Origin of the sequence: [Scytonema hofmanni] UTEX 2349, from assembly GCF_000582685.1 — a bacterium.
Taxonomy (GTDB): Bacteria; Cyanobacteriota; Cyanobacteriia; order Cyanobacteriales; family Nostocaceae; genus Hassallia; species Hassallia hofmanni.
Genome location: NZ_KK073768.1, coordinates 1,212,305 through 1,256,423, shown reverse-complemented (window position 1 = coordinate 1,256,423; position 44,119 = coordinate 1,212,305). Strand labels below are relative to the sequence as shown.

At 41.2% G+C, this 44,119-nt stretch carries 50 protein-coding genes, 3 tRNA genes and 1 pseudogene; 32 read left to right on the top strand and 22 right to left on the bottom strand.

The features are described 5' to 3' along the window. Window positions 1-106: 106 nt before the first annotated feature. The 4 genes from TOL9009_RS0110670 to TOL9009_RS0110660 form a co-directional block, all read right to left on the bottom strand. The gene (locus TOL9009_RS0110670) at window positions 107-1,225 is read right to left on the bottom strand and encodes a phosphotransferase enzyme family protein (RefSeq protein WP_029632793.1); all 1,119 of its coding nucleotides are present in this window, start codon (window positions 1,223-1,225) and stop codon (window positions 107-109) included. A gap of 54 nt (window positions 1,226-1,279) precedes the next feature. Further along, entirely contained in the window at window positions 1,280-1,402 is a 123-nt protein-coding gene (locus tag TOL9009_RS49195) for a hypothetical protein (protein ID WP_260675876.1), read from the bottom strand. 50 nt (window positions 1,403-1,452) lie between these two features. Continuing rightward, window positions 1,453-1,995, bottom strand: a complete 543-nt coding sequence (gene def / locus TOL9009_RS0110665; protein WP_029632792.1) for a peptide deformylase — start codon at window positions 1,993-1,995, stop codon at window positions 1,453-1,455. A 135-nt stretch (window positions 1,996-2,130) separates the two neighbouring features. Further along, window positions 2,131-3,393 carry an HhoA/HhoB/HtrA family serine endopeptidase gene (locus tag TOL9009_RS0110660; protein ID WP_029632791.1) on the bottom strand — a complete coding sequence of 421 codons (1,263 nt, stop codon included), beginning with the start codon at window positions 3,391-3,393 and terminating at the stop codon, window positions 2,131-2,133. Between the two features lie 399 nt (window positions 3,394-3,792). Between TOL9009_RS0110660 and dnaA the strand changes: the two genes are divergently transcribed. Then, entirely contained in the window at window positions 3,793-5,169 is a 1,377-nt protein-coding gene (gene dnaA, locus TOL9009_RS0110655; RefSeq protein WP_029632790.1) for a chromosomal replication initiator protein DnaA, read from the top strand. An 871-nt stretch (window positions 5,170-6,040) separates the two neighbouring features. Here the strand turns inward: dnaA and TOL9009_RS0110645 are convergent. The 6 genes from TOL9009_RS0110645 to TOL9009_RS0110625 all read right to left on the bottom strand — a co-directional run bounded on the left by TOL9009_RS0110645 (window position 6,041) and on the right by TOL9009_RS0110625 (window position 13,013). Further along, window positions 6,041-7,447, bottom strand: coding sequence for an amidase (locus tag TOL9009_RS0110645; RefSeq protein WP_029632788.1), 1,407 nt, complete (start codon window positions 7,445-7,447; stop codon window positions 6,041-6,043). 377 nt (window positions 7,448-7,824) lie between these two features. After that, complete coding sequence (map, locus tag TOL9009_RS0110640) at window positions 7,825-8,646, bottom strand: type I methionyl aminopeptidase (RefSeq protein ID WP_029632787.1); 822 nt, start codon at window positions 8,644-8,646, stop codon at window positions 7,825-7,827. 443 nt (window positions 8,647-9,089) lie between these two features. Further along, on the bottom strand, window positions 9,090-10,973 hold the full coding sequence (gene glmS, locus TOL9009_RS0110635; RefSeq protein ID WP_029632786.1) for a glutamine--fructose-6-phosphate transaminase (isomerizing): 1,884 nt from the start codon (window positions 10,971-10,973) through the stop codon (window positions 9,090-9,092). A gap of 281 nt (window positions 10,974-11,254) precedes the next feature. Next, on the bottom strand, window positions 11,255-11,500 hold the full coding sequence (gene psaC / locus TOL9009_RS0110630; protein WP_029632785.1) for a photosystem I iron-sulfur center protein PsaC: 246 nt from the start codon (window positions 11,498-11,500) through the stop codon (window positions 11,255-11,257). A 106-nt stretch (window positions 11,501-11,606) separates the two neighbouring features. Continuing rightward, a complete protein-coding gene (locus TOL9009_RS47140) occupies window positions 11,607-11,756 on the bottom strand; it encodes a hypothetical protein (RefSeq protein WP_186227530.1) in 150 nt (49 codons plus the stop codon). A 36-nt stretch (window positions 11,757-11,792) separates the two neighbouring features. Further along, window positions 11,793-13,013 carry an HhoA/HhoB/HtrA family serine endopeptidase gene (locus tag TOL9009_RS0110625; RefSeq protein WP_029632784.1) on the bottom strand — a complete coding sequence of 407 codons (1,221 nt, stop codon included), beginning with the start codon at window positions 13,011-13,013 and terminating at the stop codon, window positions 11,793-11,795. A 261-nt stretch (window positions 13,014-13,274) separates the two neighbouring features. On the opposite strand from TOL9009_RS0110625, the gene TOL9009_RS0110620 reads away from it, so the two are divergent. After that, window positions 13,275-13,670: a metal-sensing transcriptional repressor gene (locus TOL9009_RS0110620; protein ID WP_029632783.1), complete on the top strand. Its 396-nt coding sequence runs from the start codon at window positions 13,275-13,277 to the stop codon at window positions 13,668-13,670. 133 nt (window positions 13,671-13,803) lie between these two features. Here TOL9009_RS0110620 and TOL9009_RS0110615 read toward each other — a convergent pair whose 3' ends face one another. Then, on the bottom strand, window positions 13,804-15,282 hold the full coding sequence (locus tag TOL9009_RS0110615) for an alpha-amylase (protein ID WP_029632782.1): 1,479 nt from the start codon (window positions 15,280-15,282) through the stop codon (window positions 13,804-13,806). A gap of 180 nt (window positions 15,283-15,462) precedes the next feature. Here TOL9009_RS0110615 and menH point away from each other — a divergent pair, with 180 nt between their 5' ends. Next, window positions 15,463-16,272, top strand: coding sequence for a 2-succinyl-6-hydroxy-2,4-cyclohexadiene-1-carboxylate synthase (menH, locus tag TOL9009_RS0110610; protein WP_029632781.1), 810 nt, complete (start codon window positions 15,463-15,465; stop codon window positions 16,270-16,272). Window positions 16,273-16,342: 70 nt separating this feature from the next. Here the strand turns inward: menH and TOL9009_RS0110605 are convergent, their stop codons facing one another. Both TOL9009_RS0110605 and TOL9009_RS0110600 read right to left on the bottom strand, forming a co-directional pair. Beyond that, complete coding sequence (locus tag TOL9009_RS0110605; protein ID WP_038296280.1) at window positions 16,343-17,002, bottom strand: glycoside hydrolase family 24 protein; 660 nt, start codon at window positions 17,000-17,002, stop codon at window positions 16,343-16,345. A 227-nt stretch (window positions 17,003-17,229) separates the two neighbouring features. Then, window positions 17,230-17,889 carry an SDR family oxidoreductase gene (locus TOL9009_RS0110600; RefSeq protein ID WP_029632779.1) on the bottom strand — a complete coding sequence of 220 codons (660 nt, stop codon included), beginning with the start codon at window positions 17,887-17,889 and terminating at the stop codon, window positions 17,230-17,232. A 185-nt stretch (window positions 17,890-18,074) separates the two neighbouring features. On the opposite strand from TOL9009_RS0110600, the gene TOL9009_RS38820 reads away from it, so the two are divergent. Together TOL9009_RS38820 and TOL9009_RS0110590 are read left to right on the top strand one after the other, a co-directional pair. Continuing rightward, window positions 18,075-19,544, top strand: a complete 1,470-nt coding sequence (locus TOL9009_RS38820) for an RNA-guided endonuclease InsQ/TnpB family protein (RefSeq protein ID WP_084763171.1) — start codon at window positions 18,075-18,077, stop codon at window positions 19,542-19,544. A 93-nt stretch (window positions 19,545-19,637) separates the two neighbouring features. Next, entirely contained in the window at window positions 19,638-20,318 is a 681-nt protein-coding gene (locus TOL9009_RS0110590; protein ID WP_029632778.1) for a DUF1997 domain-containing protein, read from the top strand. 84 nt (window positions 20,319-20,402) lie between these two features. On the opposite strand, the gene TOL9009_RS0110585 is transcribed toward TOL9009_RS0110590, so the two are convergent. Continuing rightward, on the bottom strand, window positions 20,403-20,873 hold the full coding sequence (locus tag TOL9009_RS0110585; RefSeq protein WP_029632777.1) for a DUF4079 domain-containing protein: 471 nt from the start codon (window positions 20,871-20,873) through the stop codon (window positions 20,403-20,405). A 207-nt stretch (window positions 20,874-21,080) separates the two neighbouring features. Between TOL9009_RS0110585 and TOL9009_RS0110580 the strand changes: the two genes are divergently transcribed. Further along, entirely contained in the window at window positions 21,081-22,361 is a 1,281-nt protein-coding gene (locus tag TOL9009_RS0110580) for an ankyrin repeat domain-containing protein (protein WP_029632776.1), read from the top strand. A gap of 151 nt (window positions 22,362-22,512) precedes the next feature. On the opposite strand, the pseudogene TOL9009_RS43295 reads toward TOL9009_RS0110580, so the two are convergent. Then, window positions 22,513-22,743: pseudogene (locus TOL9009_RS43295) on the bottom strand (tetratricopeptide repeat protein); the annotation flags it as partial. A gap of 400 nt (window positions 22,744-23,143) precedes the next feature. Here TOL9009_RS43295 and TOL9009_RS0110575 point away from each other — a divergent pair. Further along, window positions 23,144-23,704, top strand: coding sequence for an EF-hand domain-containing protein (locus tag TOL9009_RS0110575; protein ID WP_029632775.1), 561 nt, complete (start codon window positions 23,144-23,146; stop codon window positions 23,702-23,704). A gap of 309 nt (window positions 23,705-24,013) precedes the next feature. Here TOL9009_RS0110575 and mazG read toward each other — a convergent pair whose 3' ends face one another. Then, window positions 24,014-24,823: a nucleoside triphosphate pyrophosphohydrolase gene (gene mazG / locus TOL9009_RS0110570; RefSeq protein WP_029632774.1), complete on the bottom strand. Its 810-nt coding sequence runs from the start codon at window positions 24,821-24,823 to the stop codon at window positions 24,014-24,016. Further along, a complete protein-coding gene (locus tag TOL9009_RS0110565; protein ID WP_029632773.1) occupies window positions 24,820-25,434 on the bottom strand; it encodes a metal-binding protein in 615 nt (204 codons plus the stop codon). The genes mazG and TOL9009_RS0110565 overlap by 4 nt, the downstream gene beginning before the upstream one ends. Before the next feature lie 95 nt (window positions 25,435-25,529). Here TOL9009_RS0110565 and TOL9009_RS0110560 point away from each other — a divergent pair. The 3 genes from TOL9009_RS0110560 (at window position 25,530) to TOL9009_RS0110550 (ending at window position 26,914) form a co-directional block, all read left to right on the top strand. After that, window positions 25,530-25,602, top strand: a tRNA-Val gene (locus TOL9009_RS0110560). A 187-nt stretch (window positions 25,603-25,789) separates the two neighbouring features. Further along, window positions 25,790-26,272, top strand: a complete 483-nt coding sequence (locus tag TOL9009_RS38815; protein WP_051502863.1) for a DUF29 domain-containing protein — start codon at window positions 25,790-25,792, stop codon at window positions 26,270-26,272. Between the two features lie 18 nt (window positions 26,273-26,290). Continuing rightward, complete coding sequence (locus TOL9009_RS0110550; protein ID WP_029632772.1) at window positions 26,291-26,914, top strand: DUF938 domain-containing protein; 624 nt, start codon at window positions 26,291-26,293, stop codon at window positions 26,912-26,914. On the opposite strand, the gene TOL9009_RS0110545 is transcribed toward TOL9009_RS0110550, so the two are convergent. Beyond that, window positions 26,915-26,987, bottom strand: a tRNA-Ala gene (locus TOL9009_RS0110545). Window positions 26,988-27,073: 86 nt separating this feature from the next. On the opposite strand from TOL9009_RS0110545, the gene trhO reads away from it, so the two are divergent. After that, window positions 27,074-28,006 carry an oxygen-dependent tRNA uridine(34) hydroxylase TrhO gene (gene trhO, locus TOL9009_RS0110540; RefSeq protein ID WP_029632771.1) on the top strand — a complete coding sequence of 311 codons (933 nt, stop codon included), beginning with the start codon at window positions 27,074-27,076 and terminating at the stop codon, window positions 28,004-28,006. Here trhO and TOL9009_RS0110535 read toward each other — a convergent pair. Then, window positions 27,942-28,619 carry a class I SAM-dependent methyltransferase gene (locus tag TOL9009_RS0110535; RefSeq protein ID WP_029632770.1) on the bottom strand — a complete coding sequence of 226 codons (678 nt, stop codon included), beginning with the start codon at window positions 28,617-28,619 and terminating at the stop codon, window positions 27,942-27,944. The genes trhO and TOL9009_RS0110535 overlap by 65 nt on opposite strands. A 150-nt stretch (window positions 28,620-28,769) precedes the next feature. Here TOL9009_RS0110535 and TOL9009_RS0110530 point away from each other — a divergent pair, with 150 nt between their 5' ends. Then, window positions 28,770-29,237, top strand: coding sequence for a DUF1499 domain-containing protein (locus TOL9009_RS0110530; protein ID WP_029632769.1), 468 nt, complete (start codon window positions 28,770-28,772; stop codon window positions 29,235-29,237). 217 nt (window positions 29,238-29,454) lie between these two features. Continuing rightward, a complete protein-coding gene (locus TOL9009_RS44430) occupies window positions 29,455-29,631 on the top strand; it encodes a hypothetical protein (RefSeq protein ID WP_199341264.1) in 177 nt (58 codons plus the stop codon). Window positions 29,632-29,948: 317 nt separating this feature from the next. Here the strand turns inward: TOL9009_RS44430 and TOL9009_RS45445 are convergent, their stop codons facing one another. Continuing rightward, window positions 29,949-30,131 (bottom strand): hypothetical protein, encoded by a 183-nt coding sequence (locus tag TOL9009_RS45445; RefSeq protein ID WP_144238200.1) that lies wholly within the window; start codon window positions 30,129-30,131, stop codon window positions 29,949-29,951. A 238-nt stretch (window positions 30,132-30,369) separates the two neighbouring features. Here TOL9009_RS45445 and TOL9009_RS0110520 point away from each other — a divergent pair, with 238 nt between their 5' ends. The 6 genes from TOL9009_RS0110520 (at window position 30,370) to TOL9009_RS0110495 (ending at window position 34,438) form a co-directional block, all read left to right on the top strand. Next, window positions 30,370-30,615: a hypothetical protein gene (locus TOL9009_RS0110520; protein WP_260675875.1), complete on the top strand. Its 246-nt coding sequence runs from the start codon at window positions 30,370-30,372 to the stop codon at window positions 30,613-30,615. Window positions 30,616-31,067: 452 nt separating this feature from the next. Further along, window positions 31,068-32,006, top strand: a complete 939-nt coding sequence (locus TOL9009_RS0110515; RefSeq protein WP_029632766.1) for a phosphoribulokinase — start codon at window positions 31,068-31,070, stop codon at window positions 32,004-32,006. A gap of 142 nt (window positions 32,007-32,148) precedes the next feature. Then, window positions 32,149-32,880: a RadC family protein gene (gene radC / locus TOL9009_RS0110510; RefSeq protein ID WP_029632765.1), complete on the top strand. Its 732-nt coding sequence runs from the start codon at window positions 32,149-32,151 to the stop codon at window positions 32,878-32,880. A gap of 421 nt (window positions 32,881-33,301) precedes the next feature. Further along, a complete protein-coding gene (locus tag TOL9009_RS0110505) occupies window positions 33,302-33,598 on the top strand; it encodes a hypothetical protein (protein WP_029632764.1) in 297 nt (98 codons plus the stop codon). Between the two features lie 106 nt (window positions 33,599-33,704). Beyond that, window positions 33,705-33,776: transfer RNA gene (locus tag TOL9009_RS0110500), tRNA-Val, on the top strand. Between the two features lie 236 nt (window positions 33,777-34,012). After that, window positions 34,013-34,438 (top strand): mannose-binding lectin, encoded by a 426-nt coding sequence (locus TOL9009_RS0110495; protein ID WP_029632763.1) that lies wholly within the window; start codon window positions 34,013-34,015, stop codon window positions 34,436-34,438. A 98-nt stretch (window positions 34,439-34,536) separates the two neighbouring features. Here TOL9009_RS0110495 and TOL9009_RS0110490 read toward each other — a convergent pair whose 3' ends face one another. Continuing rightward, window positions 34,537-34,857, bottom strand: coding sequence for a slr1957 family protein (locus tag TOL9009_RS0110490; RefSeq protein ID WP_029632762.1), 321 nt, complete (start codon window positions 34,855-34,857; stop codon window positions 34,537-34,539). Between the two features lie 793 nt (window positions 34,858-35,650). Here TOL9009_RS0110490 and TOL9009_RS0110485 point away from each other — a divergent pair. The 6 genes from TOL9009_RS0110485 (at window position 35,651) to TOL9009_RS0110460 (ending at window position 40,686) form a co-directional block, all read left to right on the top strand. Next, window positions 35,651-36,142, top strand: coding sequence for a pentapeptide repeat-containing protein (locus TOL9009_RS0110485; RefSeq protein WP_029632761.1), 492 nt, complete (start codon window positions 35,651-35,653; stop codon window positions 36,140-36,142). 2 nt (window positions 36,143-36,144) lie between these two features. Then, window positions 36,145-37,284 (top strand): 5-(carboxyamino)imidazole ribonucleotide synthase, encoded by a 1,140-nt coding sequence (locus tag TOL9009_RS0110480; protein ID WP_029632760.1) that lies wholly within the window; start codon window positions 36,145-36,147, stop codon window positions 37,282-37,284. Window positions 37,285-37,549: 265 nt separating this feature from the next. Next, the gene (locus TOL9009_RS0110475) at window positions 37,550-39,028 is read left to right on the top strand and encodes a CoA-acylating methylmalonate-semialdehyde dehydrogenase (protein WP_029632759.1); all 1,479 of its coding nucleotides are present in this window, start codon (window positions 37,550-37,552) and stop codon (window positions 39,026-39,028) included. A 242-nt stretch (window positions 39,029-39,270) separates the two neighbouring features. Further along, complete coding sequence (locus TOL9009_RS0110470) at window positions 39,271-39,495, top strand: hypothetical protein (protein WP_242055139.1); 225 nt, start codon at window positions 39,271-39,273, stop codon at window positions 39,493-39,495. A gap of 472 nt (window positions 39,496-39,967) precedes the next feature. Beyond that, complete coding sequence (locus TOL9009_RS42555; protein WP_063628684.1) at window positions 39,968-40,306, top strand: hypothetical protein; 339 nt, start codon at window positions 39,968-39,970, stop codon at window positions 40,304-40,306. A 5-nt stretch (window positions 40,307-40,311) separates the two neighbouring features. After that, window positions 40,312-40,686, top strand: a complete 375-nt coding sequence (locus tag TOL9009_RS0110460) for a hypothetical protein (protein ID WP_029632757.1) — start codon at window positions 40,312-40,314, stop codon at window positions 40,684-40,686. A 20-nt stretch (window positions 40,687-40,706) separates the two neighbouring features. On the opposite strand, the gene TOL9009_RS0110455 is transcribed toward TOL9009_RS0110460, so the two are convergent. Continuing rightward, a complete protein-coding gene (locus tag TOL9009_RS0110455) occupies window positions 40,707-41,108 on the bottom strand; it encodes a hypothetical protein (RefSeq protein ID WP_029632756.1) in 402 nt (133 codons plus the stop codon). Between the two features lie 107 nt (window positions 41,109-41,215). On the opposite strand from TOL9009_RS0110455, the gene TOL9009_RS47135 reads away from it, so the two are divergent. From TOL9009_RS47135 to TOL9009_RS0110420, 7 genes are all read left to right on the top strand, one after another. Further along, window positions 41,216-41,398 (top strand): hypothetical protein, encoded by a 183-nt coding sequence (locus TOL9009_RS47135; protein ID WP_029632755.1) that lies wholly within the window; start codon window positions 41,216-41,218, stop codon window positions 41,396-41,398. Window positions 41,399-41,574: 176 nt separating this feature from the next. Then, window positions 41,575-41,907: a DUF6883 domain-containing protein gene (locus TOL9009_RS0110445; RefSeq protein ID WP_029632754.1), complete on the top strand. Its 333-nt coding sequence runs from the start codon at window positions 41,575-41,577 to the stop codon at window positions 41,905-41,907. Between the two features lie 17 nt (window positions 41,908-41,924). After that, window positions 41,925-42,155: a DUF4926 domain-containing protein gene (locus tag TOL9009_RS0110440; RefSeq protein WP_029632753.1), complete on the top strand. Its 231-nt coding sequence runs from the start codon at window positions 41,925-41,927 to the stop codon at window positions 42,153-42,155. A 225-nt stretch (window positions 42,156-42,380) separates the two neighbouring features. Further along, window positions 42,381-42,611 carry a type II toxin-antitoxin system VapB family antitoxin gene (locus TOL9009_RS0110435; protein WP_015197919.1) on the top strand — a complete coding sequence of 77 codons (231 nt, stop codon included), beginning with the start codon at window positions 42,381-42,383 and terminating at the stop codon, window positions 42,609-42,611. Next, window positions 42,608-43,033 (top strand): type II toxin-antitoxin system VapC family toxin, encoded by a 426-nt coding sequence (locus TOL9009_RS0110430; RefSeq protein WP_029632752.1) that lies wholly within the window; start codon window positions 42,608-42,610, stop codon window positions 43,031-43,033. The genes TOL9009_RS0110435 and TOL9009_RS0110430 overlap by 4 nt, the downstream gene beginning before the upstream one ends. Then, complete coding sequence (locus tag TOL9009_RS0110425; RefSeq protein ID WP_029632751.1) at window positions 43,034-43,225, top strand: hypothetical protein; 192 nt, start codon at window positions 43,034-43,036, stop codon at window positions 43,223-43,225. It begins immediately after the preceding gene. 159 nt (window positions 43,226-43,384) lie between these two features. After that, on the top strand, window positions 43,385-43,774 hold the full coding sequence (locus TOL9009_RS0110420) for a hypothetical protein (RefSeq protein WP_029632750.1): 390 nt from the start codon (window positions 43,385-43,387) through the stop codon (window positions 43,772-43,774). Window positions 43,775-44,119: the final 345 nt, after the last annotated feature.

Here is a 44,119-nt window from a genome sequence, read left to right as displayed (position 1 = left end):
CCCACCCCGATCAGCCCCTCCCCGCTAGCGGGGAGGGGAGACAAAGCGTAGCTTTGGCGGGGTGGGGTTCTTGGGGTGAGCGTAAGTAATAAGCGCGGACATGATATCATCGCATTTCCTGAATGATAGCTCGGATTGCAGTTTCTTGAGATTCGATACTTTCGGTGAGCTTAAATTGCACGATCGCTCTATTCAGATTATGTTCTGGGTATTTAGTTTTAAAGTAGACATTACCCGCTAAATAATCAGTAAAAAATCGCAATCCCAACTCAAACGCAATCAAGCCGATTGCATCATACATATATTCATAGTCGCTAACAGTGAGAAATTCTCTCCCCACTGAGAGATAACTTTGCAAAACAGACTGACAAATATCGGTATCGAAGCGCACCTTGTCCCACTGTTCAGTTTCTTCTCCCAAAGGATTGCAGCTTGAGCGCAGACAGTCACCGATATCATAATGAACTAAACCAGGTTTCACCGTATCCAAGTCAATAATACTGATAGCGTGTCCGGTTTTAGTGTCTATCATGACATTATTTATCTTCGGATCGCCGTGAATTGAGCGCAAACGCAGATGTCCTTGTGCTTGGGCATTTTCTAAAACGTTTGCCCAAGAAGAGCGATCGCTGACAAATTGCAAACAATACTTCACTTCAACAGATTGTACAGACGCGATTAATCGCGTCTCTAGATTTTGCGCGAAATTTCGCGTCTCTACATATTGCTCAAGGTAGCGCGGTGTAATGTGAAATCCTGGAAGGGTGTCAGCTAGTTTTTCCGTAGGCAAATCGCTAATCAAGTTATGAAACATACCCAGCGCATAACCAACTTCGCGAGCGTGATTGCTATCTTTAATTGTGTCAAAAGACTCCGCAGCGTCAATGAAGCTGATTGCCCGCCAAAATGACCCATCAGCATCAATAAAGTGATTTTGGGCGTTTTGTGTCAAAAGTACACGCGGAACCTCCCAGCGCCGATTTGGAGAGCTTAAAGCCTTCAGCTTATCGCGCACATGAAGGGTAAAAATACTCATGTTCTGCATCACGAGTTTCGGTTGACGAAAAACCTGCGTGTTGATGCGTTGCAGGATAAAATGCTTTTCTTCTAAGTAATCCAGAGTTACAAGGAAGGTGTTATTAATATTGCCATGCCCAAATTCCTGAATGTCAACGACTTTACCTTGGGGCTTAAATTGGTCTGCAATGTCAATCAGATTGTTCAAAATTTTGCCTTTTAAATTGAGATGGTCTAACTATTTATCTGAGAATGCATGTCATTATCCCGTATCTTTGTCGTATAACCACAAAAATTTTGATTGCTGATTAGATGTATGAATTCTGCAACGCCAACATTTTAGTGCGATCGCCGATGCTGTTGGCGATCGCACTAAATTAGACATCGACCGAACTTAAATATGCGTTATCCAGAATCTCTAGAGACGTAGCAGTGCTACGTCTCTACATCAGTTGAAACAATCCGCTGTTGATATTCCTGCTCAGTCATGATATCGAAAGTACTTTCTACCCTATCTAAAAAAACAATTCCCTCAAAATGATCGGACTCGTGTTGAAAAATACGCGCTACAAAATCAGTAAGTTCTTGCTTTTGTAACTTGCCATCGCGGTCAGTATATTCTACTTCTATCGCTTGATATCTGGGAACTAATCCTCTAATTCCGGGAATACTTAAACAACCTTCCCAACCTTTAACAATTTCATTTGTATGTGCCGTTATTTTCGGATTTATCATCGCTGTTGGTTCCATCTCCGGGGCGTTGGGATATCGGGGATTGGGACGCGATGCAACGATAAATAAACGCTTTTGTTCTGCAATTTGAGGCGCGGCAATTCCCACCCCATTACTATCAGCAACTGTTGCCAATAAATCTTCAATTAGTTTTTGTATCTGCTCATCTTGGATATTTTCAATTTCCGCAGCTTTGGAGCGCAATATCGGATTGCCTAATTGAATAATTTTTCGTAGTTCACCCATAATATAACTCCTATTCTAGGTAATAAGCGGCTTCAGCCCTTAATATGAGCGGTAAACCGCTCACTACGGTTGAGGAAAGTATTTGAGGTTTATTTAATAGCTAATAGCTAACAACTATTAGCTATTTTAATAAAATCAGCTTTCTCGTGGGGCAGGTAGAGGTGCAGGGCTAACTGCGACTTGTGTAGTTTGTCCATTCCGCTCCAATTGTATTTGTAACGGACTACCTATTTGACTATCTTCTAATATTTTTAGTACGTCTTCATTTTTGGCAACAGATTTGTTATTGATACTGATAATTACATCACCTGCTCTTAATCCGGCTGTCGCAGCTGGCGAACTACGAACAACGCCCCGAATTAATACTCCTTTATCTGCTGTTATTTTCAGCTGACCGTTAGAAGCATTACTGATGACTCTCTTAATTTCTGGGGTCAGCGTTGCCATTGCCACACCTAAATAAGGATGATCCACCTTTCCCTTGGCAATTAATTGCTGCGCGATTCGTTGTGCTGTATTGATGGGGATGGCAAATCCTAATCCTTGAGCACCACGCAAAATCGCTGTATTCATCCCAATCACTTGACCTTCAGCATTTAGAAGCGGTCCACCAGAGTTACCTGGGTTAATAGCAGCATCGGTTTGAATATAATCAACGCGCTTTTCACTAGCGCCGATATCACTACCAGAACGACCTGTAGCGCTGAGAATGCCAGAGGTTACGGTATTATTTAAACCTAAAGGATTGCCAATAGCAATTACTGCTTCGCCCGGTTGCAACGTCTCAGAGTTACCAAGAGCAATAGTGGGCAGGTTATTTGCGCCAATTTTAATTACTGCAACATCAGTTACCCGGTCTTCACCGAGCACTTTGCCGTCAAAAGTCCGACCATCTTTCAACGTTACCGTCACCGTGTCAGCACCATCCACCACATGGGCATTAGTCAAAATTTGACCTGCGGAATTAATGATGAATCCAGAACCGCTACCTTCTATTGTTTGTCTGGGTTGTGATGGTTGATCTGCGAAAAAGCGCCGAAAAAATGGATCGTTAAATTCATCTGTTCTAGGAGAACTGACGACTCTAGTAGAATCAATTCTAACTACCGCTGGTCCGACTTTCTGCACTACCCCCACAACAAAGTTAGGATCTCCAGACTTGGCGAAAATTGGCGGTGGGACAATTACTGGAGAGCGATCGCTTGTATTTTGGGCTTCTGTCTGAGTCTGAGAATCATTTCTTTGATTCCCAATACCAACACTACCGCTAGGTAAACACCCCCCAAGGGACATGATTACGCCACTCAGCAGCATTAACATGATACCTGTTGCTGTCCACCGTTGAGGCAAACCCTTAGAGGATGTTTTTTTTTGCCCAAAGTCATGTGTTATCTTCATGTGTTGTGTGCAACTCCTTTGTGAGTCAGTGAGTGGTAGGATCTTGCCTACCGGGAACAAGAATAATTACAACTTAAAAGCTTGTTCTAGGTTTAGAGCATCTAAAGGCTAAATAGGTGCTTGCTCATATCTTCTATTTTGACTGAGCGATTTGAGATTTGAGATTTGAGATTAAAGAATTATATCTTTGGTACTGCATGACGTTTTAACTATGGAATAAATCCAAAATCGACAATTCCATTTTCCAAGAAGCGAACGGTTAACCGTGGGGACAGTCCACGCATCCGTCTTGAAAAGCTTTGAACGCAGGAAACCGAGCCTCAAACTTTTGTCTCCGACACGCTACGCGAACGCAAAATTCAAAATTGTTTGACGATTAGCAGCAAAGGTGGTATTTAAATGGAAATTCCCATAAAAACTCTGTGGATTCAGGTATTGGAGCGCTTACAGCTAGAATTATCCCGTCCCACCTTTGAAACTTGGATTAAAACTGCTAGTGCAGAGCGATTAGAAAATAATTGCTTGGTGATACTTACTCCTAACCCATTTGCGCGTAATTGGTTACAAAAGTATTACATAAATACAATCGCTCGTGTAGTACAAGACATTCTTGGTCATCCTGTAGAAATTTATCTTACCGTTGCTCAGGGTGATGAAGTTTCTTTTTTACATGAAGGAGAGCTTCCTCAGGCAGTTCCTATTCAAAATCATATTTTAGAAAATGCTTCTAAAAGCAAAACGATAACTAGTAAATTAAATTCTAAATATGTATTTTCGCGGTTTGTAGTTGGTGCAAATAATCGGATGGCTCACGCTGCTTCATTAGCAGTTGCTGAATCTCCAGGAAGAGAGTTTAATCCTTTATTTTTATGCGGTGGTGTCGGATTAGGGAAAACTCATTTAATGCAAGCTATTGGACACTATCGCCAGGAAAATTATTCTGATTCTAAAATATTTTATGTTTCTACCGAGCAGTTTACTAATGATTTAATTACTGCTATTCGTAATGATAATAGACAAGGTTTTCGAGAACATTACCGAGCGGCTGATGTACTGTTAGTAGATGATATTCAATTTATTGAGGGTAAGGAGTCTACGCAAGAAGAATTTTTTCACACTTTTAATACTTTATATGAAGCTGGTAAGCAAGTTATTATAGCTTCCGACCGTCCCCCCAAGCAAATTGCCCGCTTACAAGAACGTCTTTGTTCTCGTTTTTCGATGGGGTTAGTTGCGGATATTCAAGCGCCAGATTTGGAAACAAGAATGGCAATTTTGCAAAAAAAAGCAGAAGAGGAAAATATTACTTTGCCGAGAGATGTAATTGAATATATAGCTTCTAATTACACTTCTAATATTCGCGAGTTAGAAGGAGCACTAATTCGGGCAGTGGCGTATATTTCAATTTGGGGTTTAGCCATGACTGTAGAAAATTTAATACCAGTTTTAGAACCCAAAACTGAAAAACTGTCAGCCACTCCAGAAGCAATTTTATCGGTAGTAGCTGATGCTTTAAACATCTCAATTGAAGACTTAAAAAGTAGCTCGCGACGACGAGAAATAAGCTGGGCACGTCAAATGGGTATGTATTTAATGCGACAACACACAAAGTTGAGTTTGCCGAGAATTGGAGAAGTTTTTGGTGGGAAAGACCACACAACGGTGATTTATAGTTGCGATAAAATAGCCCAGCTACTAGAAAGCGATCGCACTTTGGTACAAACCTTACGTCAATTAAGCGATCGCATTAATATGACTAGTCGTTCCCAAAAATAAACCTCTGTCAAAATTCATTGAGTATAATTACTCTGTGGAAAAACCCATAGTTTTTCCACAACTTTTTCCACAGGTAATAGCTTGTGGAATTATCACTGGAGCAGAACTAACAAAGTTTTTCCACATTTTCCACAGCCATTATTAAGAAATCTAAACTAACTTCTGAAACTCTCTAGATGATTCATTTCTGGCTACTTCTAGATAGAAATTACTCTTTTTCCTACTCAGTGATGGCATTTCTTGCCAGCATGTTCGGCAAAACCAGTAAACTTCATTCTTGCGAATATGAGCCAAAAGTCGGTGGGAGCAGCAAGGGCAAGTATTCATGGTTTTTTAAAGTTATAAGAAGGTGATACTAAAAAAAATGTATAGTTTGCGACAAATATTTTGCACAAAACTATCTAAATGATGCCCTTTTTACGGAAAAATACCCTCAGCGGTAATACAGAAAACAAAAATAAAGCTCACCTTATAAAATTAAATTCTTCAGTATTACTACGTAATTGTTTCGATTTGTTATAATTTTTGCTGACAAATAATATTGTGTCTCTTTAATTAACACGTTTAGACGTTCCGCCGGAACGTCTCTACAGTAGAATATGTGTGATTTGCCGGAAATGGTATGATAACCGCTCTGTTTGCAATTATTTACAAAATTGTTGAAAATAGGGTAGTTTGGCAGGCTTGGAGCGCATCAATGCGGAACCTTTGTAGAGACGTTCCGACGGAACGTCTCTACAACATGTATGATTTGCCGGACATGATATTATTTATGAGTACAAAACACTTAAGTAAGTGGGGATAAACAAAAGTAATTATATTTTTCCCATGCCCGATGCCCCATGCCCCATGCCCTAAAATGATTTTTGCATTATGTTGCAAATGCTGGAGGATGCGAAATCTTAGGCAAAACGGCTTCCAGTTGTGCTGCAAGGCTGATGAGAGTAGCTTCAGCAGCGGGTTTTCCGATTAACTGAACGCTCATAGGTAAACCGTTATCGTCAAAACCAACAGGAAGTGCGATCGCTGGTTGTCCCGTAGCATTAGCTGGTGGACAAGGTGCAATCCAATGTATAATTTTTTGGAATGTTTCTTCTGGACTCAAATTTGCCCATTCCCCAACGCGGATCGGTGAATGCAGATAAACTGGCAATACCAACACATCCACTGTGTCAAAAAACGCCACGATTTGCCGCGCTACCATCTGAAGACGAAAAACTGCTCGCAGATATTCACCAGCCGAACCAGTTCGCGCTAATAAAAAGCGATTCACGGGTTGCAAAACTTCAGCCGGAATACCCGACGCATCCACGCTACTTTGCCAAACAACTTGAAATGGTTCAACTAAACCGCTAAAATCCGGACATTGTTCTTCAACTGTATGACCGAGTTCTTCTAATAACTTAACTGTTTGCATCACAGCTTGCTGACAATTAGTGTCAGCTTTTCCTAACGGATGGATGTTAGTCCCAAAGGCAATTCGTAAAGCACCGACTTTTTCTTTACTTGCAGTGAGAAATGATGGTTTGGGATCGGGCAACCAGTAAGGATCGCCGGTGACATAGCCAGACATGACATCCAAAAGAGCGGCTGCATCGGCTACAGTACGGGCTATCGGACCATTGGTGGCAATTCCACTGAGGCGATCGCCTGCTGGTGCATGTGTCACTCTTCCACGGGATGGCTTAATGCCCACTAAGCCACAACAAGCCGCAGGACCGCGAATCGATCCACCACCATCGGAACCTTGAGCGATCGCAGACAATCCCGCTGCTAATGCTGCTGCTGCCCCCCCACTCGAACCACCGGGAGTGTATTCCAAATTCCACGGATTTCTGGTTGCGGGAAAACCCGTAGGCTCTGTGTAAGGAAATGAACCAAGTTCGGAAGTTGCCGTTTTACCTAAAAGAACAAATCCTGCCGAACGTATCAACGTCACTATCCCATCATCATACTCAGCAATCTGATTCAATAACGCCGGATTCCCGTAGGTACAAGGGAAACCTGCCACCGGGTTAAGGTCTTTAATCGAAATTGGCACCCCAAAAAATGGTGGTAGAGATGAAGTTTCCCCACTCTCAGACAAGATTTCTGTTTTGGCTTTGGCATCAGCGATCGCACTCTCTGCCATTACCGTAAAATAACTTCCTAATTGCGGATCTAAGCGCTGAATTCGTTCTAGATATAATTCCACCAACTCCAACGGTGACACTTGACGCTGACGAATTAATTCTGCCTGCTGCAATGCTGGGGTAAAAGCTAAATCAATTTGATTCATGGGATAGAACCAAGGTAGTTTTATCTATTCGTACCATTTTTTCGGCAATTTACGCATAATTCCTGGGAACTTTAACTTGTTCGCGTAATTCCCCCAATAGACACAAAGGAAGTGAAAAAAATGTAGAGACAATTCTGTGCTACGTCTCTAGAAGTTCTGGATAACGCATATTTAATTTTTACTTCCTACATCAGGCTATAAAACAGAAATAATTATTCAATTAAATGCAGCTTTAGCACCTTTAGCTTTTCCAGAAATGGAAATACCTTTTTCGGAATTATTTCTTTCTTAAGTAGTGAGGACTTCAGTCCTCATCCTATAAAATAAGGACTAAAGTCCTTGCTACAAAGTTAAACTAGAGAACGTTGACATACCCATTATTTTCGGTCAGTCAAAATCTCATAGCCAGTATCCGTCACCAAAACGGTATGCTCAAACTGAGCCGAGAGTGAATTATCCACCGTTACAGCAGTCCAGCGGTCAGATAAAGTCCGCGTCACCTTAGAACCTGCATTCAAAATTGGCTCAATAGCCAGCGTCATTCCTGCACGTAGCTTTACATTTGGCATTTCCCGCGTGCGGAAGTTGAAAACTGAAGGTTCTTCGTGCAAGTTGCGACCAACACCGTGTCCGGTGAAATCCTCAACTACACTAAAGCCATTACCTTTTACATGGTCTTCAATTGCTCCAGCAATATCTATAAGGTAATTTCCGGCTTTAACTTGTTCAATGCCTTTGAAAAGCGATTCTTCGGCTACGCGAATCAGTTTAGCAGCTTCTGGTGTGACATTACCCACGGCAATAGTAATGCAGGAGTCACCATGAAAACCTTGATAAAAAGCACCTGTATCTACTTTTAAAACATCCCCCAAACGGATGACTTTTTTCGGACTGGGGATACCGTGTACAACTTCATTATTAATGCTGGAGCAGATAGAACCAGGAAAACCGTGATATCCCTTAAAGCTTGGTGTTGCACCCATTTCTCGGATGCGTTTTTCCGCATGAGCATCTAAGTCAGCAGTAGTCATTCCTGGCTGTACCAACTGAGAAATTTCTTTCAAAACGGTAGCCACAATTTTTGCAGATTGCCGCATAATTTCAATTTCACGCGGCGATTTAATTTCAATTCCTCGGCGTTGTCGTTTGGTAACATTAGGCTGAGTTGATTGAGAAAGCAAGTTACTGAAAATGTTCATTGTTAATTGTTAGTTGTTAGTTGTTGGTTGTTAGCTGTTGGTTGTCAAAAATTACTCCTAACTATGTTTTATGTACGGTTATGTGCTAAAACAGCCGGATCGGATGTGACTACTACAATTTTATCTGGATAAAGTAACTCACGAGCAGCTTGATTGACTTGGGCAAGTGTAGGCAAATAAAAAAGTTATACAATTAATTTTCCGAAAGCTTAATGGGCATGGGTTTTAAGCTATTGTTCTCAGGTATGAGGCTTGCGATCGCACTTGCCTTGAGTGCATCCTGAGATCGACCCTACTTTATGTCGCGGTCAAACTTGGCTTGTGTCCAGTCTCGTTTGCTTCTAGACATAAAAAGCTCCTGTAGATGCTTGCACATACACCCACAAGAGAAATTTTCCAACTTTATTATTCCTCTACAATATTTGTCTACACTTACTACGAATTTATTCTACCGTTACCGACTTGGCTAAATTTCTAGGCTGATCGACATCCAAACCGCGCCGCGCTGCAATATGATAAGCCAATAATTGCAAAGGAATTACAGTCAGAATTGGCGAAAGCAATTCCGAGACGTTAGAGACGGGGAGCAAGTCGTTAAAAATTTCCGCAGCTTCACCATCTTTGACGGGAGTCACACCGATTAACCGTGAATCTCTGGCTTTTGCTTCTTGAGCGTTGGAAAGCACCTTTTCGTAAACATTACCAGGGATAGCGATCGCTACTACTGGTACTTTGGCATCTAATAGAGCGATCGGACCATGTTTCATTTCTCCAGCTGGATAACCTTCAGCGTGAATATAGCTGATTTCTTTTAATTTCAACGCTCCTTCTAAAGCGATGGGAAAATTAATTCCCCTACCCAAAAAGATAAAATCTGTGGTTTCCGCAAAGTCGTGCGCTAACTGTTCAATTATATTTTCCTGTTTTTCCAAAGTTGCTTCAATTTCTTTCGGAATTTGTCGCAAAGAGTTAATAATTTCCTCTAATTTGTCGGGAGAAATTGTTTGACGACGATAAGCTAAATCCAAGGCTAAGGCATAAAATGCCATCAGTTGGGCAATAAAAGTTTTCGTTGCCGCTACCCCAATTTCTAGTCCCCCGTGAGTATTGATAATCTGAGATACCATTTGACCCAAGGTGCTTTCTGGACGATTGGTAATTCCCAACAGTCGCGGTTGATACTTAGGTTCTTTACCACTACGGCGTTCTTTTTCCATCGCCAAAGCAGCTAATGTATCAGCAGTTTCGCCAGATTGAGTTACACCAATTGTGAGAGTATTTGCTGTTAAAGGTGACGGTGCGTAGCGAAACTCAGAAGCATATTGAACCTGTGTGGGAATTTCTGCCAATTGTTCAATCAAGTATTTACCGATTAGTGCTGCGTGCCAACTAGTACCACAAGCGACGATTTGAATTTGCTCTAAATCAAGGTAAAATTCTGCTGGTAAGCTTAAATTAACCGGCGAAGACGGATCATTTGTAAAGTAAGCTTCTAAACAAGCCCTAACTACTCCCGGTTGCTCGTAGATTTCCTTGAGCATGAAGTGCTTGAATCCCTGTTTTTCTACCATCATGGGACTCAAGTTGAGCAAACGCGGTTGTTTTTTCAACCTGTCACCGGCAAAGTTATATATTTCCACCCCTAAAGGTGTCAACCGTGCCATTTCGCCATTTTCCAGGGTTAGTACCGCACGAGTATGAGAAACGATCGCTGGGGTATCAGAAGCACAGAAAAATTCACCTTGACCAAAACCAATTACCAGGGGTGCTTGTTGTCGGATGGCAATCAGTTCATCGGGAAAATCAGCACAAAGGCAAGCGATCGCAAATGCTCCCTCTAATTTATTCACAGCTTGACGCACTGCCTCAAAGAAGGGAGAAGGGGAGTGGGGGAGAGGAGGAGAGGAGGGATTTTTTAATAATTCGGCGATTAAGTGGGGAATTACTTCTGTATCAGTTTCCGAACGAAACACATAACCTTTTTGTTTGAGATCCTCGCGTAACTCGCGGTAGTTTTCAATAATGCCATTCTGCACCACCGCTACCCGCATTGCTGTATCCATGTGCGGGTGAGCATTATACTCTTCTGGCTTACCATGAGTTGCCCAGCGAGTGTGACCAATACCAATTTGTGCTGGGGTTTCGATAGCTTCTAGTTTAGAACGCAAGTTATGCAGTTTGCCTTTGGCGCGAACGCAATTAACCTCACCTTCCCAAATAGTGGCGATTCCAGCGGAATCGTAACCCCTATACTCCAGTTTTTCCAGCCCAGAGAGCAAGATTTCTGTCGCTACTTGAGTGCCGATATAACCTACAATGCCGCACATTGCTCACACCACTTTGTTTTGAGGACGATTAAACCTAGTATAGTTCCTAACATTGATATGCGGTTTTCGCTAACTTTAAACGTGAACAAATAAAAAAAGCAATTTGCTTTCTTTACCACTCGATAGTGCGATCTTATTTTCTACCGCAACGCCAATATTTTTAAAGGGTGGTAACTATACACTATTCAAATTAATAATGTATAATTACCACCCTATGATGCTGTTATCTGTTTGCGATTGACTGTAAATTGCCAGTCGAATCAGAAATTCGGGTGAATTTCTTAGTAAGCCAGACCCATACTGCGAGTAGTTTCGGCTCCGAGGTAAACCCGGATGCTCAAAAAGTCGGTGGGGCAAGCAGTTTCACACCGCTTGCAACCTACGCAATCTTCAGTGCGGGGTGAAGAGGCAATTTGAGCAGCTTTACAGCCATCCCAAGGAACCATCTCTAGCACGTCTGTGGGGCAAGCGCGGACGCATTGTGTGCAGCCAATGCAGGTATCGTAGATTTGTACGCTATGAGACATTGAAAAAAAATCTCCTAACTGAAGTGTTCTTCTCTGCCAAAGAATCATAATCAAGGCATAGTTTACCGCAGTGTTCTAGCACCTGTAAGCAAAAGGCTACATAACTTTAAACAACTTGACAGTTTGCCAGTAAGTCTGCTATGCACTGCTCTGGTTTTAATAATACGGCAGTTGCCTGTTTGAAATTGCGATCGCCTATTACAAAATTGGGAAATGGGCATGGGGCATCTCCATAAAAGACGTAAAGACGTTCCACTAGAACGTCTCTACAAGGGTTTCGGGCAAGCCCTAATTATGAAGAAGCATCTCGCAACTCAGCGGTGCGAACAGATAACAGCTGTGTCTGGTTTCCGCGTAGCACTTTTACCTGCAACGTTTGACCGAGACGACTATTTTCGACAACATTTTGCAACTCTTCGGCTGTCGCGATCGCTTGTCCATCAATTTGCACAATCACATCACCCAGACGCATCCCCCCTGCTGCTGCGGGAGAATTGGGTAAAACTCGCATCACCAAAACACCATTAGCTTCGGGTATTTGCAGTGGTGAATTGGGGTCATTGTTATTTTCTCTAGCAGCATCAGCAGTTAAAGTTAGCATTTGCACACCTAAATAGGGGTGAGCAACTTTTCCACCACGTTCAAGTTGATAGGCGATCGCTTTTGCTTTATCTATGGGAATCGCAAACCCAATTCCCATAGCGTCAGCACGAATTGCTGTATTGATCCCAATCACCTCACCTCGGTCATTTAACAGTGGTCCCCCGGAGTTACCAGGGTTAATTGCTGCATCGGTTTGAATAAATTCCAAGCGTTTGTCAGGAATTCCTACTTGAGCGCTGGAACGTCTGAGAGTGCTGACGATTCCTAAAGTCACCGTATTATCGAATCCTAAAGGATTACCGACAGCGATCGCCCAGTCTCCCACTTGTACATTAGCTGAAGAACCCAAGGGCGCAGTTGGTAAATTTCCCCCAGCATTAATTTTGACCACTGCTAAATCTGTTACTTCGTCAACACCTTGTACCTTTCCTTCAAAGCTGCGACCATCTTTGAGACGGACTGTCACTTTATCAGCTTTATCGACTACGTGAGCATTAGTAAGAATCAAGCCACTTTTGTCAATAATGAAACCAGAGCCTAAACCGCGTAATTGTTCTGAAGGCATCCTTTGGGGTAAACTGTCACCGAAAAACCTGCGAAAAAACGGATCGTCAAACATCGGATCTACCCGACGAGTAATTGTGCGCTCAATATCAATTCTGACAACTGCCGATCCCACACGATTCACCGCAGCAGTGACAAAACTACTACTAGCGATCGCAGCACTCCCAGGTGATTGTCTTTGAGCAATTAATTGTGATGAAGAATCTGAATTTAGAGGATTTGGTGCAGGTTCCGCTTGGGAGGGTAACACTTGCAAGCTACTAACTGTTAGCAAAACTCCTAGAAATATCGCTAACACATGGGTACTAAGTTGGCGTATAGACCGGGGTATTTGGGAAAATCGCATAACCACACAAGAATGTTTCAGCGTAATTATTGTTTAATCTGGACAAATATTAGAAGTTTTGAGCTACGAAAACCGCTACTCAAACTTCTCTATCTACAGCTATTGTTGCATTGGGCATGGGGCATTGGGCATTGGGCATTGGGCATCAATCTGATAAATTCTCCCTTATCTCCCTTATCTCCCCATCTCCCCATCTCCCCATCTCCCCATCCCCCCTCCTCTCTAGGCTAGGATCTTAATGTTGCCAGAACTTTGATACCTATGAATGGATTAAACCGATTAGCTGAAGAAACCTTGTCCATAACACCAGCAGAACATTCCCAAAACGATATAGACCACAGCCACACAAATCGTACTCATGGGCATGGACAGTCGGCTCATCCACACGTCCATAGCGAAGAGTCATTGCGGCGAATTGTTAATCGGCTGTCGCGCATAGAAGGACACGTTCGTGGCATCAAAACAATGGTGCAACAAAATAGTCCTTGTCCTGATGTTTTATTGCAAATTGCCGCCGTTAGAGGTGCAATAGATAAGGTAGCGCGAATTGTTCTCGATGAACATTTAAATGAGTGTATTGGTAGAGCCTGCAAAGAAGGCAATATTGAAGCGGAAATTCAACAACTCAAAGCCGCTTTGGATCGGTTTTTACCTTAGAAAATTCGATAAACCAAAAACCATGTAGAGACGCGATATATCGCGTCTCTACATAGACTAAATATCACGAAAAATCCTTTTAACTCTCAATAGCAGTCCTTTCCATGTATTACACAGAACAAAACTGGGATCATTAGGATTGTGGAATCCACAAAGAAACAGAACCAGCATTGCATCGAAAATCAGCCCAGCCCTCATCATTCGTCGTGATGGGTTCGCTAATATGTTCAGTGATGTCAATGTAAGCCTGGTTAGGTTGCCCAACTTCCATCCACTTAGTCCCCTCTCCCCCATTACTCAGAACAACCGCCATACCCCCAGGATGTTCTTCATCTCCTAAGCGTGTCCATCCGATTGTATTCGCGTGATCGAAATAATCGTATTGGTCGCCATAGGCATAAGTTTGACGAGCGTGCAAAAATTTATCAATTATCCATTGATGACTATCGAGCCAAATCTCATACTCATTGCCATCTGGACCCTTATCCTTGTAATGAGCACCATAATAATCCCCATAAAAGATACAGGGATAACCTTCAGCCCGGAGTAGGATTAAGGCGTAAGCCAAGGGTTTAAACCAACCTTCCACTACAGATTCCAACGACTGCAAGGGTTGAGAATCATGATTGTCAACTAAGGTGACGGCTAAAGCAGGTTGCTGTTGCACCAAGGTGTTATCAAATATCTGCCGCATGTCGTAGTCATTGCCTTGTTTGCTGGCAGCGCTAAAGTTATAGTGCAATGGCGCATCAAACAACATCACATTGCCACCGGTGACGTTAATGAAATGGTGCAGCGCTTCAATTTCATAAGACCAATACTCACCGACGGCAAAGAGATCGCGACCTGCCTTTTGGCGACAGTGTTGTAGCCATTCTGGGAAAAAGCCAGCTCTAACGTGTTTAACGGCATCAAAACGAAAGCCATCTATATTAGTGGTTTCTACAAACCACTCACCCCAGCGATTCAACTCGTCGCGAACTTCTGGACTTTCCATATCCAGATCGCATCCCATCAGATAATCGAAAGCGCCTTTTTCTAGGTCAACCTGTTCGTCAAATTTTTTATCTTTGAACAGATAAACTGCGTTTTCACCTTCGTTGTAAACGTTGTAATCAACAGCATCGAAGTGCCACCAGTGCCATTCCATCTCGGAGTATTTGCCTTGGCGACCTGGGAAGGTAAAGTGAGTCCACACTTTAATCTTTTGCATCTCACCGATCGCCTCGTTGCGATTGTCTGGATTATAGGGTGTTGCTTCCACCTCTTCGGGTTCGTCTGCACCTAACTTGTGGTTGAGGACAACATCAGCATAAACTCGAATGCCAGCAGCTTTTGCAGCCTTGACAGCAGCGATATACTCGTCTTTTGTGCCGTACTTTGTCCGAACTGAGCCTTTCTGGTCAAACTCGCCTAGATCATACATATCGTAGACCCCGTAGCCGACATCGTACCCACCCGCTGTTCCTTTGTAAGCTGGGGGTAGCCAAACAGATGTAATACCTGCATCAGCTAAGTCTTTGACTTTCTCTTTAAACTCATTCCAAAGATTGCCATCTGGAGGGGTATACCAATGGAAATACTGCATCATTACACCATTTAATTGAGCCATCTGCAACCCCTCTAGTAAAATATACGATGAATTTTGATTGTTGACACCAAGACTATACTTGAAGTTTTGTTTTATGTTTCTACATCGAAACAAAAGTCTACTAATAACGTAGTAGATTTTCTTCTGATGATTCACACCAAAACTACTTATATAAACTCGTGCCACTTCCCTAGATATAATATGTCCCTAGAAACTTACCAATTTTACTATTCTTTCACGGGCAATTCTCAAAAAAAAACAATTCTTTTTTTACATGGATTCATGGGTAATTGTCATGATTTTGATGAAACAATAAAATTTCTAGTCGATGATTTTTATTGTCTGACAATTGACCTTCCCGGACATGGGAAAACTCAAGTTTTTGGTGGCGATGAGTGCTATACAATGGCAAACACGGCACAAGCATTAATTAACTTATTAGATAACCTAAAAATTGCTCAATGCTTTTTAGTTGGTTATTCAATGGGTGGAAGATTGGCTTTATACTTGAATTTGCTTTTTCCTCAGCGTTTTTCTAAAGTTATCTTAGAATCAGCTTCTCCTGGTTTAATAACAGAAGCCGAACGATTAGAGCGAGTTAAATCTGATGAACAAATAGCGACAAAATTAACAAGATGTGTTGAAGAAACTGATTTTAGAGTTTTTTTATTAAATTGGTACAATCAGCGAATTTTTGGTTATATAAAAAATCATTCTGAGTTTGAGGGAATGATAGAAAGTCGGTTGCAGAATAATCCTTTAGAATTGGCTAAATCATTGCGCTTTATGGGTACTGGATGCCAACCTTCTTTGTGGGAACAACTGGAAGAAAATACAAATTCGTTGCTGTTATTAGTTGGGGAATATGATGAAAAATTTATAATTGTTAATATAAAAATGGTTAATATATGTAAATTTACTCAATTAAAAATAATTAGTAACTCTGGGCATAATATACATTTTGAAAATACTTTTGCTTTTGTGCAAAATATCAGGAAGTTTTTAATTTAGGTTTGAAATTATATGAATATTACTTGTTATTTTTAAGTTGGAATAAGCGTTGAAATGCTTACTACGAATATCAATTTTTCGTTGCGTTTAGTTCTTCTTGCAAGTTTTTCTGATAAATAGTAGGTAGATATCGACTGACGGAATTAGTTTCTATGCCATATCCGAGACTTGTCCAAGTGGGGGAAAGTCGGCGTAAAACTTCTTTTAATTTTCCTTGATGCAGTTGTTGAGAAATGTCAGTTCCCCAAACTTTGCGATCGCTTAACCAACTGTAAACTACTGCATCTTGATATTCTGCTGCAAAACTATAATTTGCCCAAAACATAAACCGCGTCGGGTTCGGATGATAGCGAGGAGCAATTCTATACCAAGTAGTGTTGATGATTTGATATCTCCCAGCAGCTGTGGAACAATTGCCTTTGTTAGGACCAGTAACAATTGTGACGCATATCTGAGGATGATTGCTCAAATCGTTGACTTGCTGTCCACCATATAACAGAGAATAAGGGCGATCGCTATTTGCTTCACTAGCTGATATAGTTCGCATTAAAGCACGAATGTAAGGATCGCCACCTTTCATCACCAAGGGTGGATTTTTTTGACCAAAGACAGGATCGTTATGCGATCGCAAATCCCCAAATACATACCACTGCAACAAATATACAAAGCCGAGAAGTGCGGCTATCGGTCCTATCAGTTTTTCAACACCTTTTGATTCAACGCTTTTCAGACTCGGCTCCTTAAAATTTACGTATAATCAACAACAATAATAATCGATGCACTTTGAAACGGCAAAGTTTACTTAAGTAGTCTAGGACTTACGCACTCGTTACGAGAAAACAAGACTTTGAGATTGCTTCCTTACGTCGCAATGACGGAAATACGTGGTACCGTGCGTAAGTCCTGTAGTCAATAGTCAACAGTCCAAAGATTGACCATTGACCATTGACCATTGACTCAGACTACATTAGTAAACAACTGCCCAAAGCTTTTCGAGGTAGCCTCTTCTTTAGCAACAATCTCAACAATTTTGTTGCGTGCAGCACTTTCAAACAGCGACTCCACACAAACTTGGGCGACTTTCTGCCTGGGAATGCTGCCCTCGAATAGTGTATCAGCACTTTGCATCACAATTCGATTGGAATTATCTTCATTTTTTAATCCCCCAGGACGGACAATTGTATAAATCAAACCGCTTTTCTGAATATATTCCTCAGCTTGCTTTTTCCAAACTAAAATCAGCCAGAACAAGTTCAAAGGATGAAATAACTTGGAAGTACACAATGAAGAAACGAAAACAAAATGCTCTATTCCCTTCGCTTTGGCAGCATCTACTAAATTTTTAGTCCCTTCAAAATCTACTTTATAGGGTCCTGTGGGGTCAAAGCTCGGTTTGGCTCCGGTAGCGCAAAGTACTATTGTACTATCTCCCAAAGCAGTGGACAGGCTTTCTGGGGTTAACACATCCCCTACAACTAACTCAACATCAGGAGGCAAAATCGCGATCGCTTTTTCTGCGTCGCGTACCAAAGCACGGACGGGAATATTTTTTGCAATTAGCTCTTGTACTATCCTACGACCTGTTTCACCTGTTGCCCCTGCTACAAATGCTTTCATGATAAACGCTATCCTAGAAAACTAATATTTGATTTCTTTGTTCCCTATTTTAGTGATTCTATCAAAACAGCGTGGGAGCGTGAGAACCCCTGCGCTTTAGCGAGGGGATGAAACGCGATCCAAGGGGATTTATCCCCGTGTTTCCTCAGTAGCAACGACAATGAAATACAGGAGGTGATGACAAGTTGTACAGAACAATACCGCTAAAAGCAAAGTTTACGGATGAAGAAAAAGCTTTTTGGGTTGACCAATGCGAACACGCTAATAGCTTGATTAATTGCGCCATATACGAGACAAAACAAGCTCATTATGCAAGTTTGCAAGAATCTGAGAATGCTTTTACTACTTATTGGCGTGGTGATGAATTGCGCTATGGGTGGAAGTGCTACCAATGCAAAACTACTTACCCTGAACTAGATAAAATCCTCAAAGACAACCCACATTACAAAGCGATGGCTGCACAGTCAGCACAACAAACGCTTAAGTCCGTGGGAGAATCAATAACCAGCTACAACGGATTGGTTAAAAAATATTATCGAGGTGATGTTGATAAACCTTCGTTGCCAAAGTATAGAAAACGTGGTGGTCTTGCTGCGGTTACATTTCCCCGTCAAGCTTTAACCTACAAAAACGGTTGTTTTTACCCATCAATAAGCAAAGAAACTAAGCCACAGTTACTAACTGAAATCACTTTACATCTACCCGGTTTCATTGATTCTGATTGGGTAAAAGAGGTTACGGTTAGACCTTATCTAGGTGAATTGTGGATTGATTGGGTTATTGATGATGGCAAAGAACCAATTGATATTAACCCTAACCTTGATTACACCCAAGCATGGTCATTTGACCACGGTGGGACTAATTGGCTAACAGGTGTATCGACTCGTGGTAAAAGCTTGATTATTGATGGTAGAAAACTTAAATCAATGAATCAAGGTTATTGCCGTTTAGTCGCGAAGTGCAAACAAGGAAAATCTGATTTTTATTGGGATTCAAACCTTGATCGTGTGCAACGTAAACGCAACAACCAAATGCGTGACGCTGTTAATAAAGCATCGCGATTTATTATTAACCAGTGTCTTAATGACCAAGTAGGAAATCTTGTTATTGGTTGGAACGACGGGCAAAAAAATGGATCTAATATGGGTAAGCGCGGCAATCAAAACTTTGTGGTCATTCCCACAGGAAGATTGATTGAACGCCTGAAACAACTTTGTCCAGAATACGGGATAAAACTAACAATTACTGAGGAAGCATATACTTCAATTGCGTCTTACCTGGATGGTGATTCATTGCCGAAACACGGTGAAAAACCCGAAGGGTGGAAACCATCAGGTCAAAGAGTAAAACGCGGAATGTATAAGAGTCGTCATGGTCATTTCATCAATGCTGATTGCAATGGTGCGGCTAACATCATGAGAAAAGTAGCCACACAGCTAGGCTTAACCCTAGTCGAGGTGGGTAGAGGGATTTTGACAGTCCCACAACGATATGACTTGTTTACGCGATTAAATAAATCATATCGTAAACGTTGCGTTCGCGAAGCGTGTCCCCTTGGGACAAGTGCGGCTAGAAGCCGCACTTCGCAACATCAGTTTAGAATCCCCTTGCTTCTAGCGAGGGGAGATGTCAAGAAATTGCTGGCAGATTTTTAAAGTTTCCGTCAAAATGTACTCTGGGTGCGTGAAATTTCACCCCATATGGGAACTATGAATACAGGTAAACGCTAGATCATACAGGAATTCTATATGCTTTCAAAAAATCGTGAATATCAATCCTTAGAAATAAAAGAAGCAGTTGTACCTGTGCCATCAGCAGCGGATACTGAAGAGACGCTAGAGCAAGCAATTAGTGGAACACCAACAAAGTTCTATGGTCGTTATCACGACTTTATGGAGATGTACGCTTCAGCAAGCAAGGTTGCTGAGTACCTCAATGCTCATTCTTCATGGTTTTCGCGTTGCGCTGAACCGATGAAGGTGCAACCGCTAGGGGAAAATGGTTATGCTCTAGGAATCGGTCGTTTTGGCTCTTTTGGTTATGAGGTAGAGCCAAAAATTGGTTTGGAACTGTTACCTCCGCTTGATGGTATTTACCGCATCCACACTATACCCATCCCTGGCTACTATCCGCCCGGTTATGACGTAGACTATAACGCATCGCTGCATATGATAGAAAATGTTGCAAACGATGCACCCACAAGTATCAACGAGATAACGCGAGTTGAATGGGAATTGGATTTGATCGTTGATATTTACTTTCCTAAGTTTATTCAGCGTTTGCCTAAGTCTTTGGTGCAATCTACAGGCGATCGCGTACTTAACCAAATCGTCCGTCAAGTCTCAAAACGCCTAACGCGCAAAGTTCGGCAAGATTTTCATCAATCTTTAGGAATAGATTTACCTGTCAATTCTCAGAAAAAGCGTTGAGTGGATAGTAGATAGTGGATAGTGGATAGTGGAAAATCTTAAGAACCAACCACTATCCACTATCCACTAACAACCAACAACTAACTATGCATTAGCAAGAAGTTTTTGAACAATTTGCACACCGGTAATAGCCTGCCAAGTAAAAAGTCCCAAAAGTGCAAAATTTAACAAAATGTGAGTCATCCGCGCCCAATTTGCGCCTTTTTGCATAAAAGGAGATAGGGACGCAGAAAATGCTATCAAACTCGTCATGCCAAGCCCTGCTAGCAAGTGAGAACCGAAAAATAACTTACCATTATTGATGTAGGTGACAGCCATAGCAGCGATCGCACCTGCCACCATCAAACCTAAGAGTATCGACCCTATTTGATGGTGTTTGACGTTATATTTACCTTTAATCAGTTCTTTTTTCTGTTCACCTTCAGCATGTCTGGTACGCTGTACTTGTAATCCCAAGTAGGCAGCATAAATCGACAATAGCAGTAGCGCCCACATCAATACTGGATGAATGAAGTTGAGCCAATATTTCACGGATGGAGAAAGTGCGATATTCATAAGTGTTCCCGCCTAGTTATTAAATCTTTATAAAAGTTAGCATAATCGGTTGAGAAAAGATTGCAAAGCTATTTCTTATAAGATAATTCCTATAGGCAGAGAAAGTGGAAATTTCTGTAGAGACGCTCGTTTGATCGGGCAACGCAGAATTAAATTCGGTCAATGTCTATTTGTCTGAGTTAGCGATCGCACTTCGGAGAATTATCAATGGCTTCTACTCAAGATATTCCGTTAATACGCGCAATTACTCGTGGGGATCTAAAGCTTGTGCAAGCCCTACTAACTCATGGTACGCTTGCTGATACGTGCGATCGCACTGGAACTACGCCGTTAATGTTTGCTGCTAATTTAGGTTACACCGAAATTGCGCGATCGCTTCTCGATGCGGGCGCGAGTATCAATTTACCGAGAAAACGCTATAGGTTGACTGCTTTAATGTTGGCAGCCAGTGCCAATCAAGTTGATATTGTTCAGCTTTTAATATCTAGAGGCGCTGATGTCAATGCCACGAACGAAGATGGCAGTACAGCTTTAATGGCAGCAGCTTTGAAAGGTTATGTCAATGTGGTGAAAGTCTTGCTTGCTGCCAATGCAGATGTGAATGTCAGAGATAAAGATGATGACACTGCTTTGAAAATGGCAGTTAAATACCGTCATTGCGATATTCTTAATAATTTACTACAAACAGGCGCAGATGTCAATACCCAAGATCAAGATGGTGAGACTTTGTTGATGCTAGCGGCAGACTTGGGACATTTGGAAGTTGTGCAAGCATTGTTGACAGGGGGGGCTGATGTGAATCGGCAAAATCAAGATGGGGGAACTGCACTATCAGCAGCTGCGGCAGCGGGACATAATGCGATCGCCTCAATTTTATTAGATCGTGGGGCTGATGTGAACACCCAAGATCAAGATGGTGAAACAGCTTTACATCTTGCGGCTGTTGAAGGCTATGGTGATGTGGTAGAAGTGTTACTTAGTCGTGGTGCGGATGTGCAGATAAAAAACCATCTGGGTGATACACCATTATTTGTTGCGGCGTTCCAGGGACATAGTAAAATTGTAGAGGCGCTGTTGCGGCAAGGTGCGGATGTAAATGGAAAATCAAGCGAAACGCCTTTGATACTAGCTGTATCGCAAGGACACGCTGAGACGGCGAAAGTATTGCTAGACTACGGTGCTGATGTTAATACTCAAGGCGATGATGGCAAAACGGTTTTGATTAAAGCAGCCGAACGCAATCAAATAAGTATAATGCAGCAACTGCTAGATAAAGGTGCAGATGTCAATTATATAGATTCAGCCGGAGCAACAGTTTTAATGTGGGCAGCATCGCGGGGTTATAACGAAGCTGTGCAGATGTTAATTAAAGCTGGGGCAGATGTGAATTTAAAAAATCAAGGTGGTTATACAGCTTTAGCGATCGCTGAGTTTAATGGTTATGAAGATGTGGTGCAAAGTTTGCGGGCAGCCGGCGCAGAAGAATGAAAAAAACTTGTAGAGACGCGATTCATCGCGTCTGTCAAGAATCACAATACCCCGTTATATAATGTCCGATATTGTAGAGACGTTCCGCCGGAACGTCTCTACGACGGTTGGAATGTTTTTATTGTTAATTAAACCGACATGATATTAAACCTTAGAAGCGTCGATTTAATAAATTGTATAAATCTTGCACAAACTGACATAATCGACCTTTCCAGGTAAGACGGGGAGTTAAATGGCGTTGTAGAATTGTCAGATTTTCTCGAATACTTGCTGTAGTGGGATGATTAGATCCTAAAAGGCGATCGCACATTGCCAAAGCTTCAATGTATATAGGTTCGGCATCGCTGTACCGCCCTTGGTTATCGTAGAGTGCTGCTAAATTGTTCTGTACTAGTAGTCTGGCAAGTCAACTTTGCAAAGTCCGATATCTGGGTATACCCGCCCCATTTTCTTACGTGCATCCGTAGTTTTAAAGCGCCAATTTACACTCGCCTTTCGATAATTGCGATCGCTTTCCCAGAGGGAGATTTCCTGGGATAACGGAATAGTTCTTTTGAATCACCCTATATGGAGATTTATACGGAGCTATTCCATATAACCCTCTTAAAAAGGGTGTTTATGAGGAAAATTTCGGTATAATACTGTTATTTGGGGGATTAAACATATGGGAACTCTACTTTGAGCAACGACGCTTTCGTAGGGTGGCGGATGCGTTACCTCGTCGTCCAAAGTTACTGACCTTAATCATTAATTCATTTAACTCGACAAGGAGAATATCTCTTATGAACATTTCACCATTTCTCAATAAAAAGCTCGCTCGACGTTTTAAAGGATACGACTTTGATGGCAATGGCTACGCCGAGAAAACAGATTTCGAGCAGGCTGTTGCCAGGATGTGCGAGGCATTTGGTCATAGACCTGATTCCCCAGCGCGACAGCGGTTATATGACCTCACCATGCAACTTTGGCAGCGTCTTGTCACCACTGCCGATACCAATGGAGATGGTCGTATCAGCGAAGCCGAATACAAGAATGCATTTGCCAACAGTATGCTTGTAACCCCTGAAAACTTTGAGCAAGGCTATCGTCCGTTTTGCGAGGCGGTTATGGACATCGTCGATGTCGATGGCGATGGTCGTCAAAGTGTAGAGGAATATGAACTTTGGATGCATACATTGATCAACGTGCCAAAGTCCGATACGCGTGTGGCTTTCCGCCTGATCGATAAGGATGGCAGCGGCTATATCACCACCGATGAAATGGTGGAGGCTATCCGCGAATACTACTTCAACGAAGACCCGGAATCGATTGGAAGCTTGTTGCTTGGTCCGCTTGATTCCTAAGTCCAGTCCTTGTCCTGTTTGTCGTTGTGGGCAATATCTCCTGGAGTGTGCAGGCGCTGTTACCAGGAAGTGCTTTGCACCTCTGCACTGGGCGTATTTAGAAGGAGTTTTCGCTCAAGCACCTGCATTGCTCAAAGCTTCTATGAAACCATTTCAGCCATACATTTGGTCAAAGCCTTTGGTCGAGGGCATCAACAGTATTTGACTGACCAAAGGTTCCATATGCTACTTTATCTCTAACTTTAATTTATTAACACACCACTTTTGTTATTTATTCCGTAAATAAGTTAAACTCTAGCGTCTGATTTGCTAACGCTCTTGCGCTAATTTAGCTTTAGCTTGTTGCCAAAGTGCTTCTAACTCATCCAAAGTGTAATCGGAAAGGGGACGGTTAGCAAACGCTTCCATTTTTTGTAACCGCTGAATAAATCGCTGATTTGTACCTTGTAAAGCTTCTGATGGATCAAGTTTATACCATCGCCCAAGTTGAATAATTGAAAATAGTAAATCGCCTAATTCCGCTTGTTGTTCTGCTGGTGTTTCCTGTTCTAAAGCTTGTTCAAATTCCGCTAACTCCTCATGAAACTTTGCCCAGACACCATCAATATTTTCCCACTCAAACCCAGCCGCAGCCGCTTTTTGAGAAATCTTCATTGCCGCTATCATTGGAGGAAGAGTCTTAGCGTAGCGACTGAGTTTAGAACTTAGCTTTTGGTTTTCTGGGGACGTTTCACCTTTTTCTTCAGCTTTGATTTGTTCCCAATTTTGCCGCACTTCATCAACACTTTCCACCGATACATCAGCAAATACATGGGGATGACGGCGAATTAACTTTTGGGAAATGCCTTGAGCGATTTCTTTCAGGGAAAATTGTTGATATTCGCTGGCAATTTGCGCTTGCAGTACTACTTGTAATAGTAAATCTCCCAGTTCTTCAGCGATCGCATTCTTATCCCCACTTTTAATTGCGTCTACCACTTCATAAGCTTCTTCTATCACATATGGTGTCAGCGTTTCGGGAGTTTGCACCAAATCCCACGGACAACCACCATCAGGCGATCGCAACTTTGCCACCACATCAATTAACTCTTGTAATGCCACCAAAGTATCATTCGTCATTTTCCCTTTGTCCCCCTTGTCTTCCTTGTCCCCCCTGTCTTCCTCGTTCCCCGACTTGTCGGTTTACGTTTCTTCATTTTCGCACGCGGCAGCAATGCTTGAACCCCTTGCTTTTGATAACGCTTGTATGCCGAACCGCCCCAATCGCTGAGAGAATGACTCATAGCACCGAGTTCCAGCCCGAAAAATAATGCTAGGAATTCGCTAGAGTAAGAAGAGAGCGATCGCCCGACATTTTCACTCATATCTTGCCAATTCAAACTTATATTTCCCAGCTTTGCCCCAACCAGCAAACCGAAAATTGACAAGATAAACAGCAAAGTCGTTAAATAAAGCACCCGCAGCGTTGTCCCAATTATCGGACCGTGAGAGAAAAAAGAACGATGCCGTAAACGTTTTTGATAAGGTAGCCAAATCCAGCGCAAGCAACCCCAGCGCTGAAATTGACGCGAGTAAATATCTAAATCGGGACCGAACATCAACCCACCGAACATAAACCCACCAGCAACCAATAAAGTCAAGTTGCCGTTGCGAGTTTGCCAGAAGGCGATCGCGACAACCATTGGTAAAGCCCATAAAGTAATGCGATCGTGCGTCCGTCCAGAGGGCATAGGGATTTTGGATTTTGAAAATTCGCAAAATATTTCTCAAAAATACTAGCGCGAATTGGAATAGTTTGCTATAGTTTATAAATGTGAGTCAAAATGGGCGGTTAGCTCAGTTGGTAGAGCGCCTGCCTTACAAGCAGGATGTCATCAGTTCGAGTCTGGTACTGCCCATTTTTAATTTTGGTTAAATGATAAAAAGCATCAAGGGTAACTTGATGCTTTTTTTGTATGATTACATGATTTTGGATTCGCATTAGACACTCTTTAGTGGAAATTAATTATGCCTTAACCGAAACCCTTGTAGAGACGTAGCAATGCTACGTCTCTATGCAGACACCACAAATAGCGGGAAAAAGTAATGCAAAACCTTTATGAAACCGACTTCTACGCTTGGACTCAAAAACAGGCTAACCTACTTCGTCATCAGCAATGGAATCAGCTTGACTTGTCGAATTTAATCGAGGAAATTGAATCTTTGGGTAAACAGCAACGTGCTGAATTGCGAAATTGTTGGAGTGTGTTAATTGCACATTTATTAAAATGGGAATATCAACTCGAAAAACGAAGTCGTAGTTGGTTAAATAGGATTCGCATACAGCGTCTTGATACTTTGGAATTACTTGCAGAAAATCCTAGTCTCAAACCTTACCTGCAAGAAGTTCTTCAGAAAGCTTATATCAAAGCAATTGTATTAGCTTCTGGAGAAACAAATCTACCTATGAAAACATTTCCCCAAGATTGTCCATACACAGTGGAGGATATATTAAGCGATACTCTTTCAGAGTCACTTCGTGAACGCTTTTTTCCAGGTTTACCCGCCACAGATGAGATGATGGAATAATGATATGAGAGAAAATTTATGAGTACAGCAGAAGATGCGCGACAATTTGCACCAGCAACTGAACGCAACCGTGAAGTTATCCTAGAAATACTTTTACAAGTTCTACCTGCAAGTGGTACTATTTTGGAAATAGCCAGCGGTACTGGGGAACATGCAGTATATTTTGCACCACACCTCAAACCTCGGAAATGGCTACCTTCTGATCCTAATCCGCGATCGCGAGCTAGTATTGCTGCCTGGACTGCACATTCACCATCTGATAATCTTTACCCACCTCTTGATTTAGATGCGAGTGCGTCAGTTTTGTCTATACCTGATGCCAGCGCAATTACAGCCATAGTCAACATCAATATGATTCACATTTCTGCTTGGGGAGCGTGCTTGGGATTAATGGCTCTTAGCGATCGCATTTTACCACCGGGCGGCATCCTTTATTTATATGGTCCCTTCAAACAAGGCGGAGAACATACCTCACCAAGTAATGCAGCTTTTGACAGTTCTTTACGCTCACAAAATCCAAACTGGGGTGTGCGTGACTTAGAGGACGTTGTAGAAGCGGCAAAAGCACGAAATCTTAACTTGATAAATACTTACCAAATGCCAGCAAATAATCTTTCCGTTGTCTTTGAACATGCTGAATAATGGAGGTTAGCGGACTCGAACCGCTGACATCCTGCTTGCAAAGCAGGCGCTCTACCAACTGAGCTAAACCCCCATAAAATGAAAAAAGGAAGTAAATCAAACTTCTATGACTTATTTTAACATATATTCTTTTTTTACGAAAGGGGGACGAAGAAACAAATGATATTAGTTGTAACATTCTATAAATTTGTCAGCTTGCCAGATTTTGCTGAAAAACAAAGTATTCTGCTGTCTTACTGTCAAGCACAAGAAGTTAAGGGGACAATTTTGCTAGCAAAAGAAGGCATTAACGGTACAATTGCGGGTTTGCGTGAGAACGTTGAGTCAGTTTTATCCTTTTTGCGTTTTGATCCGCGTTTAGCAGACTTAGAACATAAAGAATCTTATACTGACACACCGCCATTTGAGCGGATGAAAGTGCGCTTCAAGCCAGAAATTGTGACTTTGGGTTTGCCAGAAATTGACCCAAATCAGCAAGTAGGCACTTATGTTAGTCCTCAGGATTGGAATGAGCTAATTAGCGATCCAGAAGTCACGGTGATTGATACTCGCAACGATTATGAAGTAAATATCGGTACATTCCAGAAGGCACAAAATCCGCAAACTGAAATATTCCGGCAATTTCCCGATTATGTTCGCGACAACCTCGACCCCGGAAAACACAAAAAGGTGGCATTATTTTGTACTGGGGGAATTCGCTGCGAAAAAGCTTCTTCTTTCTTGCTTGCTCAAGGCTTTGAGCAAGTATACCATCTTAAAGGTGGCATTCTCAAGTATTTAGAAGAAGTTCCCACAGAAGAAAGCTTGTGGGAGGGGGAATGTTTTGTTTTTGATGAACGAGTTGCCGTTCGTCACGGGTTGGAACAAGTAACTTACGAAAGATGTCCCAACTGTGGAAATCCAATTTCTAACGAAGAGAAAACTTCCCCCAAATATGAATTAGGCATTTCTTGCTCACACTGTTTTGATAGCCTCACTGAGGATAAAAGATTACGGTTGCAGCAGAAGCTACGCCAGTTAGAATTAGCTAAAAAGAGGGCTGGGGAAGCTTTAACGCCAAAGTCAAACCATCAGCGATCGGCACAAGACTAAGAGTAATTCGGGAGTCTTGATGTAGCTTTTGATTTAGGGCGCGAATCATGTTGGTTCTGTTGTCTTGCACTTCGGGATCGGCGACGCGCCCTGACCATAGTACATTATCGATCGCTATCAATCCGCCCACACGCACTAATTGTAATGCTCGTTCATAATAGCCGTCATAGCTGCTTTTATCTGCATCAATGAAAGCAAAATCAAAGGTTTCGGCTTCTCCATTTGCCAGCAATCGATCTAAAGTATCCATTGCGGGAGCGATGTGCAAATCAATTTTATCAGCCACACCTGCTTGCTGCCAATAACGGCGTGCGATCGCAGTATACTCTTCACTAACATCACAAGCAACAACTTTACCGGATGGTGGTAACGCCAATGCAACTATTAGCGAACTGTATCCCGTAAATACCCCTACCTCTAAAGTTTTTTTTGCACCCATCAACTGCACCAGCAACGCCATAAACTGTCCCTGTTCGGGAGAAATTTGCATTTGTGAAAGTGGCTGCTGGTCTGTTTCGTGACGTAATTGCTGTAAAATTTCTGGCTCTCGCACAGATACTGACTGCAAGTAATCATAAATATGTTGTTCGAGACCTAAAGTTTGTTTTCCCATGTTTATGCGATCTCTTTTTCTTACACTTTAGCTCTCTTCCGTCTTTATGCACGCATTGGGATGCTGCACCCACAAATAAGCACTTAATCGGGTTGAAATGACCGAAAATAATTAAACAGTACTAGTTAAACCTTGAGGAGTAAATTTCTAATGTCCCGTTTGCTAACAGCGATCGCCCTTGCAATATTTCTGACCCTGACTGGTAGTTTAATATTTCCTACTGCTACTTGGGCTTCCCCAGTTGGCTTGGGAGTGACTGACGGTCATCTTACGGATTGTCCAGCTTCTCAAAACTGCGTTGTAAGTCTTGGTGCTGATGCCAAACATGCTATTGACCCGATTGAGTATCATGTAGACCGAAATAAAGCAAGAGAAATTTTACAAAAAGTTCTCACTGTTGTTCCCCGCACATCCGTTATAGAACAGACGGATAATTACATTCGTGCTACGAGCAAAAGCCGCATCTTTAAATTTATTGATGACGTAGAGTTTTATTTTCCTCCCAACGAAAACATAATTCATATGCGCTCGGCATCTCGCATTGGAGAGTCAGACCTCGGTGTCAACCGCAGACGGTTGGAGCAAATACGTTTAGCTTTGCGCGATTTAAACATTTGATTTTTCGGTTGAGTCTCTTAACGACGCTAGTTAAGATCGTTGTTATAGGACTCAAATATAAGTCCTATAACAACAAGCAGTTTTGTATAAATCATTCTTTTGTGGCTGCGTTTCTTGGAACGCAATTACGGGTTAGTGTTCGCTATTAACAGACCTTATTGCAACAGATAAAGTTTAATAGTTCAACATATGTAATAGACACTAAGAGTTAATCGACATGGCAGAAAATAACCAACTCGATATAAGCAATATTAGTCCTAAAGTGAGACAGTTGATTAAAATGTACGCCTATGTTAATAACTGTAACCAGTCTGAGATGTTGGAGCGCATAGTTCTGGAGTGGAACGCGCAACAAAGTGCTAGCGAACGACCTTCAGGAGACGAAGATGAATAACTTTTTTGTCTAAGTCCTTGGTGTATGTGTTATCCACGACAAATTAGAGCATTATTTGACACCCTCCCCAAGCATAATATAGAAGGCGATCGCCCTTCACACGCGCAAGCTTTCCTACCAAACGGTTTGAGAAGGCAGAAGTACGGGGAGCATCCCAATGCGTGCATAAAGACGCAAGAGAAAGATAATTCACGATGATTGATCGCGAATTATCTTTCTTCTTTTATTTCTTCCAAATTGGGATGCTCCCCAGTGAACTAGCAGTTTCTCGCTTTTGTTTAGAAATTCGCTTTCTATGCTTACCGATTGGGTAAACGTTAAACTTGATTTAGAACCAATGCAGTTTGTAGTCCTGCAATAACGTAGTGATACCAATTCTTTATGAGGCTGCGCTTAATAACCCGACGAGTAAACTCGCGGCTAAACGAACGAAGCCCACCTGCGTGGGCTAAATTAGGCGCATCTTCACACAGAAATGGTATGAGGACTTTAGTACTCATTTTATAAGAAAAGAACTTCAGTCCTTACTACGTAGCTTTACAGAAAAACTGTAATAATTTATGTAATAACTCTTAGCTTTTATTAAAACGAGATTCTTCCATTCATGATATATTTATGATTTATTTAAATTAACTTACTTATTTGATGATTTCTTAAGGATATAAAAGTAATGTAATCTTTGGTCATCAAGAAATGTTATTTAAAAAGAGTATTCTTTTCATTCTAACTACAGCAGCAATGCTAACTACATCAAGTATCGCAATGGCTGATTCATTAATTAGTAATGGTGGAGGTGGAGATTATAAATATCAACTTTGGCGAAGCACTGATAACACTCAATATTATCTAAAAATTTGGAGTCGCAAATCAGATCCAAATAGCGCACCTTTATATACTACTCGTAGCCATCCATCTAGTCGTGAAGCACTAGATTATTTCGATTGTAATTATGCCCACAAGTCCTTACCATCTTGTCCGCGCTAATCTATAGTAATTCTAAATAAGAACATTAAAGACAATAGACATAGATAGACGTGAAAAAGAATGTAGAGACGTAGCAGTGCTACGTCTGTTGGGGTTATGGATAACGCATTCTAATATCCCCGACAACTTACTTATGCGAAGTCGGGGTTATCGATAGCAGAAGTCCGCATTTCTCACTTTTAAAGAGAGAATTGCTACAGCAAAAAGATTATAAAGGTAGATGTAAGAATCTTGCATCTACCTTTATAATTATAAAAATAAATTTAGTAACAAACCGTTTATAAATCGATACATATGTTTGCGTATGTCAAAAAAGCATTGAGTATATGTAATTTTGTCAGAAATACGGCAGTATTTTGATAATTAAGAGACATTATTATCTAAAGTTAGATATGATTACTTTTTAAAATAAGTAAAATAACATACAAATCATTCGTCACTTTGGGGGTATGATGAGCCGTCCAATAATTCTTGGCATCGTTGGTGATAGTGCAGCAGGTAAGACAACACTGACTAAAGGAATAGCTCAGGTACTAGGAACGGAGAATGTCACGATCATCTGTACAGATGATTACCACCGTTACGATCGCACGCAACGAGCTGAACTCGGTATCACAGCTTTACATCCTGACTGCAACTATCTTGATATAATGCAGCATCACCTGTCTCAGTTGCGAATAGGACAGCCAATCCTCAAACCAATTTACAGCCACAAAACCGGCACCTTTGAACCACCAATATATATCAAACCTGGTAAATTCGTGATTATTGAGGGATTGCTTGGTTATTCAACTCGTGGCGCCAGAGATTCCTATGATGTAAAAGTTTACTTGGCACCTCCAGAATCCCTACGTGCTCAGTGGAAAGTCAAGCGGGATACGCAAAAGCGCGGCTACACTGAAGAACAAGTGTTGGCAGAATTAGAAAAGCGGGAACCAGATTCAGAGCAATTTATCCGTCCACAGCGGCAATGGTCTGATATAGTGATAAGCTTTTATCAACCGAGTGAAGATGACACTCAGGGAAATGGAAACTTGAATGTGCGGTTGGTGCTGCGTCCGACAATTCCCCATCCGGATTTTACTGAGATTATCAAATCCACCAATGGTAATTCTAACTCAGCGATTCGTTTAGGATTAGATCGAGATATGGGTAAACCTGTGGATGTTTTAGAAGTTGATGGTCATGCAACTTTGGAACAAGTTAATAAATTAGAGCAGCTCATTTGTTCTGACATGCCACACTTAAAAAGTATATGCGATCGCGAAAGCAATCCAGAGTTAGGTAAAGTATCTGGTACAACTGGTGAAACACTCCAAAGTTACCCGCTTGCTCTGACTCAGCTGCTGATTACTTACCATATGCTCAAAGCAACCCAAATTCACCAGTAATCAACACTTCTATATGAAGTTAATATTTCGATAACCAGAGAAAATTGACATCATCTTAAAGATTTTGTCAAATCCGGATGATTTGGAGAGGAAACAAGAGATAACTAGAGATAGGTTCATCTATCTCCAGTATATTCTCAATATGACCTACTGCCTCAGAGTTGCCGATATACCAACCAGTGAACGTCCCAGAGAGCGGTTGATGACACATGGAGCAAAAATTTTAGCCACAGCGGAGTTAATCGCAATTTTACTAGGCACCGGTCAAGGACCGGGAAAACTATCAGCGATCGGTTTGGGGCAATATATTCTACACGAATTGGCAAAATGCGATCGCGATCCTTTAGCAGTATTGCGAGACGTTACCCCCGCTGAGTTAATGCAAATACCTGGTGTTGGTCCTGCGAAGGCGACAACTATTTTAGCAGCTATTGAATTGGGTAAACGAGCTTTTCAATCTCGCCCTTTAGATCGTACACCAATTGATAGTCCACTTGCGGCGGCGGCAGCTTTGAGTCAAGATTTAATGTGGCAAAATCAAGAACGTTTTGCAGTACTTTTGTTAGATGTGAAGAATTGTTTGCTGGGGACGCAAGTTATTACCATCGGTAGTGCCACTGAAACTTTAGCACCTCCCCGCGAGATTTTTCGCGAAGTCATTCGTCATGGGGCAACACGAGTGATAGTAGCGCACAATCATCCTTCTGGTAGCGTTGAACCCAGTCAGGCTGATATCGACTTGACACGCCAGTTATTAGCCGGAGCGCAGTTTTTAGGCATTCCCTTGTTAGATCATCTCATATTAGGCGATGGTAATCACCAAAGTCTGCGGGAAAATACAGCTTTGTGGGACGACTATCCCCAGGGTGATTGATTTCGATGCGATCGCGCAAGATATAGTCGATAAGTTCAGATTCCCGACTTCGCAGAAGTCGGGAATCTTGTTTTTTAGAATAACGTTTATCAACTGAGCTACAGATTATTGTACATGCATAAATTATTATGCCTGTATCGTTTATTTTTACATATGTAATAGAAATCGACCGAATTTAATTATGCGTTGCCCGAAACCCTTGTAGAGACGAAGCATGTGGAACGTATGAATCGTCTTTTCTACCAGATGTCTAATCAATCGTTACCCTTTTTATCCTTAAAGTACATAACTTGATTTGCTTTATATCTATATCTGTATAAGAATGCATTTTAGTTAGCTTTAGGGAATCTCCCCAAAGAATACAGTTACTCACGAAATGCAAAATCTGTAACAAAACTCAACATCTCAAAGGAGAAAAAACATGTCTAAGAATACCAATGATTGGCTTGTTGATGATTCAAAAAAAGGAGGATTTTCTGGTACTCAAAAGAAATCCTTGCTTCCAAGTTATTTACAAAATCCCTTTTCCAGTGCATGGTCAAAATTGGCTAATTTGATTGATGCTACCCTAGACAGCAAACCAGAAACATCGGAAAATTCTCAACAAGAGCAACACGAATCAGATCCGATTAGAATAGACCAGTTCTATTCTCGCTTCACAGATCGGGTTGATCCTTCGCTCTACTACACCATATTCTCTCCCCACGACAGGTTGTAAAATTAACTAAGGCATCATACAGGGGGAAGCTTTCTTCGCTACCGTCGCTTCCCCGATTATTTCTTGTTATTTGCAAGTAAATATGTTATGGTTAAAAGTCTTGCTTGGGCGATTAGCACAGGGGTAGCGCACATCCTTCACACGGATGGGGTCACTGGTTCAAATCCAGTATCGCCCATTTATTTTGTCGAATAAGATATTCGATGTTAATCCTTGATGAAGCACACAATAGTTCCAATTAAAATTTTTCCAGGAGTTGGTACTCTTTCTGGTGTTAAATTCTGGCTCATTGCATTTGTTTACTAGTAGTGAGAAAATACACACATTCCAACGAGATTTATTTTTCCGAAATAAATCTCGTTGGAATGTGTGGAAACTGCTGGAAACATTTCAAATAAAAGAGGTTAATACAAGATGAAGAAACTTTGGCAATTACTCAAAGTTACTATGGTCTTTTTGTTTGCTTTCGTTATGTCATTTAACTTTGTCGTCGATCAAGCGATCGCAACAGGTCAATTTAGCCTAAGCTGTGACAAGAACAACATAGAGATTAATGGTTCAATCCTATCAACGAAGTGCCAAAAGAATAATGGCGATTTTCAGGAAACCTCCATCGATTTAAATCGATACATTGGCAACCTGGATGGAAAATTATCTTGGGGTGATCAGGACTTTTCTAAAACATGCAAGAATATTGGTGCAGCGCAGTTGCTTAGTACCAGACAACTAATACTTGTTGCTGAATGTCAACCAGCAGTGGGAGGAGATGTATATTCTCCATCAGAGATCGAGTTAGATGCTCACATCACCAACGCTGATGGCACTCTAAAATACGAATAGTTATCAGTCTTTTACAAAGTGGTTGTGTTGCAAAAATTGGATAAATACTATCATACAATTAGCATTTATAATAATTTTTGCAATACAACCTCAATGCTCTAAATATCTTCAACTTCCAGTTTAGCCATCGTCACCGCATCAAAAGCAAACGCGAAAACTAATGGCATTGGACATTTTAAAAAATAGCTAGAAACTACGGCAGCAATTGTTGTCACTACTGCTGAGATCGACAACCATCTTTCCTCGCAGGTTAATCCCTTTTGAGCTTTAATCACGTTTAAAACTTTGCGAGGGATTGGTTCCGGCATTACCGCTGTTGGTGGAAAAGCCCAGAAATTATTACACCGTTCAACAAATAAATCTGTCCAGCCATTTTCTTGACACCATTCTTCGATCCATTCAATTGAGTAATGTTTCATAATCAAAGTTGGGAATTTGGACTTAGGGAATTTCTGTAGAAGTTAAATATTAGTTACCTGAGTGTTTCTGCTCTGCCCACTAATCGCCCTGTCAATGAACGATTGTTATTAATGGTTAACTTTTGTTAAGCAGGTGAAACATTTCTTATATAACGTTCAAACTAAGCTTTTATTAATTACAAGACTAACAGTAATCTATAGCCTCTTGGCGTTAAAAGATAATAAACTTTACTTTTAACGCTAAACATAAAGAATTGTAAACATGGAGTGTGAGTAGTTACTTGTATAGTCATTTAAACTCAATGACAACAAGCTTTTCAAAGATATTTATAAATAAAGAATTGCAAATAAATCAGTGAGTGCTTATTTTTGTGATGAAAACCTCTAATCCTCTGCTCGTAAGACTTACGCAATAAAATTTTCGCGTCTAAAACGGGTTGCTGTGTAAAACCTTGCGCTTGTCTAATTGTGCCGCAGATGAACAATATTTATGACAGCAAACGCTTGATTATTATTATCGCTATTTGGTAATAACTTCCGCACATCATATTTGCGGCTATCAACCTTAACAAACTGTTACCGAAGGGAGGGGAAAAGGGGAAAGGAAAAAAGGGGAAAGGAAGAAATTATTTTAGATACGCATAAAATTTTTTCTTATATGACAGTTGCCTTTGTCATCGCCAAAAGCTAAAAGTTAAGCAAGAAAACACCAGGGACTTGCGGTAAGCTAAAATTTAAACCGTGGCGATCGCTCCTCAGCGAATCTTTGACAACACACAACCAGCAACCACTTATGTTTTGGCGGCAAAAATTAGCGTTAATTATCTTGATGATTGTATTTTGCTTGAATTGGGCAACACCAGCACTGGCAGACTGGACTCATCCATTGTCATTTAGCAATGCACAATTGACAAAACGGGATTTTTCTGGGCAAAGTTTGCAAGCGGCTGAATTTTCTAACGCCAATATGGAACTAACTAACTTTACTGCTGCTGACTTGCGAGGGGCAGTGATGAGCGCAAGCACGATGACACAAGCGAATCTGCATCAAGCAGACTTAAGCAATGCATTCGTCGATCAGGTAAACTTAACAGGGGCTGATTTGAGCGATGCTAACTTGACTGAAGCTCTTTTGCTTGGCTCTATCTTTACTAATGTAAATATCAAAGGTGCAGATTTCAGTGATGCGATTTTGGATAAAGTGCAAATAAGAGAACTATGTGCAAAAGCTAGTGGTGTAAATTCTCAAACTGGCGTAGAAACTCGTGATTCTTTAGGATGTTAACCTTGAAGCGTATTGGTGTGATTGGTGGTGGACAACTCGCCTGGATGATGGGAGGCGCTGCACAAAAGTTAGGATTAGAATTGGTGGTGCAGACTCCTAACAGAGAAGATCCGGCTGTAGCGATCGCATCTGATACAGTTTTAGCTGAAATTGATGATGCCACAGCCACCGCTGTTTTAGCAAAAAAATGCGATATCATCACCTTTGAAAACGAATTTGTTGACCTCGACGCTTTATCAATCCTGGCAGGTCAAGGCGTTTGTTTCCGCCCTAGTTTAGAAGCTTTAACTCCCCTTTTAGATAAATATCATCAACGCTGCTATTTACGCGACTTGGGTTTACCTGTCCCGGAATTTTTCGCCTTAGAGGGTCAAGATAACGAAAAAATCGCATCTAAGTTGGGTTTTCCCTTAGTTCTCAAATCCCGGCGCCACGGTTATGACGGTCAAGGTACTTTCATTATCAACGATTTTGCGACTTTAAAACCCAAGTTAGATTATAATATCACAGAAAGTGCATTTTTAATAGAAGAATTTATCCCTTTTGAACGAGAGCTAGCGATAATAGCAGCGCGTTCAGTCGATGGGGAGGTTGTAACCTACCCAGTGGTGGAAACTCAGCAAGAAGAACAAGTATGTCGTCGGGTAATTGCGCCGGCACAGATTACACCCAAACAAGCAACAGAAATAGAAGCGATCGCTCACACTATTCTAAATAGCCTGGAAGTAGTAGGCGTTTTTGGGATTGAGCTATTTCTCACCGCAGATGGAAAAGTGCTAGTAAATGAAATTGCTCCAAGAACGCACAATTCTGGGCATTTTACCCTTGATGCTTGCGAAACCTCGCAATTTGAGCAGCATTTGAGAGCCGTGTGTGGTTTTCCTTTGGGTAATCCGGTTTTACGCTGCGCTGCTGCTGTGATGGTTAACCTTTTGGGATATGAAAATTCTCACTTCGACTACCAAAAAAAGCGATCGCAGTTGTTGCAAATTCCAAGAGCGCATCTGCACTGGTACGGCAAAACTGAATCGCGTTTGGGGCGCAAATTAGGACACGTCACTGTTTTGGTAGATAATCAAAATGAAGCAATGAATGTTGCCCGCAGCATAGAATCTATCTGGTATCCAAATACCGCTAATTGATACGTGTTTGGCAAGAATCGGGTCAACCCCTTCGGGGAAGTCAAAAGTCAAAAGTCAAAAATCAAAAGTCATTTGGAATGGATTCTGTTTCTAATAGACATCTGTAGGACTTACGCACTCGTTACTAGAAAACAAAACTTTTTTTCGTAGCGAATCCTCTTAAAAAAACTCTGCGCTTACCTCCGCGTTCCTTTGCGTTAAAAATTGATTCAACTAAAGGCAAAATAGTTACATTCTTGCATCTACTCAAATTCCATATCATCTTATGAACGCTATTCCCACTTTACATAATTACATTAATGGTCAATGGTGTGCATCTACTGCTACAGAATACTTAGAAATTATCAACCCAGCGACAATAGAAATACTGGCTAAAGTCCCTTTTTCAACTGCATCTGAAGTCCATCAAGCTGCTGATGCGGCAGCAGAAGCATTTGTCACATGGAGACGTACTCCAGCGTCAGAACGGGTACAATATTTATTTAAATTGAAGAATCTGTTAGAAGAACATTTTGAGGATTTGGCGCAAACAATTACCTTAGAATGTGGTAAAACCTTGGCTGAATCTAAAGGTGAAATGCGTCGTGCAATTGAAAATGTCGAAGTTGCTTGCGGTATTCCGATGATGATGCAGGGAACTAATTTAGAAGATGTGGCAAAGGGTATTGATGAAATGATGATTCGGCAACCGTTAGGAGTTGCAGCGGTGATTTGTCCTTTCAATTTTCCGGGGATGATTCCATTTTGGTTTCTGCCCTATGCGATCGCTTGCGGCAATACCTACATTGTCAAGCCTTCGGAAAAAGTGCCGCTAACTATGCAAAAAATCTTTCAGCTTTTAGAAAAAACAGGTTTGCCCAAAGGTGTAATTAACTTGATCAACGGTGCGAAAGAAGCTGTAGACGCCATTTTAGATCATCCGAAAATTCGCGCAATTAGTTTTGTTGGTTCAACACCAATCGCTAAATATATTTATAGTCGGGGAGCGGCAAACGGAAAACGTCTCCAATGTCAAGGGGGTGCAAAAAATCCGATTATAGTCTTGCCGGATGCAGATATAGCAATGACTACCCGGATTGCGGCTGATAGTGCTTTTGGTTGTGCGGGACAACGTTGTTTAGCAGCTTCAATTGCAGTGACAGTAGGAGAAGCACGTCATACATTTACAGAAGCGATCGCCGAAACTGCAAGAAACCGCATTGTCGGTAATGGTTTAGATCAAGGTGTAGAAATGGGACCGGTGATTGATGTCCGCAGCAAAACGCGGATTGAAACTTTAATTGAAAAAGGAGCAAATGAAGGGGCAAAGTTATTAGTAGATGGTCGCAATCCTCAGATTACGGGCTATAAAAATGGTAACTTTATTCGTCCAACGATTCTGGAAAATGTAGATCCAGTTGGTGAAATTGCCCGCACCGAAATTTTTGGTCCCGTGCTGAGTTTAATTCACCTGAATAGTATTGATGAAGCGATCGCTTTAGTTAATAGCGGTCAATATGGTAACATGGCTTGTTTATTTACTACCAATGGTGCCGCAGCTCGTAAGTTCCGCTATGAGGCAGAAGCTGGTAATATTGGTATCAACATCGGTGTAGCCGCACCTATGGCATTCTTCCCCTTTAGCGGTTGGAAAGAAAGCTTTTTTGGTGACTTACACGGACAAAGTAATCACGCAGTCGAGTTTTTTACGCAAACGAAAGTAGTAGTTGAACGTTGGCGTGATGAATGGGCAAGGCAGTTTTAAAATAAGGATGATTTCTTGTCACAGAATAATATCATGACAGGCTGATCGCACATACTGTAGAGACGTTCCGGCGGAACGTCTCTACGACGATCGCAATGTTTTTATTACTCAATTGGTAAAAAAAATTGGTTAAGGATTCTGGAATCGGTATTTTCTGGTGCGTATTTACAAGAGCAAAAGCAATTATATAAATTATCTCCATGAAATATCTTACCCCAGAAATAATTAGAGCTATGACCCCTATGTTTATTGCAAGTGTGGGAGCGATCATTGGTGTTGCTGTTTTATTCTCACCAGGTATCAGTGATGCAAAAACGTCTGCGGGTTTTGGTCTTGCGGGAACAGCGATCGCAGGTGCCGCTGGACTTGCTCAAAGTAGCAAAAATGAGCCGGACTTTTCAGTGAAGAAGCGGGGGGACGACTTGGACATTGAAAGTCCAGGTTCTGAGTCTAGTGAAAGACATTAATTATTTTGGCACTCAAGTAGTGTGAAGTGTGTAGGCAAAAACTTGTTATACCAATTTAATATGAAGACCCATAGAAAGAACCCCACCCTAACCCTCCCCGCAAGCGGGGAGGGAACCGGATTTTCCCCTAAGAGCTTGCGCGGTGGGGTCTAATTCTATGCAGCTTCACAAATAATTGGTATTAAGGAATATGGATTTAATAAAATACAAAACCTCACCCCAACAAAGCTGTGCTTTGTCAAGCAGAATAGACATAGCAGTGGAAAACAATGTACAGACGTAGCACTGCTACGTCTAATCAAGGGTTGTGAACAACGCTATAATTCTTGCTTCTTTAGATGCTTTTACAAATTGGCTATATAGTGTTGCCAAATCAATTTATTACAAGGTTAAGGATGCGCTACACAGCTTATGGCAATCTGTTTGTAATTTTTTCAAGAAGTAATACATTCTTTCCTGGGAGATAGCTAATATGGCTTTAACCGATCATGAAAAAAAGCAAGTTCTTAATGCACTTGACGAGATAGATGACGCATTTAGGTTTGTAGTTTTAGCATCTCTTGATGCTTTCGCAAAGTGGTTAGCAAGCGTATTATATGGAATTTATGTCAAGGTTAAGAATACGCTCAATACATTTTGGAATTGGTTGTGTTCACAAGATCAATATAAAAAAATTATTAAATCAACTCAACCAATCACGAATCTTCAACAAAATTTTTATGAAACGGTTAGTGCTGTTGCTGGTAATGTAGAAGGCAATTTGATTTTACACCCCAACCTCAAGGTATTTAAGATTTTCAGGAAAACATAAATATAATGTCAAACAATTCTAAAAATTTTACTCAGAATTTTCATGGTTCTGCAACAAATGTTGCTGGTAACGTTGAAGGTGATTTTAACGTTAACCAAGCAAAAAATAATTTATCTGAAGCAGCAGCAGAAATACAACAGCTACTCAACCAACTATCCCAAACTTACCCCACCACCACAACTGCTGAGAAAATGATAGTAGCAAGCGTAGCGATTCAACGCATCGAAAATAATCATACCTTGCGCGATCGCATTCTCAGCGCCTTAAAAACTGGTGGTATTCAAGCATTAGGACAAATGCTCAATCATCCTGCCGCAACTTTTGCGATCGCAGCTTTGGAAGATTGGCAAAAAAGTAAAGACAGTAATACTCCTCATTAATTGTGGGGTTTTCTCTGACATTAGCCTACATTGCTGTGTGTAGGCAAGAACTCGTTAATTAGTATTTTCAAATCACAGTCGCGAATTTGAGCCAGTTTTATCAATGCTTCTGCACGTTGAGCATCTTGTTGTTCGACGCGATCAACGTATATTAGTAGCTCTTGATGCTCTGTATCTGTAATTACTCCAATTTCGTTTTGCTGACGCAGATAAGTCAATCTATCTTGTTCTTCGTCAGACAAACGGTGTTGAATAATTTGAAGCAAAGCGGCTTCGCTGACTTCTGGCTTTGATGCTTCTGATACCTGTAAAGCTTCGTGAGAAAGCGCTTCTAAAAATTCAACAGCCTTTACTAAAGATTCTCCTGGTAATTGTTCGAGTAAAGCGATCGCTCTTTTACGAATTTCTGTAGGTACAGCCATAGGAAACCTGACCAAGGAATGCTTCTAGCTTAGATTATAATCATCTTGCCCTACTTTCTACATAATCCATTTGGGATCTTGGTTAAGCAGAATGTGGATCTGAGAAAATGACGGTAGCGATCGCATTAACTCAACGCATCCAAAATAATCATACCCTGCGCGATCGCATTTTCAGCGGCTTAATAGAAACTACATTAATATTTGTTACTCGATGCATAGGCTTTGTTATTTTCTCAGTTGTGACTAATTCGGATACCCCAAGAGCTTTACAGCATTTCCGGCTGCTGTGAGGTACATACGTAAAACCTAAAATCTTATAGAGACGTAGCATTGCTACGTCTCTACATGTATTTCATGACAACGCAATCTGCTGTACTCTTGTCAGTATGCGTAATAATGTACTCCCCAAACTCTTATCAGGTGAAATCCGCATTAAAGAAGCGAAGAAGGTTGTAGCTACTGTATTATGAAACTGCCTAACCCAGAACGCGCTATCGTTGAAATAGATAAAATAGTAGGTTACTGTCTCAACCCAGAACATCCAGAAGGAAAACACAAAGCCCGTGTATTTAAATCTGCACTAGACTTAGATTTAAATAATGCGGAAGAATTAGAAGTAGCACTTTTACAAGCAGTAGCTAATTATGATGCCATCCCTGGTAAAAGCAATCCATATGGTCAAAAATATATCATCGATTTTCCCATGACTCGTTCAGATAAACAAGCAATTATTCAAAGCGTTTGGATAGTGCGGAATAACGAAGGTTTCCCCCGTCTAGTCACCTGTTATGTAATTTAAGCAGTTAGGTAATACCAATGAAATTATTAGATGTTGTCGCGCTAACGGAAGACTTATCAGAATTAGGATTATATCGCGGTCAAGTAGGAACAATTGTAGACCAATATGAACCTGAAGTTTTTGAAGTGGAATTTAGCAACTTAACAGGACAGGCTTATGCAATAGAAACCTTAAATGCTAGTCAGCTAATGATTTTATATCATCAGCCCATTGGTGAAACAACATTAGTATATAAAAGTAATATTTGATTTCTGAAAAAAAACTGCGAGATAATACGTATAGAGTCTAATAACCAACAATGCCAAATTAGCATCTAGAAATAGCGATCGCAGAAGAAGGAAGGGCAGATGCGTGGCGCGAAACCACATCCATGCGTAAAATTAAATTAGGATTTATTTCTATAAGTATGCAATCAGCTTAAAAAAATTATTCAGATTGCATAAATTTTATTTTACACAACCGAGGACAAAGCCATGACCATTATCACAATAGATGATGAACTAATTAATGAAATTATCGCAGTCAGTCACTATGAAAATCCACAGGAAGCGGTCATTAAAATATTATCCAATTACTTGCAGCAACAAAAAAAAGAACTGCCTTTATTTGAGCGACTACGTTTTATAGACGACGAATCTGCCGAAGATGATATCGCCTCGTTGTTTGAACGTGATAGAGACACAGGCAGAAATTTTGAACTATGACTTATCTAATAGACACCTGTGTAATGTCTGAGTTTGTTAAAAAAGCTCCCAACCCCCAAGTTAGTCAATGGTTTAATCAGCAACCGATTGAACAACTGTTTTTAAGTAGTATTACCATCGCTGAAATAAAAAAAGGGATTTATAAGATCCAAGACTCACAACCTGAACGATATGAAAAACTAAAAATATGGCTGCAAAAAGTAGAAATTGAATTTTCTTCTCATATTTTACCGATAAACGATGATATTTTAGATAATTGGGCAAAATTTTCTGCTTCTTCAGAATTGAAAGGTAAAAAATTAGCCATAATGGATAGTCTGATTGCCGCAACAGCACATCATCATAAATTAACTTTAGTTACCCGCAATGTTGATGATTTTAAACTGACACCAGTTAAAATTATGAATCCTTACCCTGCTTGAGTGAATTATGACCACCCAACCCGAAGCCGAACTAGAAGAATCCTTAATCGCCCAACTGCTGCGTTAGGCGATCGCATTCTCAGTGCCTTAAAAACTGGTGGTATCCAAGCATTAGGACAAATGCTCAATCATCCTTTCTCAACTTTTGCGATCGCAGCTTTGGAGGATTGGCAAAAAAGTAAGGACTGTTAAGCCAATAAATCAGCTTTTTACCTTAAACCTACAAAAATTTGCGCTTTTCGCTATTTCTTTGGCACTCAATTGATGTGAAATTCGTCACAGTACAGGTTGATTGACCAAACTGCATTTGTCACAAAGTTGACCTAAATGCAGGTTATTGAGGAGAAGAACGTGAAAACAGCAGTTATTGTCAAAACATTAATTACATCGTTTAGTTTACTAGCTTTAGTTGCCCCAGGTCGAGCATCCGCTCAAATCGTTCCTCAACCTTGGGTTTCTGTTGGTAGCCAAGAAGGTGATATAACTTATTCTGTCGGAGCGAGAGCTTTAAATTTCGGGGCTGAATTGGGATTTGGTCCCGACGGTTCTACTGGTGTAGACTTACTAAAGTTCATTTCTTTGCCAGTAATTTCACCCTATGTAGGAGTTGGATTATATTCAGAAGATAAAGGTGTTGCCGTTTCTGGAGGTGTTCAGGTAGGCGCCACGGATAATGTTTTTCTTGGTGCGGGTTACAATTCTGTTCGCGGGTTTAATGGACAATTGGGAGTAAGATTTTAGTTTTTCTCTGATTAGACATCTACAGAAACTAATTATGCGTTGCCCGAAACCCTTGTAGAGACGTAGCACTGCTAGGTCTCTACGTCTTTTCTACCAGATGTCTATCATAGATTTTCCCATGACTCGTTCAGATAAACAAGCAATTATTCAAAGCGTTTGGATAGTGCGGAATAATGAAGGTTTCCCCCGTCTAGTTACCTGTTAAACCACATCCACATTGAAAACCGTAGTTTTTTGTAATTAGGGTAAACCTCAGAACTCAAGGCACCACCGAATAATATCATGTCCGCCAAATTACCCACAATAAAAGAACCCCACCCCCAACCCCTCCCCGCCTGCGGGGAG

Coding starts and splice junctions, on each gene's coding strand:
- TOL9009_RS49195 (WP_260675876.1), bottom strand. CDS start 1,402: ATGTCTAATTTAGTGCGATCGCCAACAGCATCGGCGATCGCACTAAAA.
- def (WP_029632792.1), bottom strand. CDS start 1,995: ATGGGTGAACTACGAAAAATTATTCAATTAGGCAATCCGATATTGCGC.
- TOL9009_RS0110660 (WP_029632791.1), bottom strand. CDS start 3,393: ATGAAGATAACACATGACTTTGGGCAAAAAAAAACATCCTCTAAGGGT.
- dnaA (WP_029632790.1), top strand. CDS start 3,793: ATGGAAATTCCCATAAAAACTCTGTGGATTCAGGTATTGGAGCGCTTA.
- TOL9009_RS0110645 (WP_029632788.1), bottom strand. CDS start 7,447: ATGAATCAAATTGATTTAGCTTTTACCCCAGCATTGCAGCAGGCAGAA.
- map (WP_029632787.1), bottom strand. CDS start 8,646: ATGAACATTTTCAGTAACTTGCTTTCTCAATCAACTCAGCCTAATGTT.
- glmS (WP_029632786.1), bottom strand. CDS start 10,973: ATGTGCGGCATTGTAGGTTATATCGGCACTCAAGTAGCGACAGAAATC.
- psaC (WP_029632785.1), bottom strand. CDS start 11,500: ATGTCTCATAGCGTACAAATCTACGATACCTGCATTGGCTGCACACAA.
- TOL9009_RS0110625 (WP_029632784.1), bottom strand. CDS start 13,013: ATGCGATTTTCCCAAATACCCCGGTCTATACGCCAACTTAGTACCCAT.
- TOL9009_RS0110620 (WP_029632783.1), top strand. CDS start 13,275: ATGAATGGATTAAACCGATTAGCTGAAGAAACCTTGTCCATAACACCA.
- TOL9009_RS0110615 (WP_029632782.1), bottom strand. CDS start 15,282: ATGGCTCAATTAAATGGTGTAATGATGCAGTATTTCCATTGGTATACC.
- menH (WP_029632781.1), top strand. CDS start 15,463: ATGTCCCTAGAAACTTACCAATTTTACTATTCTTTCACGGGCAATTCT.
- TOL9009_RS0110600 (WP_029632779.1), bottom strand. CDS start 17,889: ATGAAAGCATTTGTAGCAGGGGCAACAGGTGAAACAGGTCGTAGGATA.
- TOL9009_RS0110590 (WP_029632778.1), top strand. CDS start 19,638: ATGCTTTCAAAAAATCGTGAATATCAATCCTTAGAAATAAAAGAAGCA.
- TOL9009_RS0110585 (WP_029632777.1), bottom strand. CDS start 20,873: ATGAATATCGCACTTTCTCCATCCGTGAAATATTGGCTCAACTTCATT.
- TOL9009_RS0110580 (WP_029632776.1), top strand. CDS start 21,081: ATGGCTTCTACTCAAGATATTCCGTTAATACGCGCAATTACTCGTGGG.
- TOL9009_RS0110575 (WP_029632775.1), top strand. CDS start 23,144: ATGAACATTTCACCATTTCTCAATAAAAAGCTCGCTCGACGTTTTAAA.
- mazG (WP_029632774.1), bottom strand. CDS start 24,823: ATGACGAATGATACTTTGGTGGCATTACAAGAGTTAATTGATGTGGTG.
- TOL9009_RS0110565 (WP_029632773.1), bottom strand. CDS start 25,434: ATGCCCTCTGGACGGACGCACGATCGCATTACTTTATGGGCTTTACCA.
- TOL9009_RS38815 (WP_051502863.1), top strand. CDS start 25,790: ATGCAAAACCTTTATGAAACCGACTTCTACGCTTGGACTCAAAAACAG.
- TOL9009_RS0110550 (WP_029632772.1), top strand. CDS start 26,291: ATGAGTACAGCAGAAGATGCGCGACAATTTGCACCAGCAACTGAACGC.
- trhO (WP_029632771.1), top strand. CDS start 27,074: ATGATATTAGTTGTAACATTCTATAAATTTGTCAGCTTGCCAGATTTT.
- TOL9009_RS0110535 (WP_029632770.1), bottom strand. CDS start 28,619: ATGGGAAAACAAACTTTAGGTCTCGAACAACATATTTATGATTACTTG.
- TOL9009_RS0110530 (WP_029632769.1), top strand. CDS start 28,770: ATGTCCCGTTTGCTAACAGCGATCGCCCTTGCAATATTTCTGACCCTG.
- TOL9009_RS44430 (WP_199341264.1), top strand. CDS start 29,455: ATGGCAGAAAATAACCAACTCGATATAAGCAATATTAGTCCTAAAGTG.
- TOL9009_RS45445 (WP_144238200.1), bottom strand. CDS start 30,131: ATGAGTACTAAAGTCCTCATACCATTTCTGTGTGAAGATGCGCCTAAT.
- TOL9009_RS0110520 (WP_260675875.1), top strand. CDS start 30,370: ATGCTAACTACATCAAGTATCGCAATGGCTGATTCATTAATTAGTAAT.
- TOL9009_RS0110515 (WP_029632766.1), top strand. CDS start 31,068: ATGAGCCGTCCAATAATTCTTGGCATCGTTGGTGATAGTGCAGCAGGT.
- radC (WP_029632765.1), top strand. CDS start 32,149: ATGACCTACTGCCTCAGAGTTGCCGATATACCAACCAGTGAACGTCCC.
- TOL9009_RS0110505 (WP_029632764.1), top strand. CDS start 33,302: ATGTCTAAGAATACCAATGATTGGCTTGTTGATGATTCAAAAAAAGGA.
- TOL9009_RS0110495 (WP_029632763.1), top strand. CDS start 34,013: ATGAAGAAACTTTGGCAATTACTCAAAGTTACTATGGTCTTTTTGTTT.
- TOL9009_RS0110490 (WP_029632762.1), bottom strand. CDS start 34,857: ATGAAACATTACTCAATTGAATGGATCGAAGAATGGTGTCAAGAAAAT.
- TOL9009_RS0110485 (WP_029632761.1), top strand. CDS start 35,651: ATGTTTTGGCGGCAAAAATTAGCGTTAATTATCTTGATGATTGTATTT.
- TOL9009_RS0110475 (WP_029632759.1), top strand. CDS start 37,550: ATGAACGCTATTCCCACTTTACATAATTACATTAATGGTCAATGGTGT.
- TOL9009_RS0110470 (WP_242055139.1), top strand. CDS start 39,271: ATGTTTATTGCAAGTGTGGGAGCGATCATTGGTGTTGCTGTTTTATTC.
- TOL9009_RS42555 (WP_063628684.1), top strand. CDS start 39,968: ATGGCTTTAACCGATCATGAAAAAAAGCAAGTTCTTAATGCACTTGAC.
- TOL9009_RS0110460 (WP_029632757.1), top strand. CDS start 40,312: ATGTCAAACAATTCTAAAAATTTTACTCAGAATTTTCATGGTTCTGCA.
- TOL9009_RS0110455 (WP_029632756.1), bottom strand. CDS start 41,108: ATGGCTGTACCTACAGAAATTCGTAAAAGAGCGATCGCTTTACTCGAA.
- TOL9009_RS47135 (WP_029632755.1), top strand. CDS start 41,216: ATGACGGTAGCGATCGCATTAACTCAACGCATCCAAAATAATCATACC.
- TOL9009_RS0110445 (WP_029632754.1), top strand. CDS start 41,575: ATGAAACTGCCTAACCCAGAACGCGCTATCGTTGAAATAGATAAAATA.
- TOL9009_RS0110440 (WP_029632753.1), top strand. CDS start 41,925: ATGAAATTATTAGATGTTGTCGCGCTAACGGAAGACTTATCAGAATTA.
- TOL9009_RS0110435 (WP_015197919.1), top strand. CDS start 42,381: ATGACCATTATCACAATAGATGATGAACTAATTAATGAAATTATCGCA.
- TOL9009_RS0110430 (WP_029632752.1), top strand. CDS start 42,608: ATGACTTATCTAATAGACACCTGTGTAATGTCTGAGTTTGTTAAAAAA.